General features: G+C 63.0%; 44 protein-coding genes (1 of these 44 running past the window's edge). 16 read left to right on the top strand and 28 right to left on the bottom strand.

What is annotated here, in order from left to right; genetic code table 11:
• The 3 genes in view from HHL14_RS28620 to HHL14_RS28610 are tightly spaced (each overlapping or abutting the next) and all read left to right on the top strand, a layout consistent with a single transcriptional unit that may run on beyond the window.
• On the top strand, window positions 1-912 hold the 3' portion of the coding sequence (locus HHL14_RS28620) for an MBL fold metallo-hydrolase (RefSeq protein ID WP_169500996.1). Its footprint begins 72 nt before the window's first position; only the last 912 of its 984 coding nucleotides appear in the window; its start codon lies off the left edge, out of view; it ends in the stop codon at window positions 910-912.
• Window positions 913-1,983 carry a CobW family GTP-binding protein gene (locus HHL14_RS28615; protein WP_169500963.1) on the top strand — a complete coding sequence of 357 codons (1,071 nt, stop codon included), beginning with the start codon at window positions 913-915 and terminating at the stop codon, window positions 1,981-1,983. It begins immediately after the preceding gene.
• On the top strand, window positions 1,980-2,168 hold the full coding sequence (locus HHL14_RS28610; protein WP_169500962.1) for a GTP-binding protein: 189 nt from the start codon (window positions 1,980-1,982) through the stop codon (window positions 2,166-2,168). Before HHL14_RS28615 ends, HHL14_RS28610 begins: the two co-directional genes overlap by 4 nt.
• Window positions 2,169-2,209: 41 nt before the next feature.
• Here HHL14_RS28610 and HHL14_RS28605 read toward each other — a convergent pair whose 3' ends face one another.
• The 3 genes from HHL14_RS28605 to HHL14_RS28595 all read right to left on the bottom strand — a co-directional run bounded on the left by HHL14_RS28605 (window position 2,210) and on the right by HHL14_RS28595 (window position 4,425).
• Window positions 2,210-2,626 (bottom strand): VOC family protein, encoded by a 417-nt coding sequence (locus HHL14_RS28605; protein ID WP_169500961.1) that lies wholly within the window; start codon window positions 2,624-2,626, stop codon window positions 2,210-2,212.
• Window positions 2,623-3,159 carry a helix-turn-helix domain-containing protein gene (locus HHL14_RS28600; RefSeq protein ID WP_169500960.1) on the bottom strand — a complete coding sequence of 179 codons (537 nt, stop codon included), beginning with the start codon at window positions 3,157-3,159 and terminating at the stop codon, window positions 2,623-2,625. Before HHL14_RS28600 ends, HHL14_RS28605 begins: the two co-directional genes overlap by 4 nt.
• A 192-nt stretch (window positions 3,160-3,351) precedes the next feature.
• Window positions 3,352-4,425 carry an AI-2E family transporter gene (locus HHL14_RS28595; RefSeq protein ID WP_169500959.1) on the bottom strand — a complete coding sequence of 358 codons (1,074 nt, stop codon included), beginning with the start codon at window positions 4,423-4,425 and terminating at the stop codon, window positions 3,352-3,354.
• Between the two features lie 460 nt (window positions 4,426-4,885).
• On the opposite strand from HHL14_RS28595, the gene HHL14_RS28590 reads away from it, so the two are divergent.
• Complete coding sequence (locus HHL14_RS28590; RefSeq protein WP_206002569.1) at window positions 4,886-6,124, top strand: hypothetical protein; 1,239 nt, start codon at window positions 4,886-4,888, stop codon at window positions 6,122-6,124.
• Between the two features lie 120 nt (window positions 6,125-6,244).
• On the opposite strand, the gene HHL14_RS28585 is transcribed toward HHL14_RS28590, so the two are convergent.
• Together HHL14_RS28585 and HHL14_RS28580 are read right to left on the bottom strand one after the other, a co-directional pair.
• Window positions 6,245-7,486 (bottom strand): NAD(P)/FAD-dependent oxidoreductase, encoded by a 1,242-nt coding sequence (locus HHL14_RS28585; protein ID WP_169500958.1) that lies wholly within the window; start codon window positions 7,484-7,486, stop codon window positions 6,245-6,247.
• A gap of 25 nt (window positions 7,487-7,511) precedes the next feature.
• A complete protein-coding gene (locus HHL14_RS28580) occupies window positions 7,512-8,297 on the bottom strand; it encodes an ABC transporter substrate-binding protein (RefSeq protein ID WP_169500957.1) in 786 nt (261 codons plus the stop codon).
• A 294-nt stretch (window positions 8,298-8,591) separates the two neighbouring features.
• Here HHL14_RS28580 and HHL14_RS28575 point away from each other — a divergent pair, with 294 nt between their 5' ends.
• Window positions 8,592-9,575 carry an ornithine cyclodeaminase family protein gene (locus HHL14_RS28575; protein ID WP_169500956.1) on the top strand — a complete coding sequence of 328 codons (984 nt, stop codon included), beginning with the start codon at window positions 8,592-8,594 and terminating at the stop codon, window positions 9,573-9,575.
• 71 nt (window positions 9,576-9,646) lie between these two features.
• Window positions 9,647-10,291 carry a helix-turn-helix transcriptional regulator gene (locus HHL14_RS28570; RefSeq protein ID WP_169500955.1) on the top strand — a complete coding sequence of 215 codons (645 nt, stop codon included), beginning with the start codon at window positions 9,647-9,649 and terminating at the stop codon, window positions 10,289-10,291.
• A gap of 88 nt (window positions 10,292-10,379) precedes the next feature.
• Here HHL14_RS28570 and HHL14_RS28565 read toward each other — a convergent pair whose 3' ends face one another.
• The gene (locus HHL14_RS28565; protein WP_169500954.1) at window positions 10,380-11,168 is read right to left on the bottom strand and encodes a hypothetical protein; all 789 of its coding nucleotides are present in this window, start codon (window positions 11,166-11,168) and stop codon (window positions 10,380-10,382) included.
• Between the two features lie 323 nt (window positions 11,169-11,491).
• Here HHL14_RS28565 and HHL14_RS28560 point away from each other — a divergent pair, with 323 nt between their 5' ends.
• Window positions 11,492-13,075: a phospholipase D family protein gene (locus tag HHL14_RS28560; RefSeq protein ID WP_169500953.1), complete on the top strand. Its 1,584-nt coding sequence runs from the start codon at window positions 11,492-11,494 to the stop codon at window positions 13,073-13,075.
• A 125-nt stretch (window positions 13,076-13,200) separates the two neighbouring features.
• Here HHL14_RS28560 and HHL14_RS28555 read toward each other — a convergent pair whose 3' ends face one another.
• A complete protein-coding gene (locus HHL14_RS28555) occupies window positions 13,201-13,755 on the bottom strand; it encodes a hypothetical protein (RefSeq protein ID WP_407945317.1) in 555 nt (184 codons plus the stop codon).
• Window positions 13,756-14,032: 277 nt separating this feature from the next.
• A complete protein-coding gene (locus tag HHL14_RS28550; RefSeq protein ID WP_169500952.1) occupies window positions 14,033-14,416 on the bottom strand; it encodes an SHOCT domain-containing protein in 384 nt (127 codons plus the stop codon).
• A 983-nt stretch (window positions 14,417-15,399) separates the two neighbouring features.
• Here HHL14_RS28550 and HHL14_RS28545 point away from each other — a divergent pair.
• The gene (locus HHL14_RS28545) at window positions 15,400-18,765 is read left to right on the top strand and encodes an ATP-binding protein (protein WP_169500951.1); all 3,366 of its coding nucleotides are present in this window, start codon (window positions 15,400-15,402) and stop codon (window positions 18,763-18,765) included.
• Window positions 18,766-19,061: 296 nt separating this feature from the next.
• Here the strand turns inward: HHL14_RS28545 and HHL14_RS28540 are convergent, their stop codons facing one another.
• Window positions 19,062-19,289, bottom strand: a complete 228-nt coding sequence (locus HHL14_RS28540; protein ID WP_169500950.1) for a hypothetical protein — start codon at window positions 19,287-19,289, stop codon at window positions 19,062-19,064.
• Between the two features lie 311 nt (window positions 19,290-19,600).
• Complete coding sequence (gene tssH, locus HHL14_RS28535; RefSeq protein WP_169500949.1) at window positions 19,601-22,294, bottom strand: type VI secretion system ATPase TssH; 2,694 nt, start codon at window positions 22,292-22,294, stop codon at window positions 19,601-19,603.
• Window positions 22,295-22,598: 304 nt separating this feature from the next.
• On the opposite strand from tssH, the gene HHL14_RS28530 reads away from it, so the two are divergent.
• From HHL14_RS28530 to HHL14_RS28495, 8 genes are all read left to right on the top strand, one after another.
• Window positions 22,599-23,588, top strand: coding sequence for a TagK domain-containing protein (locus tag HHL14_RS28530; RefSeq protein ID WP_230413244.1), 990 nt, complete (start codon window positions 22,599-22,601; stop codon window positions 23,586-23,588).
• Window positions 23,572-24,408 (top strand): type VI secretion system accessory protein TagJ, encoded by an 837-nt coding sequence (locus tag HHL14_RS28525; protein ID WP_169500948.1) that lies wholly within the window; start codon window positions 23,572-23,574, stop codon window positions 24,406-24,408. The genes HHL14_RS28530 and HHL14_RS28525 overlap by 17 nt, the downstream gene beginning before the upstream one ends.
• The gene (tssE, locus tag HHL14_RS28520) at window positions 24,405-24,923 is read left to right on the top strand and encodes a type VI secretion system baseplate subunit TssE (protein WP_169500947.1); all 519 of its coding nucleotides are present in this window, start codon (window positions 24,405-24,407) and stop codon (window positions 24,921-24,923) included. Before HHL14_RS28525 ends, tssE begins: the two co-directional genes overlap by 4 nt.
• A 1-nt stretch (window position 24,924) precedes the next feature.
• Window positions 24,925-26,805 carry a type VI secretion system baseplate subunit TssF gene (tssF, locus tag HHL14_RS28515; protein WP_169500946.1) on the top strand — a complete coding sequence of 627 codons (1,881 nt, stop codon included), beginning with the start codon at window positions 24,925-24,927 and terminating at the stop codon, window positions 26,803-26,805.
• 2 nt (window positions 26,806-26,807) lie between these two features.
• On the top strand, window positions 26,808-27,854 hold the full coding sequence (tssG, locus tag HHL14_RS28510; protein ID WP_230413248.1) for a type VI secretion system baseplate subunit TssG: 1,047 nt from the start codon (window positions 26,808-26,810) through the stop codon (window positions 27,852-27,854).
• Window positions 27,855-27,871: 17 nt separating this feature from the next.
• On the top strand, window positions 27,872-28,984 hold the full coding sequence (locus tag HHL14_RS28505) for a type VI secretion system protein TssA (protein ID WP_169500944.1): 1,113 nt from the start codon (window positions 27,872-27,874) through the stop codon (window positions 28,982-28,984).
• An 87-nt stretch (window positions 28,985-29,071) separates the two neighbouring features.
• Window positions 29,072-30,082: a fimbrial protein gene (locus HHL14_RS28500; protein ID WP_169500943.1), complete on the top strand. Its 1,011-nt coding sequence runs from the start codon at window positions 29,072-29,074 to the stop codon at window positions 30,080-30,082.
• A 40-nt stretch (window positions 30,083-30,122) separates the two neighbouring features.
• A complete protein-coding gene (locus tag HHL14_RS28495; protein ID WP_169500942.1) occupies window positions 30,123-31,535 on the top strand; it encodes a GlcNAc-transferase family protein in 1,413 nt (470 codons plus the stop codon).
• On the opposite strand, the gene HHL14_RS28490 is transcribed toward HHL14_RS28495, so the two are convergent.
• The 18 genes from HHL14_RS28490 to HHL14_RS33870 all read right to left on the bottom strand — a co-directional run bounded on the left by HHL14_RS28490 (window position 31,440) and on the right by HHL14_RS33870 (window position 57,572).
• On the bottom strand, window positions 31,440-34,886 hold the full coding sequence (locus HHL14_RS28490; RefSeq protein ID WP_169500941.1) for an RHS repeat-associated core domain-containing protein: 3,447 nt from the start codon (window positions 34,884-34,886) through the stop codon (window positions 31,440-31,442). The genes HHL14_RS28495 and HHL14_RS28490 overlap by 96 nt on opposite strands.
• 16 nt (window positions 34,887-34,902) lie before the next feature.
• The gene (locus HHL14_RS28485) at window positions 34,903-35,169 is read right to left on the bottom strand and encodes a PAAR domain-containing protein (protein ID WP_169500940.1); all 267 of its coding nucleotides are present in this window, start codon (window positions 35,167-35,169) and stop codon (window positions 34,903-34,905) included.
• 97 nt (window positions 35,170-35,266) lie between these two features.
• Window positions 35,267-37,639, bottom strand: coding sequence for a type VI secretion system Vgr family protein (gene tssI / locus HHL14_RS28480; RefSeq protein WP_230413243.1), 2,373 nt, complete (start codon window positions 37,637-37,639; stop codon window positions 35,267-35,269).
• 201 nt (window positions 37,640-37,840) lie between these two features.
• On the bottom strand, window positions 37,841-41,854 hold the full coding sequence (gene tssM, locus HHL14_RS28475) for a type VI secretion system membrane subunit TssM (RefSeq protein WP_169500938.1): 4,014 nt from the start codon (window positions 41,852-41,854) through the stop codon (window positions 37,841-37,843).
• A gap of 12 nt (window positions 41,855-41,866) precedes the next feature.
• Window positions 41,867-43,201 carry a type VI secretion system protein TssL, long form gene (gene tssL, locus HHL14_RS28470; protein ID WP_169500937.1) on the bottom strand — a complete coding sequence of 445 codons (1,335 nt, stop codon included), beginning with the start codon at window positions 43,199-43,201 and terminating at the stop codon, window positions 41,867-41,869.
• Window positions 43,198-44,547, bottom strand: coding sequence for a type VI secretion system baseplate subunit TssK (gene tssK, locus HHL14_RS28465; RefSeq protein ID WP_169500936.1), 1,350 nt, complete (start codon window positions 44,545-44,547; stop codon window positions 43,198-43,200). The genes tssL and tssK overlap by 4 nt, the downstream gene beginning before the upstream one ends.
• Window positions 44,548-44,552: 5 nt before the next feature.
• Window positions 44,553-45,098, bottom strand: a complete 546-nt coding sequence (gene tssJ / locus HHL14_RS28460; protein WP_169500935.1) for a type VI secretion system lipoprotein TssJ — start codon at window positions 45,096-45,098, stop codon at window positions 44,553-44,555.
• Window positions 45,099-45,265: 167 nt separating this feature from the next.
• Window positions 45,266-45,748, bottom strand: coding sequence for an Hcp family type VI secretion system effector (locus tag HHL14_RS28455; protein ID WP_169500934.1), 483 nt, complete (start codon window positions 45,746-45,748; stop codon window positions 45,266-45,268).
• A 190-nt stretch (window positions 45,749-45,938) separates the two neighbouring features.
• Window positions 45,939-47,441, bottom strand: a complete 1,503-nt coding sequence (gene tssC / locus HHL14_RS28450; RefSeq protein WP_169500933.1) for a type VI secretion system contractile sheath large subunit — start codon at window positions 47,439-47,441, stop codon at window positions 45,939-45,941.
• A gap of 46 nt (window positions 47,442-47,487) precedes the next feature.
• Window positions 47,488-48,021, bottom strand: coding sequence for a type VI secretion system contractile sheath small subunit (gene tssB / locus HHL14_RS28445; protein ID WP_169500932.1), 534 nt, complete (start codon window positions 48,019-48,021; stop codon window positions 47,488-47,490).
• 211 nt (window positions 48,022-48,232) lie between these two features.
• Window positions 48,233-49,858 (bottom strand): OmpA family protein, encoded by a 1,626-nt coding sequence (locus tag HHL14_RS28440; RefSeq protein ID WP_230413242.1) that lies wholly within the window; start codon window positions 49,856-49,858, stop codon window positions 48,233-48,235.
• Window positions 49,859-49,884: 26 nt separating this feature from the next.
• Window positions 49,885-50,586 (bottom strand): DotU family type IV/VI secretion system protein, encoded by a 702-nt coding sequence (locus tag HHL14_RS28435; RefSeq protein ID WP_169500930.1) that lies wholly within the window; start codon window positions 50,584-50,586, stop codon window positions 49,885-49,887.
• Between the two features lie 27 nt (window positions 50,587-50,613).
• Window positions 50,614-51,261, bottom strand: a complete 648-nt coding sequence (locus tag HHL14_RS28430) for a fimbrial protein (RefSeq protein WP_329601747.1) — start codon at window positions 51,259-51,261, stop codon at window positions 50,614-50,616.
• Window positions 51,262-51,282: 21 nt separating this feature from the next.
• Entirely contained in the window at window positions 51,283-54,132 is a 2,850-nt protein-coding gene (locus HHL14_RS28425) for a fimbria/pilus outer membrane usher protein (RefSeq protein WP_169500929.1), read from the bottom strand.
• A gap of 12 nt (window positions 54,133-54,144) precedes the next feature.
• Window positions 54,145-54,918, bottom strand: coding sequence for a fimbria/pilus periplasmic chaperone (locus tag HHL14_RS28420; RefSeq protein WP_169500928.1), 774 nt, complete (start codon window positions 54,916-54,918; stop codon window positions 54,145-54,147).
• Window positions 54,919-55,007: 89 nt separating this feature from the next.
• Window positions 55,008-55,544: a fimbrial protein gene (locus tag HHL14_RS28415; RefSeq protein ID WP_169500927.1), complete on the bottom strand. Its 537-nt coding sequence runs from the start codon at window positions 55,542-55,544 to the stop codon at window positions 55,008-55,010.
• Window positions 55,545-55,796: 252 nt separating this feature from the next.
• Complete coding sequence (locus HHL14_RS28410; RefSeq protein ID WP_169500991.1) at window positions 55,797-56,447, bottom strand: response regulator; 651 nt, start codon at window positions 56,445-56,447, stop codon at window positions 55,797-55,799.
• A gap of 477 nt (window positions 56,448-56,924) precedes the next feature.
• Window positions 56,925-57,572, bottom strand: a complete 648-nt coding sequence (locus tag HHL14_RS33870) for a response regulator transcription factor (RefSeq protein ID WP_329601748.1) — start codon at window positions 57,570-57,572, stop codon at window positions 56,925-56,927.
• Window positions 57,573-57,671: the final 99 nt, after the last annotated feature.

The raw sequence follows: 57,671 nt of genomic DNA, 5'->3' as shown, positions 1-57,671 counted from the left end.
GCGAACCCGCCAGCCGCCGCAAACACCACGGCAACAACGACAGCCACCACCGCCGGCCCCTCGACCAAAGGCACGCAACTGATCCTGCTCGGCACCAAGGGCGGACCGACGCCGTCCGATCTGCGCGCGGCGCCGGCGAACGTGCTGGTTGTCGACGGTCAGCCGTATGTGGTCGATTGCGGCAACGGCGTTGCGCTGCAGTTGACCAAGGCGGGCATCAAGCTGCCGAATCTCCGCGATATCTTCCTGACCCATCATCATTCCGATCACAACGCCGATCTCGGCAACCTCGTGTTCCTCGCGTGGGCCACCGGCCTGCGCACGCCGGTCAATCTGTACGGGCCACCGCGCATGGCGAAGATGATCGATGACTTCGTCGACATGAACGCGATCGACCTCGACGTGCGCATGCGCGAGGAAGGCCGGCCGGCAATGCGTCCGCTGATCAACGTGCACGAATTCGACGGCCCGCGCCTCGTGATGCAGGACGACCGCGTGCGCGTCACGTCGCTGCTGGTCGATCACTACACGATCAAGCCGGCCTTCGCGTACCGCTTCGAGACGCACGACCGCACCGTCGTGTTCTCCGGCGACACGACCTACTACCCGCCGCTCGCCGAGTTTGCGAAAGGCGCGGACGTACTCGTGCATGAAGTGATGTACCTGCCCGCGCTCGAAAAGCTGATGAAGACCGTCGACAACGCACCGACGCTGCTCGATCACCTGATGAAAAGCCACACGACGACCGAGCAGGTCGGCCGGATCGCTGCGGCGGCTGGCGTGAAGACGCTGGTGCTGAGTCACTTCGTGCCGGGCGGCGACCCCGCGATCACCGACGAGATGTGGGCCGCCGACGCGCGCAAGCATTTCGACGGGCAGATCATCGTCGGCAAAGATCTGCAGGTGATCTGAGTGACGCAGAACGCAACTGCTGCGCACGCCGCGATCCCGGTCACGCTGCTGAGCGGCTTTCTGGGCTCGGGCAAAACTACGCTGCTTAACCGGCTGCTGCCGCAGCCCGCGCTCGGGCGTTGCGCGGTGGTGATCAACGAGCTCGGCGCGATCGGGCTCGATCATCTGTTCGTCGGCACGTCGCGCGACGAAACCGTCGCGCTGCTCGAAAACGGTTGCCTGTGCTGCGGCGTGCGCGACGAACTGGCGTCGACCGTGACCGAGCTGCTGGCGCGCCGTGAGCGCGGCGAGATTCCCGCGTTCGAGCGGATTCTGATCGAGACCACCGGCCTCGCGCGCCCCGGCCCGGTGATATCGCTGCTGCTCGGCGATGCGGCGCTCGAAGGCCGCTTGCAGCTCGATGGCATCGTGACGACCGTCGATGCGAAGCACGGCGCCGCGCAGCTCGCGCGGCACGAGGAATCGCGTCAGCAGGTTGCGGTCGCGGACCGGCTGCTGCTGACGAAGGCGGAGCTAACCGACGACACCGCGCTCGCCGAACTCACGGCGATGCTCGAAACGCTGAACCCGGGCGCACCTCGCATCACGGTGCACAACGGCGAGATCGATGCACAGCGGTTGCTCGGCATCCTGACGCCGCGCACGCTGCGGCCGTGGCTGCGCGCAACGCCTGCGCCACGCAAGTCGCTGATGGGCGGCGCGAGCGCGGCAAGGGCGGCACGCGAGGCCCATCCGGACATCGACAGCTTCTGCCTCAGCTACGCGCAGCCGCTGCCGATAGAAGCCTTCGAAACCGCGCTGACGGTGCTGCTCGGCTATCACGGCGAGCGCATCCTGCGGGTCAAGGGAATCGGCAACTTCATCGGCGAGACGCGGCCGATCGTGTTTCATGGCGTGCAGCAACTGCTGCACGAACCGCTGCGGCTCGACGCGTGGCCCGACGACGATCGCACCACGCGGCTCGTCTTTATCGTGCAGGGGTTGGCGAGATCAGTGATCGAAGAGACGATCACGCATTTTCTGCGCGAGGCGGGCGTAAGCGACGTCGAGCAACGCGACGCCGCTGCGTGAATACTCGTCAGCACGTCGCGCTCCTCGAAAACGGCTGCCTGTGCTGCGGCGTGCGCGACGAACTGGCGTCGACCGTGACCGAATTGCTGGCGCGCCGCGAGCGCGGCGAGATTCCCGCGTTCGAGCGGATTCTGTTCGACACCACCGGCCTCACGCGCCCCGGTTCAGATGAGTGCTTCGAATGAATGCTTCGGATGCCTGGTCGCTTCGACGCCCTTGTCTGCGCTCACTTCGCGGCGGGCGCTGCCTGAATCATCTTCCAGCCGTTGCCGGCCGGATCGCGAAACCCGGCGTCGACGCTGCCGAATCGATCCACCGGCCCCTGCGTAAACTCGACACCGCGCGCCTTCAGTTGCTCGTAGCTCGCGCGGCAATCGGCCACCGACAGCACCAGCGGCGGCATCGCTCCCTTCGCGACCATCGCGCGCAGCGTTCGCGCGGTCGCCTCGTCGTGAACCGGTGGCCCCGGTACGAAGAGGCCTAGCTGGAACGACGGCTGCTCCGGATGCTGGACCGTGAGCCAGCGGTACGAACCGTTGCGCACGTCCGTGTGCACGCGAAATCCGAGTTTGTCGACGTAGAACGCGAGCGCTTCATCCTGATTGTCGACGTACAGGCCAACGACATTGATACCCTGATTCATGACACCTCCCTGGTTGAGGGCTCGACTGTATCGTCGGCCGCGCGGCGGCGCTTCTCCAAAACTGCGATCGTCAGATCGGGCCGTTGCGCGGCTTTCAGCACGCAGGCGGGCACGCGCTCGGGTTCGGACAGATGGGTGCGCGCGTCGATGCGCATCTCGCCCGGACTACGGCCGGTGATGTCGCGAAAGATTCGCCCGAACGTGCCGAGGCTCTCCCAGCCGGTCGCGAAGGCGATGTCCGTGATGCCGAGATCGGTGTCGCGCAATAGCGTGGTGGCCTGCTCGATCCGGCGCGTCAACAGATAGCGATGCGGCGGCACGCCGAAGGCCCGCTTGAACGAGCGCGCGAAATGCGCTGCCGACACGCCGCTGACTTCGGCCAGACGCCGCACCGGCCAGGCCTCGTGCGACGCCGCGTCCATCCGGTCTTTCGCACGCAGCAGGCGACGCAGCAACGCCGGATCTTCGAGCGCGGCGAGGTCTGCCTGCGCGGGCGACGGTTGGGCGAAGTGTCGGGGTTCGCGGCGAGGCATGGGTTCGGAGGATCGGGTCGTCGGGGTGGCGCGTGCAATAGCCCGGGCGGTGAGCTACGTAGTGTAGGCGCATCGCGCCCGGCAATAGCGGCGGTAACAGCAGCAGCGGTAGCAGCGGCGATAACGGCCCGATGAGCCACCGTTTCAACGCAATCCCACCGCGCCGCCAACCGCCGGCCGCCCTCGCATGCCCTATACCGTCTGCTCGCTCTTGCCGTAACTGAGCTGCCCGTTCTTCGACAGCAGCACCGCGACTGGCCGTGTCATTTCGAACTCGGAAAAGATGATCGTCATGATGACCGTGATCGGCACCGCCAGAAACGCGCCCGGCACGCCCCACAGCGCGGACCACACTGCCATGCTCGCGAGAATCGCAAACGGGCTCAGGTTCAGCGAGTTGCCCATCATGTACGGATCGAGGATGTTGCCGATCACGAAGTGGATCGCGGTCAGCGACACCAGCACTACCAGGATCGAATTGACGTCGCCGAATTGCAGCACCGACATCAGCACCGGGAACGCGATCGCGAGCACCGAGCCGATGTACGGCACGTAGTTGAGCAGCGCGGTCAGCACCGCCCACAGCCCGGCGAATTCGAGGCCGACGCTGCGCATCGCGAGCCAGCAGATGCCGCCGAGCAGTACGCCGAGAAAGGTCTTCAGCGCGAGATAGGCGCCGATGCGCCGGTTGATGTCGGTAACGACGCCGCGGATCCGCGCGGCGTTGGCCGAATTCGCCGACATGCGGTTCAGCTTCTCGCCGAACGTGCTGCGCTCGACGAGCAGAAAGCTCGCATACAGGATCACCACGAAAACATTGATGATGACCGACGACATCGACGCGAGCATGCCGGTCACGAGCGACTGAATGTTCAGCTGCGTGAGCATGTTCCGCCGCAACGAGTCCCAGGTCGGCTCGCTCTCCAGATGCAGCAGCGTCGCGATCTTCTGGATCATCGCGAGTACCGAATCCTGATAGCGCGGCGCGAGCGCGACGAGCGCGTCGTAGTTCGCGACCAGCATGTCGACCGCGAAGAAGATCGCAGCCGCGATCAGAAACATCGACAACCCATAGCGCAGCTGCGCGGGCAGTCGGTTGCCGACGATCGGAATGCGCGCCAGCAGGCGTGTGAAGTCGACGACCACATACACCGCGATCACGCCGAACACGATCGGCACGAACACCGCGCGCCCGATATACAGCACCCAGCCCACAATCAGCAGCAGCACCACTACACATACGGACGCCTGCAATCTGTCGGTCATCGGTCAGTGCTCCATTGATCCACAAACAAGTTCGCCTCCGGGCCGCGCCGCCTGACGACACGACGTCGGCGCGGCCGGCGCCCGCCGTACGATCCGCTCACCCAAACGCGGCCGGGCGGGCAGCATCGATCTTCGCACATAACGATGCGCTGCCCCACAAATACGCGACAGATCGAGCCGCGCGGACGCCCACGTCGTTCCCCGAAATGCGCCATCAGAAAGTCGCAAAACGCAGTGATTCATCGGGTCCGTTCGCGACATGCATCTGCTACGCTGAATTGAAAGGTTTCATCTGGTCTGACGTGAATGCTTCGCGCCCGCCAACGCCGCGCGTGGGTGAAGTATTGCCCGCGCTCACGCGGCGCAGCCAGCTGCTGGACGTATCCGCGCGGGATCTGCGCGGGACTTGCGCCCGATACCACCTGCACGTATCCCTCTTAATCACCGCACGGAGTACGAGATGCTGGCACGGCTGGAGTCGCGAATCGTCGTAGTGGGTCTGGTCTTGATGCTCGCCGCTTGCGGTGGCGGTGGTGGCGGCGGCTCGACCTCGGGCACCGGCTCGAACAGCGCGGCCGGTGCGACGACGCCGGCCTCCAGTCCCAGCGGCGCGTCGAGTCCCACGCCAGCCTCAAGCCCGACCGCGACGACGCCGACGCTCGCGGCCGCGACGCCGATCATCGACGGCACCACGCTCGGCGACAGCAACTGGCCCGACGGCGTCACCGCGACGGGCGGCACCGGCTCACCGGTCAGCGGTCTGAACTGCGGGTTGCGCAGCACCGCCTACACCTACGCGCATCTGTCGATCTATCAGAACGGCAAACTGCTCTCGCTGCCGAACAACATCGGCATGGTCGAGCCGACCATGGCCGCGCCGACCGGCTGCGCCTATCCGATCCATACGGTCGATGCGAGCGGCAAGATCCACATGGACTCGACAACCGGCGCGTCGTACACGCTCGGCGAGTTCTTCGCGATCTGGGGCGAGACGCTGAACGCGTCGAACGTGGCGGGACTGACCGGCTCGCCGATCGCGATCTACGTGAACGACGGCGGCGCGCTCACGCAATACACGGGCGACCCCGCCAGCCTCGTGCTGACGCCGCATTCCGAAATCACGATCATGATCGGCACGCCGCTCACTCAGGTGCCGACCTATACGTGGACCGATCCGCCGCCGTTCAACCCGACCCCGATCACGCTGGTCTACGGCGGCGTCGTGGGCACGACCGGGTTCTGGCCCGACGGCAGCACGTCGACGGGCGGCACCGGCTCGCCGGTCGACGGCCTGACCTGCGCGCCGAACATGACCGTGCTGTATCACGTGCATGCGCACCTCGCGATCATCAACAATGGCCAGTGGCTCGCGCTGCCGCAGCAGGTCGGCATCCTGTCGCAATGCACGTATGAAATGCACACTCACGATCACACCGGCATCATTCATATCGAAGCGCCGAGCGAAAAGACCTACACGCTCGGCGATTTCTTCGATATCTGGGGCGAGCCGCTGACGAACACGAACGTCGCCGGCATTACGGGGAACGTGGTCGCCTATATCAACGACAACGGCGACTCGCGCCGCTACATGGGCGACATCCGCAACATCGAGCTGACGTCGTTACGCGACATCACGCTGCAGATTGGCACGCCGCCGGTCAGCACGCTGGCGACGTACTCGTGGTACGAACCGCAGTGAGCGCGGTGGATGTGGAACGAGGAGTGTCGAAGGTAGATAGCAAGTTGCGCCGCCGCTTGAACCATGCCGCGACGCAGCTAATGCGGCTCATGCGGCTCATGCGGCTGACGCCCCCGCCGTCTAGCCGAACCGCTCCGGCCGGAACGGATGCGGATCGATGAACGGCGTTGCGCCCGTCATCATGTCCGCGAGCAGGCGGCCGCTCACGGGCCCGAGCGTGAGCCCGTGATGGTTGTGGCCAAACGAGAACCATAGCCCGCGATGCCGCGGCGCCCGCCCGATCACCGGCCGCATGTCCGGCGTACACGGCCGCAGTCCGAGCCATGGTGCGTCGTCCAGCCGTTCGCCGAGCCCGAACAGCGGAGCAGCGATCCGTTCGGCGCGTTGAAGCTGGATACCGGTCGGCGCGGCCTCGCGGCGCGCGATCTCGACGCCGGTGGTCAACCGCAAACCCGCCCGCATCGGCGCGATCACATAGCCTTCCTCGGTATCGACGACCGGCACGCTCAGCGGCGTGCGCGCGGCCCGATAGTGCATGTGGTAGCCGCGCTTCGCGCGCAACGGAATGCGATAGCCGAGCGGCGCGAACACCGTGTCGGACCACGGCCCGAGCGCCACCACCGCTTCCTTCGCGCTGATCTCGCCCGCGCTGGTCCGCACGGTCCATGCGTCGCCGTGCGCGCGCAGTGTCGCGGCGTCGCCGGTCAGCAGGGTGCCGCCGCCCTGTTCGAACAGACGCGCGTAGCCCTTCGTCAGCGCGCCGGGATCGGCGATGCTCTTCGGGTCCTGCCAATGCAGCGCGCCGCAGAAACCGGCGCCGAGCGCGGGTTCGCGCGCGCGCAGCGCGGCCGCGTCGAGCGGCGTCACACGCAGGCCGTGTTCGCGCACGGCCGCTTCGGCGCTGCGGATCTGATGATCGAGCTCGCTTTGGGTGCGAAACGCCTCGATCCAGCCGCCATCGTGCGCGAGGTCCTGCAGACCCGCGCGCGCGATCAGCACATCGTGTTCGGCGACACTGCCGCGAATCAACGGCAGCATGTCGCGCGCCGCCGCGGCCAGCCGCTCGGGCGACGACTCCCACCAGAAGCGGCCGAGCCAGCCGGCAAACGCGGGCAGCGCCTTGTAGTCCCAGTAGAGATCGGTCGACTGGTTGCGCGCGTAGCGCAGCAGCGTGCCAAGTCGGCGCGGAAAACCGTACGGCACGATCGACGAACTTTCGATCAACCCCGCGTTGCCGAAACTGGTTTCCTCGCCCGGCCCGCGCCGGTCGACGAGCGCGACGCGACGGCCGCGCTCCTGCAGATGCAGCGCGGCCGATACGCCGACGATCCCGGCTCCCACTACGATGACGTCGAAATCCATAGACTGGCTGCCCGGCTGATACCGCTTACTTCGCGATGATGTCGCGCTTGAAATACTTGATCGACAGATTGCTCAGCGTGCCGTCCTTCTTCAGCGCGTCGAGCGCGGTGTCGATCTTCTTCGCGAGTTCCTTGTCACCCTTGCGCAGACCGAAGCCGGTGCCCTCGCCAAGCGTGGCCGGATCTTTCAGCGGCTCGCCGGCGATCACGTAGTCGCGCCCGGCCGGCTTGTCGAGGAAGCCTTCCTGCGCGGTCTGCGCTTCCTGCACCGCCGCGTCGAGACGGCCCGCAGTCAGGTCCGCGTAGACCTGATCCTGGTCCTGATACGACACCACCGTCACGCCCGCATTCGCCCAGTGCGCCTTCAGGAAGTCTTCCTGCGACGAACCCTGCAGCACGCCGACGCGCTTGCCCTGCAGGCTCTTCACGTCGGGCAGCAGCGGCGAGCCACGCTTGACCACCATCACGATCGGCACCACGTAGATCGCCGGCGTGAATTCGATGCTCTGCTTGCGCTTCGCGGTGATGTTCATCGCCGAGTTGATCACGTCGAACTTGCGCGCCTCGAGCGCCGGAATCAGCCCGTCGAACGAATTCTCGACCCACACGCACTTCACGCCCAGCTTCGCGCAGACCGCATTGCCGACGTCGACGTCGAAGCCCACCAACTGACCGCTCGCCGACTTGCTCTCGAACGGAGGATACGACGCCTCGATGCCGAAGCGCAGGGTGCCGGTATCGGCATGGGCCGCGCCGCTCAGGCTGACGACGGCGGCGGCGAGGCAAACGGAGAGCGTGTGCTTGAAGGTCATGATGAGTCCGGGCGTGAGAGAGAACGTTGAGGACGTGGGCGAAACGTCGGTAGCGGCGTCGATGTAAGCGGTCGGCAAGGTCGCGAAAAAAGGGGCCGGTTGAAACAGCGCGAGGCGGGCGCGGCGTCGATCGTATCGGACGTCGCACTGCCGCTGTTCTGGATGAGAAGTCTATTCTGGACCTGAAGAATTGCAAGACTTTTCAAAAAAATTATCCAGACTAGACTTTAATTTTAGAATTACAGTCATGCTGAACTCTTGCCGGCGTGCCGGCCTCGACCTGGAAAAGACCCTATGAGCACCCACCCCACCCCGTTTATCGTCCAGCAGGACGCCGTGCGCGACGCGCTGCCGGCTCTCGACGTGCGCCGCGCACTGTCCGCCATGTTCCGCGCGCTGCACGAGCAACTGGCGGTGCAACCGCCGCAGAGCCTGACGCTGTTTCCCGCCGACGCCGGCGACTTCATCACCTATCTCGGCGCGAGCGCCGATGCGAAGGTGTTCGGCGCGAAGCTGTCGCCGTACATCGTCACCGGCGCGAAGCCGATCATCACCGCGTGGACCGCGCTGATGTCGATGGAAACCGGCCAGCCGTTGATGTGGTGCGACGCGGGCCTGTTGACCGTCGAGCGCACGGCGGGCGCCACCGCGCTCGCGGTCGAGCATCTGGCCGCGCCCGGCGCGCGCCGGCTGGCGATCGTCGGTGCGGGCGCGGTCGGCCAGGCGCATCTGCGCCAGATCGCGCCGTTGCGGGCATGGGAATCGATCCAGGTGTTCGCGCCGGGCCTCGCCGTGGCCAGCGACGACAACGCCGCGCAACGCGCCGCCATCGCCGCACTGGACCCGCGCGTCACCATCAGCGCGACGCTCGAAGACTGCGTGCGCGATGCCGACGTGATCGCGCTGTGCACGTCGTCGGGTCAGCCGGTGCTCGCCGACGGCATGCTGACGAAGCCCGCGCTGATCACGTCGATCAGCACCAACGTCGCGAACGCACACGAAGTGCCGCCTGCGTGGCTGCCCGCGATGGACGTGTATTGCGACTACCGCCGCACCACGCCCGCGAGCGCCGGCGAAATGAAGCTCGCCGCCGAGGCGCACGGCTGGTCCGCGCAAAACGTGGTCGCCGATTTGGCCGAACTCGTGAGCGGCACCGCGAAACTGCCGTCGTACGAACGCCATGCGTTCTTCCGCTCGATCGGCCTCGGCCTCGAAGACATCGCGATCGCTTACGAGCTGTACCGGCATCTGAGCGCCCGCAACGGCATGGCAAAATAGCATCGCTCACCGGCCGGCCGTGCAGCCCGCAAAATCCGCTCGCCGCCGGCCACGAACCCGCACCCCACTTCATGCGCAAGACCAAAACCTCGCCGGCGCGCCGGCTGCTGCTCGACCGCTATGGCCGCGTCGCCGACGGTATCGCGCTGCTGTTTTTTCCGTACGTCGAAGTCGTGATTCACGATCTGCAGAGCCAGACGGTCGCGTACATCGCGAACAATCTGTCGAAACGCGAGCTGGGCGACGAATCGGCGCTCGAAGAGATCGATCATGTGGCCGAACCGGGCACGATCGGTCCGTACGAGAAGATCAACTGGGACGGCCGGCGCATGCGCTGCGTGAGCACCGTGCTGTTCGACGACGCAGGCGCGGCCGTCGGCGTGATGTGCATCAACTACAACATCGCGGTGTTCGACGAGGTGAAGAACGTGATCGACCGCGTGATTTCCGGCGTGGGCGTCGTCAAGCAGCCGGAGGCGTTGTTCAAGGACGACTGGCAGGAGCGCATCAACACGTTCCTGCACGCGTGGCTGCAGGAGCGGCAACTCGCGCTCAACTCGCTGACACGCGATCACCGCCGCGAGATCGTCGCCGCGCTATGGGAAGAAGGCGCGTTTCACGGCAAGAGCGCGGCGAACTATGTGGCGAACGTGCTCGGCATGGGACGCGCAACCGTTTATCAGCACATCCGCGATCTGCGCGACGCCGTGCAATAGCGGCGCTTTCGCTTTCAGCAACGCGCTCGCGTCGCAGCACAGCGCACCGCACCACGTCGGCCGCGCGCCTACAAAAACTTTGCGGCGCTTAGCGCGGCGTGCCCGAATGACCGATGCCGCCCGGCCGCCGCGGCGCGATGCCCGTCGCCGCGCGCGGCGCTGCGTTCGCGACGAGGATCATCGAGGCACCCGCGAGCCCGCTCGACACATGCTTGAGCGCATGACCGGCGATCACGTGATGCGTGAGCTCCCATATCTGCCAGTCGAGGCTTTCGAAAATCTTCGCGACGCCATAGAAGACGATTACGAGCGTCCACGCGAACACGCCGTCCACCTTGCGCGTCAACGTCATGCCGATGATGAACGCGAGGCCGCCGAACTGCAGGATCGCGTACGGCCACAGGCTGTTGAACACGAGCCAGTAGCCGACCGTCGCGGGCGACACGACGGCGAGTATCAGCATTTGCGGCCAGCCGACGCGCTCGCCGGTCCACGAGGTCCACAGCATCGCGAGAATGCCGGCGAATACGATCGTCATCGGCAGGCGGTCCCAGACGAGCGTCGCGTCGGTCGGCGCCATGTGGTAATACGCCGAGCCGAACGCGGTCAGCACCAGCCCGAACGCGGCGACCACCATGCCGGGAAATTGCGCCGGCTGATTCGACGCATGCCGACGCACCCAGCCCAGCGCCAGCAGACCCGCAATCAGAATCACGAAGTTCGACAGCACGTCGGACGCATTGTGCAGCGAGCCGAGCGAGCGTTCGTCGGCGAAGTGGTGATAGGAAGCCGCTTGCGCCAGCGGCCGGATCAGCTGCAACACTGAGCCCACCACGAACAGCAGCACACTACCCAGCAGCAGGCGGGAAATCTTCACGTTGCTCGACTCCGGAGGGACAGAAACGCTCATCATGGACGCCATCGACGCCGGCACGAATCCGATCGACTCGTCACATCGGATCAATCCAAAGCCCGGGTTGGTCCCCGTTCGAATTCGCGCGGCCTGCCCGTATCATCGGACAAAGCGGTGTGTGCAACAAGAGCCGCACGCACCGGTCGGCCGGCGGCCATAGTATTCTGCCTACACCTTGCAAGGCGGCATGCAAGGGTTCAGCAAGCCGTATCGATGCGATGTTTGCGCGACGTTTCGATGGTAGAACCAGCCCGGGTCGCGACGACCCAAAGGAACCCCTGCACTCCATGCAAGCGCAGAAACACTCCCTGTCCTTCCCGCGGCGGTGCCGGATCGGCACGCTGTCCGCGCTGCTGTGCGCGAGCCTGCTGGCCGGGTGCGCGCTGCCGTCGCTCGAGAATCGCCCCGAGTCGCACGCGTTGACGCCCGCGGTGGCGGCCACCACCGACCTCGGCCGCGCGGTCGCCCCCGAGCTTGCCGCGCATGCGGGCCTCGCCGGCATCTATCCGCTATCGGATGCGCATGTCGCGTTCGCCGCGCGCATGGACCTGATCCGCTCGGCTCAACGCACCATCGATATCCAGTACTACATCTGGCGCAACGATCTGACCGGCACGCTGCTGCTCGAACAGCTTCACGAAGCCGCCGATCGCGGCGTGCGCGTGCGGCTGCTGCTCGACGATCTCGGCATCCCGTCTTCGCTCGACCCGACGCTTGCCGCGCTCGACGCGCATCCGAACATCGAAGTACGGCTGTTCAATCCGTTCGTCGTGCGCAGCCCGAAAGCGCTCGGCTTTCTGACCGACTTTCCGCGCGCCAACCGGCGCATGCACAACAAATCGCTGACCGCCGACGGCACCGCGACGATTCTCGGCGGCCGCAACATCGGCGACGAGTATTTCGACGCCACCGACGGCGTCGTGTTCGCGGACCTCGACGTACTCGCGGTCGGACCGGCCGCAGCCGACGTCTCGCGCGATTTCGACCGTTATTGGGCGAGCGCGTCGGCCTATCCGATCGAGCGCATTCTCCCGCATGAAAGCGTCGACCATCTGGCTGCGCTCGAGCGCCGGGCGCGGGCAATCAGCCAGGACCCGGCGGCGGCCGCCTATCGGGAGGCGCTGCGCGGACCGCACGTTGTGCAGAAAATGCTCGACGACACGTTACCGTTCGACTGGGCCAAAACGGAGATGGTCAGCGACGACCCCGCGAAAGGCCTCAACAACGCGCCGCCCGAAGCGCTGATTCCTCATCAGATGCGCGAGGTGATCGGTGAGCCGCGCAAGGAACTCGATCTGGTGTCGCCGTATTTCGTGCCGGCGCGCGCCGGCACGCAGTATCTGACCGATCTCGCGGCGAAGGGCGTTGACGTGCGCGTACTGACGAATGCGCTCGAAGCGACCGACGTGGTCGCCGTGCACTCGGGCTATATGAAGCGGCGCGTCGAACTGCTGCAAAACGGCGTGCATCTGTACGAATTGCGGCGTGTGCCGGGCAGCGCGTACAAGAAAGAGCAGTCGCCGGGACCGTTCGGCAGTTCGGGCTCGAGTCTGCATGCGAAGACGTTCGTCGTCGACTCGCAACGGGTGTTCGTCGGCTCGTTCAATTTCGATCCGCGCTCCAAGCATCTGAATACCGAGCTGGGCCTCGTGATCGACAGCCCCGACCTCGCGACCCAGGTCGATCGCAAGTTCCTCGCGCTACTGCCCAAGGTCGCGTACTCGGTGCATCTCGACGAAAACGGCAAGCTGTATTGGATCGAGCGTAATGGCGACGTCGAGATCCGTCACGACACCGAACCCAATACGACGTGGTATGGGCGACTCGGTGTGTGGATGCTGTCGATTCTGCCGATCGAATCGTTGCTATAGCAACGGATGGTGCGGCTGGGTGTGGTGCCGTCAGGCGAAGGCTGCTTCGGTGGGCCTCGCTATGCGTCTAGCTTGACTGAACGCTTTGCTGGCTAGAGGTTTCAGAAGCAGGCTCAGAAGCAGCTTCAGAAGCGGCGCAGATCGCGATCGCGCAACGGATCGGGCGTGCGCAACGTTTCGCGCAACACGCCGTCGGTGTCGAACGAAAAATTGAACAGCAGCGGGGTGATGTTGTTTTCGACGTAGCGGTACGACCAGACCTCGCGTTGCGTCCGGCGGAAAAACGCCGTGTCCACGGGGCGGCCGAAATTGATCAGGACGTCGTCGCGCGTCCATTTGCCGATTTCCGCGCGATTGAATTCGCTCAACTGCAACACCTGACGCACGTTGACGATCTTGCCGGACGCGTCGATGTCGGCGGCGACGGTGGTCGAGCCCATCGGCTGGGTCGGCCACATCAGACGACGGCCACCGTCGGGCAGGTTATACACTTCGCGCGGCGGCCCCAGACGGGCGACGATCGCTGACTGATCCTGCCCGGCCTGGAATTGCTGCCACGGCTGCGCGCACGCGCCGAGCATCAGCGCCGCCATACATGCAAGCGCCGCGCGGCGTACGGTCAGCGACACGCGGGTGACCCGCTCGGCGGAATCGGGAACGTGGGCTGCGCGGATCGACATGAATTTCCCCCAGTACCTTTTCGTTCGGTCGCGCGATGCGTGTGAATCGCGCTCACCCTGCCGTGCGAATGGCGCGGGCTCGAGGTCCCGCCGCACCGCGTTGATACCATCCTGGCGCATGGTCCGTTTCGACGCTGCGCTTCAACCGCGCGCTTCAACCTCATGCTTCAACATTACTTCGACGTTACGCTTTCAACGCCGCAGCCAGCGATGAACCGAACGCACACCTCACCTCCGCGCTGCGTTCGCCGCTGGCCGCGATGAAACTGCGCTGCGCTTATTCCATCAGCTTTGCGCGCAGACGCGTGTACTCGTCGGCGGAAATCGAACCGGACGCCTTCAGCTTGTCGAGCTTTTCCAGTTCGTCGGCGACACTGAAGCCCACCACGTGGCGCAGATCGTCGCGCACCTGTTTAGCCCGCGCCTGATTGCGCTCCGCCATGCCGCGATGCTGCGTGAGCAGATACGCGAAGATGCCGATATACGGCAGGATGATCAGGAAAATCACCCAAAGCACTTTGCCCCATCCCGACACGTCATGACGGCGGAACAGGTCGCTCGACACGGTAATGAATAGCCAGAACCACAGAATAAAGATGAAGATGGAAAAGGCGTCGGCCAGAAAATTCGTGAATGTGAAACCGTCATTAAAAAAAAGCATTCTTGTTCTCCAGTCATTCCGGTTGCAATTGAAAGGCTTAACAGTTTTCGATCTATGGTTGCCCGCTATGAATAGTGTATGCGTCTGCATAGCAGCGCTGAAAATTTACCATGAGCGCATGTCGATTGCGCACCAGAATTCGTAGCGACGATATAAAAGACGCGCATAAACCACAGCAAATCGCTTCAAGCGACAAACCGAATAATTCAGCGTGTATTCCATCTCGCCTCCTCGCGTCGCGCGCGCTCGCTGATCGATACGATCTTTTCAGATTTATAGCTTAACCGGCCCCAATAGCGCGAGCACTTTTTGAGGATTCCGTTCGATCGCGAATTCGGATTCATGGCACAAAAAACACCGGCAATCGACACTTATGCAGCGACAGGATAAATCGCAAGGAAGTGCTTGCGATGCCGCCATCGAATGACGACGTGCCGGCCCAGGTCTTCGCCGGATCTTGCGGCTCCCATCTGCCGGCCGGATACGCTCAGTCCGCTTTTGTAATCTGGACCGACTCGCGTCGCTTGCCGCCGGACCTGCGCATCGCGATTCCCTGCGCGCAGCCTTTCACCCACCGAGCATCACCGTCATGCGCATCGAATTGCGCGGCGATTTCGCGCGGCGGATTCTTCGAGGATCGTGTCGCGCGGGACCAACGGTATTGAGCCGCGCCACGTCCACTTCGCAGCGCGTGAACGCAGGCATGCAGCGGTTGAACGAAACGCACTGACGGCCACTTATTACCGGATTTTTGAGCGCCCACAAACACCCACAAAAGGCATATTTGCACGCATGTATCGCACATAATTTGATTTTTCTCAAATCAAAAAACTATCAAATCGTACTTGTCCTATTTAATGGGGTGAAATCATCTGGTCAACTCGCCTTACCGGGAAATCGAAAAAGTCGGCGCGCTACAGCTTGCTTTTTAACGCTTCATTTACACGCACACGCGCCCGTCTGTAGACCGTACCGGTATCGTCATGTCGTCCATCTCTTCTTACAACGTCCTGAATCAATTGCGCCGCTACAAGCGGCTGCTCGTGTTCGGCGGCGGCGTAGTGACGACCCTGATGATGCTGATCGCGTTCACGCTCGCGATGCTCTCGGCGGTGCGCGCACACGTGGCCACCGAGCGCCAGGACTTCGTCGTTTATCACGACCGGGTCATGGAGCAGATCCGCGCGGGCGAAGCATCGTTCCGTATCGGGCTCGTGGGCTCGGAGCTGGCCTGGTCGACCGGTGCGAAGGGCAATCAGGCACTCGTCGACGAGTTCCGCAAGCAGGATGGCGAGGTCCTGCTTCAGCCGACACCGACCGAAACGCAACAGCGCCTGTTCGCGATCAACGCCAACACGCTGCCGGACGAGACGCTGCGCCGCTATCTGGCCCTTGCGAAGCAGTTAAGCCACTCTCACACCGTGCATTCGCTCGCGCGCGGGCGACAACTGCCCGGTTACTTCTACGGCATCGATTACAACATTGCCGGCATCATGCCTTCACCGCTGTCCGACGCGCCGTGGCCGGCCACCGCCACGGCGGCCGATCGCGAACGGCTGATGGCCGCGCTCGCCGACGGTCTCGGCAACCTCGCCGCCAACCATCCGGGGCCGGACAGCCAGACGCATCGGCAACTGTTCTGGGTTCCGCCCGCCATCAGCCCACTGACCGGCAAGCCGACAATCCGTCTCGTCGCGCCGCTGCTGCACAACGACGTGCCATTCGCGATGGTCGTCACCGAATACGAACCCGACTTCCTCACTGCGCCGCTTGCGGCCGACGCGCGCTTCGGTGGCATCTATATGATCGTCGCCGGCAACGGCACCATCGTCGACAGCACGATCCCGCTCGCGCGCGATGCGGCGCTCATCGACTCGCAGCGCGCGCTGGCCATGAAGACGACGCTCGGCGAATCGTGGCATCACGGCGTCCTGACGATCGTCAGCCCGCTCGGCGACACCGGCTGGACGCTCGTGCATACCTGCACGTGGCACGAAATCATCGCCGGCATCGGGCTGCGACTCGGACTCGGCGCGGCAATGACGCTGCTGATGCTGATCGCCGCGTGGACCTTCCTGATGTCGTTCAGAAAGCGCGTGTTTCGTCCCGCGCTCGATCGCTCGCAACGCCTGTTCGAAAGCGAACAGCTGAGCCGCACGCTGATCGAAACCGCGCCGGTCGGGCTCGGGCTGATCGCGCTGAAGGACGGCATGCCGCTATTGCGCAGCCCGACCATGGTCAACACCGCGCGGCGCGTCGTCGTGCCGGCGCCGACGCTGTCGGCGGAGCTGGCCGCGCGCTATCGTTCGCGCGCGCAAAACGGCGAGCACCACGACGAGGTGCTTCAGGAAGAGATGTCGCTGCCCACCCGCGACAGCGATTCGATCGACCTCGCCGTCAGCGCCACACCGTCACGCTATCAGGGCGAGGACGTGCTGGTGGTCTCGTTCACCGACGTGACCGCGCACAAGCGCCTCGAACAGAATCTGCGCGAAGCACGCGAAGCCGCCGACCTGGCCAACGCCGCGAAGTCCGCGTTTCTGGCCGCGATGAGCCATGAGATCCGCACGCCGTTGAACGCGGTGCTCGGTAATCTCGAACTGCTCGCGCAATCGTCGCTGGACCCGCTGCAACACGACCGGCTCGCGACGATCCGCGCGTCGTCGGAGGGGCTGCTCGGCATCATCAGCGACGTACTCGACTTCTCGAAGATCGAAGCCGGCGAGATGACGCTCGAAGACATCGAGTTCGACGCGCTCGAAGTCGTCACGCGCTCGCTGACCATGTTCGCGCCGAGCGCCCAGGCGAAGGACCTGCAGCTCGTCGCGAACCTCGGCGTCGCCGTGTCGCAGCCGATGCGCGGCGACCCGACGCGGCTCGGTCAGGTGATCAACAACCTGCTGTCGAATGCGATCAAGTTCACCGAGCGCGGCGAGGTGAAGCTGCGCGTCTCGGTGCCCGATATGTCGATTCCCGAGGGGCTCAACCTGCAGATCGAGGTCGAGGACACCGGCATCGGCATGAGCGCGCGGCAGCAGGCCGCGATCTTCCAGCCGTTCAGCCAGGCGGACAGATCGATCAATCGCCGCTTCGGTGGCACGGGTCTGGGCCTCGCGCTGTGCGCGCGGCTCACGCAGGCAATGGGCGGCCAGATCACGATGCGCAGCGAGCCCGGCAGTGGTAGCTGCTTCACCGTGCGCGTACCGCTCGGCGAGCCGCAGGCCGCTCCCGAGATGCCGCAATTCGCCGCTGAAATGGTCACGCTGGTGGCGGCCAGCGAAGCTTCGCATGCGTATGCAGCGAGCGCGCTGCACGCGTGGGGACTCACGGTCAACGCGTATCAGCACCCGGTGCAGGTCGATACCGCAACGCTCGAGCGCAGCCGTACGCTCATCCTGCTCGGCGGCCGCGAGACATGGCATGCGGACGACGAGAACCGGCTGATCGAAGGTGCATCGTGGGTGATCGATTGCAGTGCTGACGGTCCGCTGCATCCGGTCGCAACGGGCCGGCTCGTGCGGGTGTCGGACTACAGTCTCGCGGCGCTCGCGCAGGCGTTGCAGCACACACTTCGCAACCTGCCACTCGCGCTGACGATCGAGCCGCCGCGCCTGCTGCCGCGCCGGCTCAGGGTGCTCGTCGCCGAGGACAACACGACCAACCGCCGCCTGTTTGAAGAGCAGTTCGCGATGCTCGGCTGCGACGCGACGGTCGTCGAAGATGGCGCGCGCGCGCTCGCATGGCTATCGCGCGAAACCTTCGACGTACTCGTAACCGATCTGTCGATGCCGGTGATAGACGGCTACGCGCTCGCGCGTAAGGTTCGCCAGCGCTGGCCGCGCATGCCGGTGATCGCGGCGACCGCATCGGTCACGCCGGAAGAGCGTGAACGCTGCGAAGCAGCGGGAGTCGCACGGATGATCACGAAGCCGTTGTCGCTTGCGCGTTTGCGGACGACCGTCGCCGAAGTCACCGGCCTCGCTATTGCGGGGACGCCGCTGCCCTCGCCCGTCGATAACGCAGCGGGGCGCCCAGTCAGCGCGGACGGCTCGGAAGAACTACTCGGCGGCCGGCCGCTATCGCCCGCGCTGCGACAAACCTTCCTGGATTCGTTCGATGCGTCGCTCGCCGCCATTGCTACCGCTCAACGCAATAACGATACGACGCGCGTGCTCGCAGAACTGCATTCGCTGGTCGGCGCGCTCGGTGTATTCCGGCGACATGCACTCGTCGAACATTGCACCGCGCTCGAAATCCGCATCAAGCGAACGGGGCTAGCCAGTGTCGGTGACCTGGACATTGCCACCCATCTGCGCGACATGCATGAGGATGAGCTGACTCAGGACTAACGCCGCGGCGTTGGACCTCATGATTGGTCCTTGCGGAGCAATCGACGCAAGTCAGCGTTATTTGACGAGATTTAGTGGGAACAGCGTGATTGGGCGCGAGGAAAGCAGCGCCAGCTCGACAGACACAGCGGCTCAAGCCGGTGATACCGGCTTCGCCGTCTCATCGACGCCAGACGAGAACCGCGCAATAAAAGACGAACACTGAGAGTAACAGTGCCCAGGTTTGGGAGAGTTCCATATGCGAGGAGTCGCTGAGCCTTTATACGTGGCTCATCGAGCCGGCTCAGCGTTGAAAATTAATCGATAAAAAGATCGCCGATCATCAGGATCAGAACAAGCGACGCACACAGACACACGACGCCGGTCCGCATCCAGATGCCCGGCCAGCGCATACGCGGCAACGCGCCGATGCTGGCCATGTCGCACACGGGCATCGGATCGCGCCGTATCACGAGCGTTGCGAGTACGGCGGATAGCACCGTCAACATGACGGCAAAAAAACGAAGAGCAAACGTGTAGTTCACGACCGACATCGGTTCGACTTGAGGTTCAGGACAATCCCGCGAACAAAGTTCGCAGCGCTAAAACCTGTGTGAAGTCAACACACCGATTTAGCAATGCTTGCGAGAGATCAATGCAATTGCACAAGCTCGCTGTTTTGGCCCGATGTTTCATCTGGACGAGCGACGCAGCGGCTATCTTCCCCTCTATGCGAAGGGAGGCAGCATGGTAATGTCCGCGACGGCCGCTCGCTATCGGCGTAGTCCGAAAAGAGTCCCAACCTCAAAATAAGTCGCTCCGGACGCCTCAGGCACCCTCAGACACCGTCTCCCGGCTATGTCGCGCAGGACGACTTGAACACGAGTGCCTCGGCAGGTGCTGCGGCCGGATCAACCACGTCGATCGCGATATGGGTCAGCGCGCTTTTTGATGCAAACGCATCGAGCCATTGCCGCGCGAGACGCGGCAGGATGTGCTGCTCGATAAAACCGATTAGCAAGCGCGCACCCGTCTCCTGCACGAGACAACGTCCGACGATGTAGTCGACCACCTCCGACGCATAGCTCAGCTCGATGCTGTTGTTGTCCGCCATACGCCGAACCACACGATCCAGGTGCAGCCGCACGATGTGCGCGAGCGAATCCTGGCCCAGCGGACGATACGGCACCACCGTCACCCGGCCGAGAAACGCCGCCGGAAACGCTTTCAGCAGATCCGGCGTCAGCGCCGAGCGCAAAGCGTCGAGATCCGGCGCGAGCATTTCGTCCGCGCACAGGCTCGCGGTCAGATCCGAACCGACGTTGCTCGTCATCAGGATGGTCGTGTTGCGGAAGTCGATATAGCGTCCATCGCCGTCTTCCATGTAGCCCTTGTCGAGCACCTGGTAAAACATTTCGTGCACGTCGCCATGCGCCTTTTCGATCTCATCGAGCAACACCACCGAATAGGGGCGTCGGCGCACAGCCTCGGTCAGTACGCCACCCTCGCCATAACCGACGTAACCGGGCGGCGCGCCCTTGAGCCCCGACACCGTATGCGCCTCCTGATACTCGCTCATGTTGATCGTGATCAGGTTCTGCTCGCCGCCGTAAAGCGCCTCGGCCAAGGCGAGCGCGGTTTCGGTTTTACCGACGCCGGACGGCCCCGCGAGCAAAAACACGCCAAGCGGCTTGCGCGGATCGGCCAGACCCGCACGCGCGGTCTGCACGCGCTCGCCGATCTGCTGCAACGCGCCGTGCTGGCCGATCACGCGCGCGGCCAGCGTGGCGGGCAGCAGCTGGACGGCGCTCACTTCGTCGGTGACCATGCGCCCGGTCGGAATGCCGGTCCAGTCCGAGACGATTTCCGCAACGATCGCTTCATCGACTTCCGGAAACACCAATGGTGTATCCGCCTGCAGGTTCGACAACGTCTCTTCCAACGCGCGCAAGGTAGCGATCGACGTAGTGGCGCGACCTGGCGCTTCGACTTCGGCTCCGGTGGACTCAGTAGGTGCGCTCAATGCGCCGCGTGCGCTCCATAGCGCCTGCGCCGCTTCAGCCTGCGCCTGCCATGCGGCTTCGACCGCGCGCTCCTCCATTTCCAGCATCGCAATGCTCGCGTTGACCTCGGCCAGCGTCGCCTCGTTACCCAGGCCAATGCGTGCCTCATTATCGAGCAACTCGGCCTCGACGCGCGCGGCCTGCAAGCGTTCGCGAATCCGCTGCAGTTCGCGCGGCGGCGTGTGCTGGGATAGTGCGACACGCGCACACGCGGTATCGAGCAGACTGATTGCCTTATCGGGCAGCTGACGCGACGGAATATAGCGATGCGACAGCGTGACAGCCGCGCGAATAGCCTCGTCGAGCACCACGACACCGTGATGGCTCGCAAGCGTGTGTGCAAGCCCGCGCACCATGTCGATCGCGGCCGACTCCTCCGGCTCGGCAATCTGTAACACCTGGAAACGGCGCGTGAGCGCCGGGTCCTTCTCGATGTGCCGCTTGTATTCGGCCCACGTGGTCGCACCGATCGTACGCAACGTGCCGCGTGCGAGTGCCGGCTTCAGCAGGTTCGCCGCGTCGCCGGTGCCAGCCTGGCCGCCTGCGCCGATTAGCGTATGGATTTCGTCGACGAACAGCACGACCGGCACCGGTGACTTCGTCGCCTCCTCGAGCACGGATTTCAGCCGCGCCTCGAACTCGCCCTTCATGCTCGCGCCCGCGAGCAGCGCACCGACGTCGAGACTCAGCAGCCGCACGTCGGCGAGCTTCGGTGGCACCTCGCCTGCGGCGATCGCGCGTGCAAGCCCTTCGACGACCGCGGTCTTACCCACGCCGGCGTCACCGGTCAGCAATGGATTGTTCTGGCGACGGCGCAGCAGCACGTCGATCATCGTACGAATCTCGAGTTCGCGGCCCACCACCGGATCGATTTCGCCGGTGCGCGCGCGGGCGGTGAGATCCGTGCAGAACTGCGCGAGCGCCGCGCCCTTCGCCGGCGCCGCCATCGCACCGGATGCTTCTCCCGGGAGTGCCGACGAAAAGTCGCTCTGATCGTAGGGCGCTTCATCCGCTTCGGGTGAACCGGCGATCCATGCCGGCAATGCCTGCTGTAGTCCGTCCACCGCGATCTTGCCGAATTGCGGCGAAATGGCCAGCAATACGCGCCGCAACTCCGGCGTCTCGACGAGCGCGGCCACGAGCCACGCGCCGCGAATCCGACGCTCGCCAAACGCGAGCGTCGCCACCACCCACGCGCGCTCGATCGCCGTCTCGACATGATGCGAGAAGTCGCTCAACGCACTCGCACCGGACGGCAACGCAGCGAGCGCCGCCTGCAGATCACGTTCGAGCAGTTCGCGGCTGATTTCGCAGTGCCTGACGATCCGGTGCAGATCGCTATCGGTCTGCGCCAGCAACTGATGCAGCCAGTGCACGAGTTCGATATACGGATTGCCGCGCAGCTTGGAAAACGCGGTAGCGGATTCGATGCTCCGGAAGAGCGTCACGCCGAGCTTGCCGAACAGCGCGTGGCGGGAAATAGACATGGAAACGTTGCGAGCGAAGGAGTCGAAGGATGTGACAAAGCATAGCCTTTCGATCGGCATCTGTATTTGGGCGATCGCCCATATTCGGTCTACGGCGTGCGAAGTACCATCTTTCTCAACGCGCATCTGCACATTGCACTTACGCCTTGTATTTGCACTCTGCATTTGTGCCTTGTACTTGCACATATCAGCTCACGCTTTGCCGGCCGCCGTTGCCGGCGAGTTTCGTTTTCCCGCAGCAGGAGAGGTTTCGCATGCACGCTAGCCCAATCGCTTTTTCCCTCAGTCACTGACCGGCAACGCGATGATCGGTTACCAGGTCCGTTGGGATAACTCACCGTTTGAAGTCGGCGCACTCACGATGTTCGCGAGAACGACCGAGCCGGTTGTGCAGCAAGCGCGGCACGGCGCGTGCGCGGCGCAAGAAAATCATCCGTCGGACATGGGTGAAACGAACTTCCATGAGGCTGAGTGCACCAGGACCGCGTTCGTGTCGTGCACAACCGGCAACAGCGCCGACAATAGCGACGTTGCCGCCCATGGCTCATGCAACCGCAACCCAGATCCGCACGCCGAACCTGAACGGAGGTCCGATTTGTCTTCCGAGCCACTGGAACCGCCGCGCGAAACATCGCTCTCTTCCGGACACGCCGAAGTCACCCACCACCTGGACGCGGCACCGCCGCCCGGCAAGATCGAGCCCACGCTCGCCGCAGCGGGCGACTTCAGCGATCTGATCGCGCTGGCCGGCGGCTGCGATGAAGACCCGTTGTTACAGATCGGGCTCGAACCGACACCACCCGAAGACGACGGGCACGACGGCATGGCGATGTTTTTCGCCGCCGAATCCGACGAAACGGACCCGCTCGCCGCGCTCACGCTCGAATACCGCCGGGCCTTACTGAGCCAGCAGAACGGTAACGCGCACGAACTGAAAACCGCCACCGCGGACGGCACCGGCCCAGTGGTCCGCGTGCCGCACGACACCTTCGCCGACCTCACCAATCGTTCGCAACCCGAAGCATCGGTAGTCGATCTGTTGACTCAGGGCAAGAACGTCGATACGTTGCTCGACAGTCTCGACACCTTCGGCGCCGGCCAGATTTTCGAAGCGAACCCAACGCACGAGATCCTCTCGCTGCTGGCTCCGCGCGGCCTGTCCGCCCGTCGTGCCAGCCCTACCGCGCAGCTTGCGCGCGCGGAACATCACATGGTCAGCGTCGACAGCTATATGCCGATGCCGAACTCCATCGAAGACGAAACCCCTCAAATCCCCAATGACCCCAAACGCTGATCTGCCCACCTCCGCCGCGGCAACCCTCCACGGCCTGCTCGATACGCTGAGCCTGAGCGAACTGAAAGCGCGCACCATCGATCACGTGCGCAAACATCCGTCGAATGTGCGCGAGCGCTGGCTGCTGTTCGAACTGCTGTGTCTCGACGGCGAATGGGACCGCGCGCTGCGACAGTTGCAGACGTGGGCCACGCTCGAACCCGAAGGCACGTCACGTGCGCAGATGTATCGCGGGCTGATCCAGAGCGAAATGTTCCGCACCGAGGTATTCGCTGGCCAACGCACGCCGGGCGAGATCGAGCCGCTACCCGCATGGGTCAATACGCTGGTGCAGGCCAACGCCGAACTCGGCAAGGGCAATCTGCTCGCCGCCGACCAACTACGGCGCGCCGCCTTTAGCGAGGCGCCGACCACGCGCGGCGAAAGCGCACAAATCGGCGCGTTCGAATGGCTTAGCGACAGCGACAGCCGGCTCGGCCCCGTGTGCGAACTGGCCGTCGCGGGCGGCTATCGCTGGATTCCGTTCGACGCAATCAAATCGCTGACGCTCGGTCCGGTAACCGGCCTGACCGATCTCATCTGGCGCTCGGCGATGGTAGGCCTGCGCAACGCTACCGTGCTGCGCGGCTATTTGCCGATACGTTACCCGGGTTCCGAAAGCGGTCCGAGCGCAATCAGACTCGCGCGCGAAACCACGTGGCAGGACATCGGCGAAACAGGCGTGCTCGCACTCGGCCAAAAAACCTGGAGCACCAACAACGGCGACTTCGGCCTGCTCGAACTCGGCGAATGCCGCTTCCTTTACGACGAACGGCCATGAGTGTGTCCGACATCCGCCATCGGCAGGTCTATCTGCCCTCGCTGATCGATCGTCTGCTCGACGATGCGCCGCAGCGGCAAACCGAGCACCCGAACGCCTATGCGCCCGATGCCGAGCGCATGCACCGCATCATCCAGCGCGACCTGAGTCTGTTGCTCAATACGACGAACCTTGACGACGATTTCGACACAACGCGGTTCGAGGCCGCAGCCAGTTCGGTCGTCAACTACGGCATTGCCGCGCTATCCGGCAGCTACGTCACCAACCGCAGTTGGGAAACCGTCGAGAAGAGCGTGCTCACCGCGATTATTCGCTTCGAGCCACGCCTGATTCCAGACGCGCTGCGCATCCGGCCATTGCACAGCACGGATCCGATCCGCTACAACCAGTTGATCCTTGAAATCAGCGGGCTGATGCACTGGTCGCCCTATCCGCTCGAATTCCGCGTCCAGAGTACGTTCGACATCGAAACGAACCATGTCACGTTCGCGACGGACTCGCGTCGGGGGCACTGACATGGAACCGCAATTCCTCGACTACTACAACCGCGAACTGACCTACATGCGGGAGATGGCCGGCGAATTCGCCGCGCAGCACCCGAAGATCGCGCGCCGCCTCGGCATGAACGGCATCGAGGTCGCCGATCCGTACGTGGAGCGCCTGATCGAGGCGTTCTGCTTCACGTCGGCGCGCACCCAGATCAAGCTCGACGCCGAATTTCCGCGCTTCACGCAGCGGCTGCTCGAAGTGGTCTATCCGAATTACGTCGCGCCCACACCGTCCATTGCCGTTGCGCAACTGCGGCCGAGTCTGAGCGAGGGCACGTTTACAAAGGGCGTGGTGGTGCCGCGCCACAGCATCCTGCGCTCGGCGATTCCGCCCGGCGAGCAGACCGCTTGCGAATTCCGCAGCAGTCAGGACGTCACGTTGCGGCCGATCGAAATCGCCGAAGCACGGCTCACCGCCGTGCCGCCCGATATCCCGAACACCGACCGTCATCTGCTGCCGCATCAGCAATTGCGCGGCGCGCTGCGTCTACGCCTGCGCACGACCGGCGAGATCACCTTCAACCAGATGGCCAATTTCGACCGCCTGCCGATCTACCTCGGCGGCGACGAGCGCATCGCGTCGCATCTGTTCGAGCTGATTCACGCCGGCAGCGTCGCCGCGGTGGTGCGCCGGTTCGGCGCGTCGCGCGACGAAGGACACGTGGTCGCGAAATCGCCGGTTGAGTTCGAAGGTCTGCAGGCCAATCAGGGGCTGCTGCCGCTCACATGGAACACGTTCCACGGCCACAATCTGTTGCAGGAGTATTTCGCGTGCCGTCAGCGTTTCTATTTCTTCGCGCTAACGCAACTCGCCCCGGGGCTGTCGCGCGTGGACAGCAATGAAGCCGAGATCGTCCTGCTGCTCGATCGCCTGCCGGAGGAGTTGGCCACGCACGTCGACGCGTCGCGCTTCCTGCTGTTCTGCACGCCGATCATCAATCTGTTTCCGAGGCGCACCGACCGGGTCGAAATCAATCGCGCGCAGACCGATTTCCATCTGCTCGCCGACCGTACACGCCCGCTCGACTACGAGATCTTTTCCGTATTGCGCGCGATGGGCAAGAAGACCGCGACGGCGGTCGAAGTCGACTTCAATCCGCTCTATCAAACGCTGCATAGCGACGTCGGCAATCACGGCCGCTATTTCTCGGTGCGCCGCGAACAACGTGCGCTGTCGGCCAACACGCGTAAGTACGGCACGCGCACGCCATATATCGGCACCGAGGTCTACGTGTCGCTGGTCGATCAGGCGGAGGCGCCCTACGCCGACGACATCCGTTACCTGTCCGTCGACGCCTGGCTCACGAATCGCGACCTGCCGCGCCTGATTCCGCGCAACGGCAAAGCCGATCTGACCATGCCCGACTCGGTACCGGTCGAAGGCGTGCGGCTCGTGCATGCGCCGAGCGCACCGCGCGCGCCGTACGCGAGCGGCGAAACCGCGTGGCGTTTGATCCGTCAGTTGAGCTTCAACTACATGCCGCTCGCAGAACTCGATCACGGCGATGGCGGCCAGGCGCTGCGCAACATGCTCCGTCTTTTCATCACGCCGGGCGAGCACGAGCAGGCGCGGCAGATCGAAGCGCTCGTCGGCGCGCGCACCGAACCCGTCGTGCGGCGTCTGCCCGGTCAGGGGCTGCTTGTCTACGGCCGTGGCGTGCGCTGCGAACTGACGGTCGACGAAACCGGCTTCTCCGGCGTCAGCCCGTATCTGTTCGGCCTCGTGCTCGAGCACTACCTCGCGCGTCACGTATCGATCAACGTGTTCACCGAAACCGAACTTCGCTCGATGCAGCGCGGCTTGATCACGCAATGGCATCCGCGCATGGGCGGACGCGGCGCGGTATGAGCATGAACACATCGTATGGCGGCGCCATCGCGCCGCGGCAATCGCCGCTCGATCCGCAATCGCTCGGTGCGTGGTTCGACCCGCATACGCCGTGGCAGTCCGGCTTCCTGAGCCTGCTGCGCGCGATCTCCGCGCGCGATCCGCAGATGCCATTACCAGGCACCGCTAGCCTGCCGCAGGAAGAGCCGTTCCGGATCGGCCAGCAACCGACGCTCGCGTTCGCGCCGCGCGAAATCGCAGCGCTGGGCGCGCGCGACGGCCGCCTCGACGTGCGCCTGTTCGGGCTCGGCCTGTGGGGACCGCAGGGGCCGCTGCCGCTGCACATGACCGAGCTGGCCTACAGCCGGATCGAGAGCCATCAGGATCACGCGCTCGTGGAGCTCGTCGACCTGTTCCATCACCGCGCGCTATCGCAGTTCTATCGCGCGTGGGCGTCGGCGCAGGCCACCGCATCGCTCGACCGGCCCGGCGGCGAAACCTTCTCGTTCTATGTCGCGACTCTGAGCGGCGTCGACCCGGCCGAGGCGCGGCTGTCCTGTCTGTCGACCCATGCGCGCTACAGCGCGGCGGCACATCTCGTGCGCGAGGCACGCAATCCGGACGGCATCGCCGCCACGCTGTCGCATTACTTCGGCGTGCCGATGACCGTCGAGGAGTTCGTCCCGCACTGGATCCTGCTGTCCGCCTCGGAGCACACGAAGCTCGGCCTGCCCGGACCGGCGGCAATCGTCGGCGAATGTGCGCAGCTCGGCGAGGCGATTCCGGACCGGCAACACAAGTTCCGGCTCGTAGTGGGTCCGCTCGACCTCGATCAATACCTACGCCTCACCCCGCACGGCGAGGACTTGCCGACCTTCGTCGAATGGGTACGCGCCTTCGTCGGCCACGAATACGCGTGGGAGGTCAAGCTGCTGGTCAAGCCGCGAGCGGCGCCGCCCGCGCGCACCGGCAGCGACCAACGGCTCGGCTATTCGACATGGCTCGGCGAATCGCTGGACGAACAGCCGGTTGTCGGCATGGTGTTCGAGCCCGAGCAATACAACGACTGATCCTGGAGTTTTAGCCGATGAACGTCCCTTTGTCCGCGTCCGCACTGCGTTACGTCGATCTGCTCGAACCGGTCGACGGCGACGCGCCGCCCTGCGGCCCCGACCTCGAATACGATCCGGATTTCGTCATGCTGCTCGCCGCCGCAGCACCGCGCATCGAGGCGCAGTACGGCGACTTCGTCGATGTGCCGCCGCCCGCGAACTGGCCGGAGCTCGAGCGTGCCTGCCGCGCGCTGCTGCTGCGCACGAAGGACATTCGCGTCGCGGTGATTCTGCTGCGCTGCCGGATGCGACTCGACGGCGCGGCCGGCCTGCGCGACGGGCTCGCGCTTCTGCAGGCGCTGCTCGAACGCTATGGGGAAGCGCTGCATCCGTTACCGGTCTTCGACGGCGAGCGCGACCCGGTCATGTACGCGAATGCGATCGCGGCACTGGCCGATCCCGACGGTGCGCTCGCCGATGCACGCGACATCGCGCTGCCCAAGGCCGCCGGTGCGCAGCTGCATTTGCGCGATATCGAAAAGTCGTTTGCGCTGCCGCGCCAGAAAGACACGCTCGCGCCGGAATCGACTGCACGGCTGCTGAAGGAGCTGTGGGGACGGCGTGATGCGGCCGTCGCCGCGTTCGCCGACGCGCAGCGTCTGATCGCGAGCATCGTCGCGTGGTGCGACACGACCCTTGGCGGCGACGCGCCCGACCTGAGCGCGCTGTCGCGATTGTTGCAGCCGTTCGCGCAAACGCGGCTCGATGGCGGCAGCGCCAGCACGCCCCCCATCGCGCGAGCCGATGAACAGGCTGCCAACGATGCAACGCCGGTAGCCAACGCTGGGACTACCGGCACGCCGACGCCCACGGCCGCGGCTGCGCCGACATCGCAGCCCGACGCACCAGCCGCGCCGCCTTTCGCCGCATCGTCGATGGCACCGCCTCCCACCGCACCACCCGTCGACCGCTGGAGCGCACTCGCCGCCATTCAGGAAACGCGCATCTGGTTCGAGCAGAACGAGCCGAGCAGTCCTGTCATCGTGCTGCTGCGTCAATCGGAGCGCATGGTCGGCAAGCGTTTTTCGGAACTCGCCCATGTTATTCCGGCCGACCTGCTGGCTAAATGGGACGAGATGGACAACTGACGCAACCGGCACGCGTTTGCGCAGATTGCTCTTCTGCCAACCTTTCAGTGAACCCTTATGGTCCGCTGGTCAACCCAGATTTTTCCAATGAAAAGACTCGCTCAGGTTCTCGTTCTGATGTGCTTCGCGATCTCGCGTCTCACATTCGCCTCCTGCGTCCAGCTGCAACAATCCGATATTACCGATCTGATCTCGCAAGGCTACCTCGCGGCACAACAGACCGTCGTCAACATCCCGTTCCAGGAAACTTCAGTAACGATCGACCCAGGTCTGCCGATCGGTTCGGTAATCGCCACGGGTCTACAGCCCTCGTATGGCGTGTATGCCAATTTCGCAAACTGCCTGAACGGCGGCACCGTCGCGTTCGACTATCTGAATGCAACGCCCTCGTCGGTATCGGGTGTCTATAACACCAACATACCAGGCGTCGGCTTTCGGGTGAATTATCTGCGTCTGAGCGGCACCAATTCGGCCCTGCCGTTCACCTCGACGTTTGCGGCGGGCGAAGTCAACCAGATCATTTATGGCCGTTTCGGCGTTGGCTCGCAATTCAATATCGAACTGGTGAAGACCGGCGACATCGCCAGCAACGTGAACGTGATATTCGGCACGATTGGCGGCGGTACGGCCAATGGCGACGGCAGTCAGGTGGTACTGATCACAGGTGGCAGCATCAACGTGAAGGTGCTGCCGAGTTGCTCGGTCAACACCAGCACGCTGAACATCGACTTCGGCACGTTCGGTCCCACCGATGTATCGACCACCGCGGGGCCAACGCAACCGGTCGACTTTACCGTGCTCTGCACCGGACCCACGCCACCTGCCTCCATCACCGCCGTGCTTTCCGGCACGCCAGACACGAACGACAGCAGCATGCTGCAGAACACGGGCGCGAACAATCTCGCCATCCGTCTGCGAGAGGTGTCCAGCAGCACGATCCTGAAGCCCAACAATCCGGGTAGCACCCTCGTCCATACACCCAACGGCAACATGCAGTCGCCGTTCGAACTGGAAGCGACGGTGCTGCGCGTCGGTTCCGTCACGCCCACCGCCGGCAAGATTCAGGCAACCGCAACGATCACCATGACCATTCTCTAAGCCGGCTACCGGCTACAACCTTCCCATAACGTCGACCCGCATGGCCGCTCTACCCGCCCCCCAGCCAGATTCGATCTTCGTGCAGATCGCGAGTTATCGCGATTCGCAGTTGATCCCCACCCTACTCGATCTGATCCATCATGCGAAGAGGCCGGATCTGCTGCGCATCGTCGTGTGCTGGCAGCACGCAGCCGACGAAACGATCGCGGATTTCTGGCGTCGGGGCTTCGGCAAATGGCGGAAGGAACGGGTCGACGGCTGGGCCATCCAGCACCTGGCTTACTGCGACGCGAAGATCGAACTGATCGACGTGCCGCACCTGCTGACGCAAGGTGCGTGCTGGGCGCGTAACCTGCTCCAGCAGCGTTATGGCGGCGAGCGTTATACGTTGCAGCTCGACTCACACCATCGCTTTGTCGACGCATGGGACACGCTTGTGATCGACATGCTCGAATCGTTGCGCGACGAAAGTCCGAAGCCGCTGCTGACCACTTATTTGCCGATGTACGACCCGGACAACGACGACGCGCGGAAAAGTGACGAACCACGCATCATGGTCTACTCGCGCTTCAGCGCGGAGGGGGTCGTGCTATTTCGCTCACAGACGCTGTCGGACTGGAGCATGCGCACGCGGCCGGTACGCTCGCGCTTCTACAGCGCGCACTTCGCATTTGCCGATGGCCACTTTGCCGAAACGGTTCAGCACGACCCCGGCTACTTTTTCCACGGAGAGGAAATTTCGATCGCGGTTCGCGCATTCACGCATGGCTACGATCTGTACAGCCCGCATCGGCTGATCGGATGGCACGAATACAAGCGCGCCTATCGGGTCAAGATGTGGAACGACCACACGCACGAGGCCAAGACACGTGGTGACATCAGCGAGCACTGGCTTGAACGCAACGAGCGCTCGTTCCAGCGCAATCGCGCATTGCTCGGCGTCGATGGTGAAACGACGGCTGCGGAGCATTTCGGCAAATACGGACTTGGAGCCGAACGCACGCTCGCCGAATATGAGGCCTATGCGGGTATCAGTTTCGCGTGGCGTGGCGTGCAGCCCGCCGTGCTCAAGCATGATTTACCTGTACCAGGCGTGCAACGTCCAGATGAGGCGGTATGGAAAACGTCGCTGCAACGTGCAAACGACGTGCGGGTCGGTGTACATCAGAAGGGCTTCGACAAGCATGCGACCACACTCGCCATCGAGCAAACGTCACCAGCGCTCTCTGCCGCGATGTCGGCCTCCGTCACCGTCTACGACAGCAACGAATCCGTGCTGCACCAAGAAGTCATCGATACGAGCCACCTTTTGCGATATCGGAAAGGCGAGTGGCTCGACTTTCATCTTGACTTCGAATCAGAGCTTGAGCGGATCCCGACCGCCTACGTCGTCGAGCTGTTCGACCAGGGCGGCAATCTGTTGAGCCGGGTCCGGCGCGACATCGGTGCATGACGCTTCCGTACCGGCGACGTGCGGCAGCGTCCGAGGCTGCGCGCCGCCGAGTGGATTGCACCACGTGAGCGGATTCGGCGCGTAGCGGTACGGACTGACGCCGCCGCAGACCGTGCGATCGGGACTAATGTAGCGGCCCGCATTCGGGTCGTAGAAACGAGCGCCGTTGTAATGCAGCGTCGTTTCATCGTCCGCGTATTGGCCAGCGTAACGAAGGGGTTGCGCCACGGCATCACCACGCTCCCACTCCAGCGCGACGAGATTGCCCCACGCTCGATAACGTCGATGCCACACCAGTCGGCCGGCTTCGTCGGTCAGCGCAACGGCGGTACCGGCGGCATCGGTGTGATAGTGATAGACGTGCGTGCTTCTGATCTTCCCATCATCGGCAAGCGTCTGGTCCACGCAGGCGAGCGGCGCGAAGCCGGTCGAGCGGTCAGGTTCGGGTTGATACAGGTACGTGCGCAATGCGCCCGCTCGCTGCTCCTGGATCAGACGTGCTCCCTGCCACAGATAACGCGTGACCTCGTCGCGCACCGGCACCGGCGACTGCCGTGTGCGCTGCGGCGACTCCGCCTCGACCCACTTCGAGATCCGTCGGCCGAGCGCATCGTACTGATAACGCACCGTGCAACCCGCACGATGCACGGCGATGACATGCCCCTCCGCATCCCAATCGAGCGTCAGCGTGTGATCGCGGCCGCTTCTGCGTATCAGCTGCCCCCACGCATCGTAGTCGTAGTGATAGCCGCGGCATTCCGGCAACCGATGATCCGGATAAACAGCCGGAAACCAGTTGCCGCCCGGTGTATCGAGCAGGTTGCCGGCGGCGTCCCATGTGAAATATTCGATGTCCAGCTTGTCCGATACACGCCGTAGCAGGCAACCGCGCCGGTCATAGTCGTACCATGTCTGCTCCTCGGCATTGCCGCCGGTTCTGACGATCAGGTCCGCGGGACTGTAGTCGACCTCGCGCGACAACTCGAGCGCAGTTTCAGCCTCGGAAGGCGGCGCGGACAGATCGCGCTCCATCACCGCGCGCCACCACACCGGCAAGCCCAGTGGCGAATAACCGGTGTGCGTACGCAACCGACCCTGCGTACGGGCGGCCTGGCGGCGTAGCGCGTCGTACCAGAAGCGCGCAATTTCGCGCTCGTCCAGCTCGACAAAAGCGATATCACCGGTTTCGAAGCGACGCGTGCGTACTTCCTGTCCCTGCGGCAACCGGGTCACGACCAGCCGACCGACCGCGTTATACGTGTAGCGCAGCGTGCCGTTCGCGCCATGCTCCGCGATGAGGCGCCCCATGGCGTCGTGCTCGAAGCGGATTTCATCCGCACCGATGCCGAGCAACTCGCCTTCCTGCGTCGGCGTGCGGCTCACGCACTCGAGCAGTCCCCGCGATCCGTAGCGATACACATAGCGGTTGTGCGCAGTCTCACGCTGAATCAAAGCGCCCGCGCGGTCGTAGCCGAAGATGTCGCGACGCTGCCGCGCGCCGGCCCGCCAGGTGACGCAAGCGATCAACCCGGCATCCGTATAGTCGAAGCTGCGCACCACGCCGTCCGCATCGGTGATCGACCGGCAATGACTCGCGTCCCACTGCAGCAGTTGCACCGCGCCGTTCGAACTCTCAATCCGAACCGGTCGGCCATGCGCATCGTACTGGCGCGCGATCACGTGTCCTTCCTCGTCGATCGCGCGCACCACGTTGCCGCACCGATCCCGTTCCCAATGCCGGCTCTGACCGCTCGGCCCGACGAACGAGGTTCGCTGACTGGCCGCGTTCCACACGTGACGCTCGACCTGTCCGTCCGGACGCGTGACGGTCAGCGGCCGGCCGAAACCATCGCGCTCGATTCGCGTGACAGCCCCCAGCGCATCCGTCACGCCGACGACATAACCATTGACATCGTATTCGTAGCACGTCGTGCTTCCAGCGACCTCGGTACAGCGAGTCACTTGTCCCCAGGCGTTGCGCTCGAACGCAGTGGCGAGCCCCAACGCGTTCGTCGAGCGGGCGACCTCGCCGTTCGCGTCGTATTCGAAGCGCGTCACTTCACCGGACGGCGTCTGCACGTACAGCGGCTGCAAACTGTCGTTGCGCCCGCAGATCCACGCACGGCCATCGCCGAGCGCTATCGACACGGGCTCGCGCGAAGCGAACGCGTACTGCGTGGCGCGGGTCTTGCCTTGCGGATCTGTCTCGGCCGCGACGCGCCCGAGCATGTCGTATTCGAGCCGGACCACGCGCTCGCCAGGTAGTTGCACGGTGACGGGTGCTTCGGCTTCGCCGTAGTCGAAGCCGAAGCGCCCTCTATCGAAGCCCATATGCGAGAGCACGCGGCCGCGTTCGTCATATTCCCAGCGCGCGCCGTTGCCGAACACGTCGGTCACTTCGCTGAGACGATTGTCGACGTCGTAGGCAAAGCGCTCGCGCGCGCCTTCGGATGTGACCCGTTGCACCACGCGCGCGGCAGCGCCGATCGTCTGCCACACGTAGCGCGTCGCCATTCCGAGCGCGTCGGCTTCCTCGACGATGCGTCCGTCGCGGTAAGCAAAGCGGCGCACGAGTTCGCCGACGCGATTGCGCACCTCGGTCAACTCGCCGTGCGGGTTATAGCCGTACTGAACCAGCGCGCCAGTCGGGCCGCCGTCGACACATTCGACAGCGCTCAAGCGCGCGCCCACATTTGCGCTCGTGCGCGCTTCATAGTGCAGACGCAATTCGTGGCCACAAGTGCCGCGCATCCGCAACAAGCGCCCATCGGTATCCCAGATCAAACCGATCCGTTGCTCGCGCAGATCCTCGACATATTTGAGCCGCGCCATTCCATTCGCGTCGAACTCGCCGAACACTCGGTAATGCGGCGTCAGATCGGCCACGACGATACGCCCGTCGCTCAGGTGCGCGACGTGCAACTGCGCGGCCGATGCAATCACCTGCGAGCCGCGCGCCGGAAACGGCACGCTGAGCGTACTGCCATGTTCGTCGGTATAGACGAGCTGGTCATCGAGCTTGTGCAGCGTGACTTCCCAGCGCGTACGCCAGCCGATGCCGAGCAGCCCGACGGCACGCTGCGCGCTCGAATAGCCGCGCGACCATCCGAGCGGAAGACGGCCGCGCAGCACGAAATCGGTTTCATCGCCGGGCAGGCAAACCTTACTGCCGGTGACGACATCGACGGACCCGCACAGGACGCCCGACAGCGCGCGCCGCAGCCGATACCGGTCGACCACGTCGCCCAGCCGCTGGCAACGATCGAGCAGCGGTCCAGCCATCGCGAGCGGCAGCACGGTGCCCGGCAGCTTGATCAGCTCGGCGCCTATTCCCGCAATCCCCGTCGTCACCTGAACGCCCTCGTCGTCACGAACCGATCGTGACGTCCGGCGAGCCGGTGGCAATCGGCGAGCCGCACGACACCACGCCACCGACAAACGCCGCCGGCAAACCGTTGATGGTGACCGTGCCCGAACCGAGCACGACCGCCTGCGCGGCCGGATGCAGCCCGCACACGGCGCAGCTCATGCCGACGAGCGCCGCCGGCAAACCATTGATAAAGACCGACGGCGATCCGGTGACGATCGCGCCGCCGTGTCCGATCGCATCACCCGCGCGGGCTGCTGGAAACATGATGAATTTTCTCCTTGTGCAAACGGGACAGCCCATGCAGCGCCGGGCGCGGAAGTGCCCGGCGGCTGGTAGAGATCATGACTGATGGCTTATCGCGCTAGGCGTCCCCGCCGGTCGGTATCGGTTCTTCGTCAGAGGCTGCCGGCTCTTCATCGGATGCCGCCGGCTCCTCGTCAGAGGCGGCCGGTTCCTCATCGGATGCCGCCGGCTCTTCGTCAGAAGCTGCCGGCTCTTCATCCGACGCCGCCGGTTCCTCACCAGACGTTGACGGCTCTTCGTCCGACTGCGACGGCTCCTCGGTCACGATCGGCAGGTCTACCATTGCGATAAACGCGGAAGCCAGAATCGGCACCTCGATAGGCGGAACCTCCACTGCGGGGAGCACCACCGGAACAGGCACCGTCGTGCCGTTACCGTCATCGCAGCAGTCCGAGTCACATGGATTGAGGTCGAGCGGACAACCCTGCACCACCACCTGGTCGTCGCCCTGCACGCGAATTTTCTTGCCGATGAGCTTGATCACGCCGTCCGACGTCATGGTCAGTGACGACTGCCCGCAAACGAGCGACAGCGAACTGCCCGCCGACAACGCATAGGCGCTGCCCACCGAGTGCGTCGACGCGGCCCCCACCGACACCGTATGCGCGCCACCCACCGACACGGTACGAGCCCCGCCCACATCCAACACGGACGCACCGCCCACCTTGGTGCTGTCCAGTGCGCCGATCATGACCGTTTGTCCAAGACCGACCGCATACGCCGCAGCGCCGATGACGTCGACCTTATACGTGGCGCCTGTGGAGACACTGAGATCCGTCCCGACCGACAGCGTGTGCGCGGCGGCCACGCCAACCGTATAGTCGGCGCCGACGATGTGCGACTCACTCGATTTCGTCAGGCGGTTCATGTCACGTTCCGCCTGGATCATCACCTCCTCGGCACCGGTTTTGTCCTCGAAACGGATGCTGTTGTAGTTTTGCGTGCCGCCTTCGATCGTCCGGCTCATCATCCCGCTCTGCGTCGCATTGCCCGGCAGTTCCCAAGGCGGACGCGTCATCGTGTTGTAGAGACTGCCCGTGATCACCGGACGATCCGGATCGCCATTCCAGAAATCGACGATCACCTCCTGTCCGATCCGCGGAATATAGATGCCGCCGAAACTCGCGCCGGCCCACGCCTGACTCACGCGCACCCAGCACGAATCCGTTTCGAGATTGCGCCCGTAGCGGTCCCACACGAAGCGAATCTTCACGCGACCGAATTCGTCGGTCCACAGTTCGTTGCCCGGCGGTCCGACGACGACCGCCGACTGCGGCCCGCTCACTTGCGGCTTCAGCGTCTCCTGCGGCAGCCTGAACATTTCGCTCGTCGGCTGCACATCGAACTCGTTGTCGAACGTGTATTCGTAGTTACTGCCCGACTCGTCCGGCGTGCCGGTCAGCTGAAGTGCCGTACCGATGACCAGGTATTCGATGTTCGCTGCCGTGTAGTCGTAATCCGTCAACTCGAAAGTCTGGCCGCATACGAGTCCGCGCACGTTGCCTTTGCCGCGGCCGCGCCGCGCCGGCGCGCGCAGCGCTTCCATGCGCGTGCGCGCGAGCAGGTCGCCGTGGCTGCCATCGGTATAGTCGCCCGGCCACTCGTAGCGCTCGAGCGTGTTCCAGCTGGTGTCGCGCGGCTGCTGGTTGATCGCGCGCATGTCGGCACGCGAGCGCGTGAAGTCGAAATCGCTCGTCACGTAGTGACCGGTGCTCAGCGTTTCGGTCATCGAAAATTCGCTGATGTACTCCGCGTCGGTCTTACCCTCCTGCGGCTGATACGCGAGCGTCTGATACGCCGGGTTCGACGATTTGCGATGCACGCCGATGTGATCGCACAGCACGAGCCGATGCTTGTCGTCCGAATGTTCGAAGAACCAGTAGATGCCCCATTCCTCCATCAGCCGCTGGATGAAATGGAAATCGGTCTCGCCGTACTGCACCTGGAACGCGCGCGGTTCGTTGCGCGGACTTTCGCCGATCACGCCGTAGCGGCTCAGGTCGAGACGCTTGTCGACTGGAAACGGGTAGTCCTTCAGCACTTCGTCGATGATCTCGATGACGCTCTTGTCCTGGAAGATCTTGAAGTCGGTGGTCAGATCGGCGAGCCATAACCACGGCCTCAGCACGACGCGATAGACGTTGTAGCGGCCTTCGCGACGCAGATAGGACGCCTCGGCAACCAGCCCGGTGATCTCGCGCTGCGCGGCGTCCGCGTCGAGCGTCACGCCGGCCGGCTGGTCGAGCTCGATCGTCACGGTCATTTCCTTGCCGAGCAGCCCGGTCAGATCGACGTTCGCGCTGACCGCGAGCGGCACCGTGGATTCGTCGGGCGTGCGCAGCTCCAGCGTGTACATAAACAGCTTGCCCAGCCTCTCCTCGCCTTTCAGCGACTTGAATTCGAGCGCGGGCTGCCCCAGCAGTTGAGGCATCGCCGCACTCGACACCGTGACCGTGCGACCCGGAACAGCAACAACAGCGACATTGGTCAAAGAACTATTCGACATGTACTCCCCTAGCTTCTGTTTTCTGTTCGTCGATAACCAACCAGTGAAAAGCGGCGAGCCGGCATGGGTATGTATTGCGCTGGCATGTCAGCGGGCCTTTCGCACACCCACACACACTCGCGCACGCTAACCGGCATCGTCGGTGAGCCAACCGGCTGATGCGGTAGCACGCCTTCCCGCGCTGCCCGGGCAACGAAACCCTCGGAGCAACGCGGTGAGTTGCGGTCCGGACTGTGCGCCGGACGTCAGTTCGAGCACCGCATGACGATCGTCGAAACTGAAGTCCACGGCCGAGCGGCTCGCCGCTAGCGTCGAGCTCGCATGGCCGCGGTCGATCAGGCGAAACAGCGCCCATGGTCCTTCGGCCATCAACGTCGACGTATCCGGACGGATGCGCGGATTCGCGGTGATGCCGGCCATCGAGCCGCCTCGCGGCCCGGGCCACGTGATCGGGAAGTTCGTCACGGGGCCATGCGCATAGCGCAGACTCTGCCCGTCGATATCGATCAGCAGATCGGTGATTTCCGGATCCAGCGACACGACCTTCAGCCCCATCTTCCACGCCATCCGGTTCGCACCGGGATCGCGGAAAAACGTCTGGCGGATCGCGGCGGCACGCTCGAACGGCTCGAGGCTCGGACCGGGCATCGGCGGCATGCCGGGGCTGACCGACTTGTAGCGCCACGGCCGGATGCTCGTGTCCACACGACTCGCGAGCGTCTTCTGGAAGAAATCGTCGAGCAGGCCGCCTGCCGCGAACACGCGGTTGAAGTCGTCGATGTCGACGTCCTGGCCGCCGGCCGCGAACGGATACCGGCCTTCGATCGCGCGACGACATTCCGCCCCGACGCTCGATTCGACCTGCAGCGCAAGCAGCGACCCGACGCCGCGATCCACTTTGTTCATCGACTGCGAGGCGAGCCCCGCGAGTACCGCGCGAAACGGTGCGGGCAATTTTTCCGCCTCGAGTTGCAGCGTGGAACCGAGGTCGTCGACGGGCGGCATCGTGTTGGTGGCGAGCACGTTCCCGGCCATCACCAGATGCGTGTATTGCTCGTTGATCAGACCGATCACGGCGTCGAGCCGCAATGCACCACTACTCCCCGCCGAAGCCGGTCCGGACGACGACTGTCCCGGCGCGGAAGCCGCGACGCTATCGGCCTGACCGGTCACGACTTCGCGCAGCGCGGCAAACCGGCTGTCGACCAGTTCAAGCTCCATCTTCTGCTGCGCGAGCTGGCCGATCGTGGCGGTCGCGGCCACCGCGCTCGCCGCGCGCGCGACCCGCGAGCGGCCAAGCAGCATGTTCATCGCGCTGTCGGTCGGCGACGGATCGTCCGCGCCGCCGGCCACTAACGATGTTTCATGCACCGCCGTACGCGCGAGCCGCGCAAGCGGCGAATCGGGCGCGGCCAGCGTACGCAGCGTCTGAAGATCGAGCGCGAGGGTGCCGTCACCGCCGGACACCGGTCTCACGTCATCGAGAAACTGTTGCCAGTAATTGCCGTAGTCGGTCAGAAACTGGCGGCGAATCTCGTCCACGAGCTTGTCCTTGCGCGCGTGCAGCACGTCGCCAGTCGTGACGGCCCGCCAGCGCGACCCCGCGTCCGCCTGACCCATCACCCACGCGTCCTGCTTTTGCGCCTGCTCGAGAAATTCGGGCAGGCGCCGGTTAAAAACCGCGTGATAGCCGTCGTAGGTATAAAGACCTGGTATGCCGCGCTCGAGCGTCGAACCGTCGACGAGCCTGAACACGGACGTGGCTTGCGGACCCGCCGCGCTGATCAGCGTGACGTTCTCCGGCGCGTCCGCCGTCATGGCGTTCATTGCGCGTTCGTAGAGCCGCCCGGACGCCGGATTGCGACCGAGGAAGTCGCGCGCTCGCGCCACCAGTTGCGTGTTCACCGATTTCGCGGGCAACGCCGGCACGCCGTCGGCGAACAGTGCGTCGAGATGGCGCGCCATCACGCTGCGCTCGCCGAGCGTCGCGACGCTGTTTGCGCGCTCCCAGTCGCTCAGCACCCAGGCCTTGATCGCCTTCGCGTCGTAGTGCGAACGGTCGAATAGCGTCAGATAAACCGACAACGTGCGATAGACGCCGTCCGCGTCCTGTGCGTCAATCTGCGTATCGAGCACCGTTTCGAGTCGCCCGACGATCTGCGGCAGCAGCATCTGACGCAGCAGATTGGCGTAGGTCTCGCCCGCGGCATCGCTCACCGCCGGCGCCGTGTAGAGCCCGTAACGCCACGCGAGGCCCGGACTGTCGAGGTCCATGTCCTGAAACTGCGGCAGATCGCGCGACGCCGACAACACCGGCCCTGTCGTACCGGGCTGCGGCGTCTTGCGCAGCGACGCCACGCGCGCGGCCAGTGCATCGGTCTTCGTATTGATCGCGGCCAGATACTCACGGTTGTTGCCGTAGCTCACGATCAGCGCGCCGATCAGCCACACGGCCAGGACGAGCGCCAGCAGATGACCAACGACGCGCAACGCGCGAAAGCGGATTTCCCAATACAGGTTCGGCCGCACCAGATGCCCTTCGGCCAGAATCACGCGCTGGAACAGATTACGCAGGAAATAGCCGCGATAACCGGTCGGTGCGTCATGGCCGGCCAAGGAAGCCTGCCACGCAGCGGCGTTCGACTCGCCGCCGAACAGTCCAGCGAGCCCACGGCGCAGCCGCTGCAACAGCGTCGACCGGTCCGCGGGCACCACGTCATGGGTCTGCGCCGCGCTCGTGAAATAGACGCCGCGCAACGTGCTGCTCAACTGCGCGTCGTCGTATTTCGAATCCAGAAACACCAGCGCGAGCAGTTCGGTCAACTCCGCGCATAGACCACGGAATTCGGACGGCAGCGCGTACAGCTTCCTGCGCCGATCGACCTCGTACATTTCCTGCAGCCGCGTATTGATACCGTCTTCGAGTCCCTGTTCGAGCTCACGCAGCTCAGCCACGCAGCGCACCCGCAACGCGTCGCGGTGATGCGCCTGCTCGTCGTCCCGATACGGCAGCGTGAAACCGAGAATCTGCGCGCGGCTCTCGGCGGTCAACGACTGGAAATATTCGCCGAAGCCCGGCAGCAGATCGAGCTTGGTAACCAGCACGTAGACCGGGAAGCGGATACCAAGCTGCTGACGCAACTCGCCGAGCCGCGCGCGCATCGACGCGGCCAGCGCCGTGCGCTCGGACGCCGCGCACGTCAACAGTTCCTCGACCGACACCACCAGCAGCGCACCGTTGATCGGCGCACGCGGGCGCCGCTTACGCAGCAGCGCGAGGAAACCCTGCCATTCCACCGCGTTCGCGCGTTTCGGATCCTCCGGCGCCGCATCGTCCTGCGCTGCGGATGCCGCCGTATCCTGCACCGTATAGCGCCCAGCCGTATCGATCAGCACGGCCTCGTTCGCGAACCACCAGTCGCAGTTCTTCGTTTCGACACGCCGGGTGAGCGACGTCGCGACCATCTGATCCGCGTCGGGAAAATCAAGGCCCGAGTTCAGGATTAGCGTAGTCTTGCCGGCCCCCGGTGAGCCAACCACCATGTACCACGGCAGTTCGTACAGGTAACGCTGGTTTTCCAGCAGGCGACGCAAGCCGGCCGGACCGCCGCGCAAGTGCTTGAGCTTGTCGATTGCCTTCGCGACTACCGTGTTGAGCTCACGAATCTCCGTGCGCCCCGCCGACGCCGCCCCGCTACCGTCTTTGCCCTCCTTGTTGCCGAACGGATGCAACACGCGTTGCAGCAGCGCCTCGTCGCCACGCACCGCGTTCCACAGCCGATAGAGTCGGTAGATCGCGTAGCAGGCAAGCAGCAGCGAAATGGTCAGCACGCGCGACCACGACGTGCCGAACGGATGCCCATTGCCCAACGCGAGCAGCGGCCCGAAATACCACAGCGCGAGACACAGCAGCGCGACGCCGATCGGGCCGACCGACCAGCCCAGCAGCCAGAACAACAGCAGCACAAGCAGCACGACGATGGACAGCGTGCGCGACAAGACACTTTCGAGCGGCCGGTAGTCGCCGAATGCAATCAGCGGCCCAATGAACCAGACCGCCGCGGCTGCGACGAGAATGGCCGCGAACACCAGCGCCTGGCGCGAACAAACCAGCTTCCACAAACGGTTCAGATAAGACATCGAGGTTTCCCGTTATTGCGTGACGAAGACTTCCACGCGTCGATTGCGGGAACGACCTCCCACCGTCGCGTTGTCCGCGATGGGTTGCGTATCGCCCTTGCCGATCGCGATCACGCGATCCGCAGGCATGCCATGCGCTTTCAGCGAATCGGCGACGAACGTCGCACGTTGTTCCGACAGCACCTGGTTATCCGGAAACTCCGCGGTACGAATCGGCTGGTTATCCGTGTGGCCGGTTACCGTAACGTTGCCGCCGACCCGCACGATCTCCTGCGCGACCTTCGTCAGCACCGGATCCAGTTCCGGACGGATGCGGCTCTGACCCGGCAGAAACACGTAATCGCCCCGGAACACGACCTTGCTGCTACGCTCGTCTTCGTCGACTGTTACCTGGCCGCGCGCGATTTCGTTCTTCAACAGCACCGACAGACGCAGCCGCTGATGCACCACCGGCGCCTCGCGCTTCGGGCCCTGGCCGATCGCGAGAATCTTCGTGTTGAGCGCGTTGGTGTCGGATAGCAGCCAGTACTTGTACCAGGCAAAGAGCGCGAATAGGGCCAACGCGGCGACACCGGCCGTCGCCCACACCGGCACGCTTTTCAGGAGCGGCATCCGGCCGGGCGCTTCGCCGCGCCAATGCGGCGACAGTTCGAGACGCATCGTGTCGCGTGCGCCGCTGATCAGCGTGAGCAGGCGCTGACGAATCTGTTCGAGATAACGCGGGCCATCGACCACCACGCTGTAGCGTCCCTCGAAGCCCAAGCCCAGAATGCGATACAGCACTTCGAGCACGTCGACGTACTCCTGCGGGTCGGTCGCCATGCGGCCGATCAACAGAAAAAACTTCTCGCCGCCGTCGACCTCGCCCTCGAACGTGATCAACAGACTGCGCGCCGCCCATGCGCCGCCGCCACCCCAGCGGGTGCGGTTCGCGGCTTCGTCGAGCGCGGTGCACAACGCGTAGCGGACTGCGGCGACGTGCTTCCAGGGCAGATTCGCCTTGTCGCAGACCTTCTGGAACGCGCTCACTTCGCGCACCAGCAGCGAGCGCAGGCCCGCAACCGCGGCACGCGATTCGAGCGACGGCGGCATGTCGGCCAGCATGCGCAACAGCGGTTGTGCAGCCTCACGCAGCGGATTCTGCGCAAGCTGCATGCGCTCCAGACGCGTAGACAGATCTTCCGGCGGATCGAACGCGGATGGATCGACAGACGGCTCCTGGTCGACGCTTGCCGCCATTGCCGGGCGGCCCGCCGCTCCCGTCTGGGGCTGTTCCTTGCCCGCCCCCGCGGGAGCGGACTCCGTCAGGAAGCCGAATGCGTCGTCACCGAATGCACCTGTACTCATTTTTGACGCACGCCCCACAGTTCAAGCTTGAGTTCCGGAAAGTGCCCGGCAATATGCATCGCGATACCGCCATGCCGCGCAATCTGCTCCCAGAACGGGCCCGAACGCGCAAGCTCGAAATAGACGAAACCCGAATTGAACGGAATCTGCCTCGGCGGCACCGGCAGCGACGCCAGCGTGAGTCCGGGCAGGTGCGAGCGGATCAGTTCCGGCAAACGCTGCGGATGGCTGATCTTCGTCTGCGCGAGGAATTGCTGCTGCAGCAGTTCGGGCGGCATTTGCGCGCCTACCGCGAGCACGAGGCTCGAATAACCGGAAAGCTCGCTCGGTAGCACGGAAGCCATGCGGATGCCGTGTGCCTGCTCAGTGAGCGGAATCGGCTGCGCGCCACGAATCAGCACCTGGTTCAGCAGATGGTGCACTTCCTCGACGAGCGGCTTGATGCTGCGATAAATCTGCGCGTGGTCGTAGCCTGGCGCCGGAATCGGACGCCGGGTCTGCGGACGCACGAACGTCGACAGTTCGCCCGCCAGCAGCGCGAGTTCGCGGTACAGATCGACCGGCGCGGTTTCCTCGAGACGGCAGATGTGTTCGAGCAGCGGCTCGTAACGATTGAGCACCTGCAACAGCAGATAGTCGGCTACTTCGGCCGCCGTGCCTGTACGGCCGTCGGTGCCGGAAAGACGGGCTGCCAGAGCGTCGGCGCGCAGTTTCGCCAGGCCGTGCAGCTGCATCGTCCATTCGCGCAGCAGCGGATTCGCGCCGTAGCCCGTGACGGGCGGAATGTGTTCGGTGCTATACAGCGACACCGCGCCGTCCGCATGCAGCGCTTTCACGCGTGTCAACGCGATGCCGATCCAGGACTGCGTCAGCTCCTTCCCGGGCAATAGCCGCAGACGCAGATTCGCGAGCTGGACGGGCTTCGGCCCCTGGCCAATCGCATTGCTGTCGCGCAATTCCGTGTCGTACGCAAGGTAGCGCGCGAGCGAACCGCTCTGTTCGGCAAATGCGGTCTCCTCCGTATTGGGCAGACGCAACGGGACGGCGAGGTAAATCACCTGATCCTGATGCTCCGGGCCGATCGTGAGCGGTGGCGGCGGCGGCGTGAGGCCCGGCACGTCGAACGGTGTGCCGTCCGGAAATACGCCGAGCCCGCTCTTGAACACGAGCTTGCCGAACGCAAGCGACTCCTGATCGATTTCATAGCGGCCGAAGCCCCAGAAAAAAGGACTCAACGGCGCGCTGCGGCGGTGCGCGAGCGATTCGAAATACCGCTCCTGCTGCTGAAACAGCTGCGGACGCAGGAAGAGGCCTTCGCTCCAAACAACCTTGTTATACCAACTCATCGCAATTAATCTGACTTTGAAATCGAAACAGCGCGCTGGTCCAGCCGGACCGTCAGCTTCTGCGCCTTGTCTGGAATGGCCATCCGGTACCACGCTGCGTCGGGTGCGCCCGGCAGGCGGTAGACTGCTCGCCACACGGATTTCCCGAGATCCCGATAGCCGGCCAGCACACCGATTGCCGTCGTGGCGGGGTTCGACTTGCGCGTGATCTCACGCTGGTCACCGGGACGCAGAATGAATTCGTCGACCACCAGCGCATCGTCGCCCAGCACCTTTTTGTCGTCGCTTTGCAGCGTGAAAAAGTCAGCGTTCTCGAAAGCCGTCGCAGACTTCAGCTCATAGACCCGCACCAGGATCGGTGCTGCCTTACCCCACTCGTTCGGATTGACGCTGTCATTGGCGGCGATCCGCAGCCGCAGATTCATTTGCTCCTTGACGACCGGAGTCGGCGTGCTGCTGCACGCGCTCACCAACAGGCCAATGCCACCCAGCGTGAGCCAACTGACGATACGTAGCCATGTCGCGAAGCGAGAAAATAAGTTCGAAGCCATCTGAAACCGCTTTGCGCAGCCCTGCGCGTCGACGAAGTCAAGGTGATCTCGCGCGTCGCCCTGAATGAATTAACCAGGATGCCGGCATCCCGCCCGGCATCCTGGCTTACAACCGTGATGCGGCTCGCCGGCAATCGACGAACCCACAATTCAGGAAGACGTACGATTTAGGCGCTATTCTTCTTGATGTCGAACGTCGCCGTAATTGCACCGCCGCTGCCGCCCTGAGCGTTCTGCACCATGTATTCCTGCTTCAGACGCGCAAACGACAGACGCACCTTTTCGCGCGGACGCGATTCGCTGTCGCTGACGCCCGACGGAAACACCGCCGTGACCAGCACGTCGTTCATCGTGAACTTGATGTACTCGAGCGGGTTGCCGCCGGCCTTGCGCACGACGAGCTTCGCTTCGTCGATATGCTTGCCGGTCAGGCAGTACTGCGTCAGGTTCGGGGTGGCGCGATCAATGTAATGCTCGAACTCGAGGTCTTCGACCGTTGCACGCCCCGCACCGCCGCCGGAGCCGACGTGCATGTTGGACTGCTGCGTAACGCCCCACGACCAGCTCAGGACATCGATCTCGTCCTTGTGGTTCGCGTCTGCCGACTCCCCATCGATCCCGTTGATCTTGAGAAAGATGTCTTGTGCCATGAAACTACTCCTTGGTACGTGAATGGTTTTAAAGATGCTCAATGGAAGCCAGGCATATTTAATGAGCGCCTGTCCGCCGCTCAGCCAACAAACTCAGTCAACAAACTCAGTTACCAACCTCGGTTTGCGAATGCGCAGACCCGATCCGGTCATCGACCCGGGTCTCCGGAAGGAACGCTCGACGCCCCGCTCAGGCTGCTTCCTTCACGAGCGGAAGTTTCGCGACGAGACGCAACGACACGGTCAAACCCTCGAGCTGGAAATGCGGACGCAGGAAGAACTTCGCCTGGTAATAGCCGGGATTGCCCTCGACGTCTTCGACGACCACTTCCGCTGCCGCGAGCGGCCGGCGTGCCTTGGTTTCCTGCGATGAATTCGCAGGGTCTGCATCGACGTAATTCATCACCCATTCGTTGAGCCACTGCTGCATCTCGTCGCGCTCCTTGAACGAGCCGATCTTGTCGCGCACGATGCATTTCAGGTAGTGCGCAAAACGCGAGCAGGCGAACAGATACGGCAGACGCGCCGACAGATTCGCGTTCGCGGTGGCGTCCGGATCGTGATACTCGATCGGCTTTTGCAACGACTGCGCGCCGATGAACGCCGCGTAGTCGGTGTTCTTGCGGTGGATCAGCGGCATGAAACCGTTCTTCGACAGTTCCGCTTCGCGGCGGTCCGAAATCGCGATCTCGGTCGGACATTTCATGTCGATACCGCCGTCGTCAGTCGGGAACGTATGACAGGGCAGGTTCTCGACCACGCCGCCACTTTCCACGCCACGAATCAGCGTGCACCAGCCATAGTGCTTGAACGAGCGGTTGATGTTGACCGCCATCGCGTACGCGGCGTTCGACCACACATAACGGCGATGATCCGAACCGTCGGTCGCTTCTTCGAAGTCGAATTCGTCGACCGGATTGGTTTTGATGCCGTACGGCAAACGCGCGAGAAAACGCGGCATGGCGAGGCCGATGTAGCGCGAGTCTTCAGAGTTGCGCAGCGAGTTCCACGGCGCGTACTCGAGGTTTTGCGTGAAAATCTTGGTCAGATCGCGGGGATTCGCAAGTTCCTGCCATGAATCCATTTGCAGGACCGAAGGCGCCGCCCCAGTAATGAACGGTGCGTGCGACGCAGCCGCAACCTTTGCGATCGATGCGAGCAGATCGACGTCAGGCGGCGTGTGATCGAAGTAATAATCGGCCACGAGACAACCGTACGGCTCGCCGCCCAACTGCCCGTATTCTTCTTCATAGATCTGCTTGAAGAACGGGCTTTGGTCCCACGCGACGCCTTTGTAGCGTTTCATCGTGCGACGCAGATCGTCTTTCGACACATCCATGAAACGGATCCTCAGGTTTTCATCCGTTTCAGTGTTCGTGACGAGATGGTGCAGTCCGCGCCACGCACTTTCCAGTTGCTGGAAATCCTCGTGATGCAGAATCAGATTGATCTGCTCGGACAGCTTGCGGTCGATCTCGCCGATAATCGACTCGATGTTTTTGTATGCGTCGTCAGACACGGTCACCGACGTGAGCAGCGCCTGCTGCGCAAGCGTTCGGACAGCGCCTTCCACCGCCTCGCGCGCCCGCTCGGTCTTCGGTTTGAATTCGCGCGACAGCAGCGTATTGAAATCGGATTGACTGGTTACGCTCGCCGCTTCCTTGGCGCGCGTATTGGCTTGATGTTGGCCCATCGTTTCCCCAATATTTAAGGCTGTGCTTTCGCGTGGAAAGCGGGAATCATTCGTGATTCGCCGGTTCTCCGGCCATTGCCGTTTGAGGCTTCGGCGCCTTCGCCAGCGCCTGCAGCAACGCCGGGTCGCGAAGCACCTTGCTGACGAGGCCTTCCGCACCGCTCTTGCCGTCCATGTAGGTCAGCAGGTTGGCAAGCTGCGTGCGCGCTTCGAGCAGCTGCGAGAGGGCGTCCACCTTCTTCGCAACCGCGGCGGGAGAAAAGTCCTCCATGCTCTCGAACGTGATGTCGACCATCAATTGGCCTTCGTTCGTCAGCGTGTTCGGCACGGCAAACGCGACGCGCGGCTTAAGTGCCTTCATTCGCTCATCGAAGTTGTCGATGTCGATATTGAAGAACTTACGATCGCCGACGGCGGGCAACGGCTCGAGCGGTTTGCCCGACAGGTCCGCCAGCACGCCCATCACGAAGGGCAGCTCGACCTTCTTTTCCGAACCATAAATTTCCACGTCGTATTCAATCTGAACGCGGGGAGCACGATTACGTGCGATGAATTTTTGAGAACTGTTAGAAACCGGCATAGTGCTCTGACGTTATTTCGCTCAATGAAAAGGAGAAGCGGCGATACGGCAGGCTCACGAGAAGCCGGTCCGCATCTCAGTGATACTAAATTCCTAATTCGCTCAAAGATATGGGCGACCGCCCAAATATGGATTCGCTTAATCAGATCGACTAACGAGATGGAGACTTACCTCTGCGACGAAACTGCAACCACAACGCGCAGAAACGCCCTTAATGCGTGCCGGACTCGGGAATGAGCGTGATTTCGACGCGTCGATTCGTCTCGCGTCCCTGCTCGCTCTGATTACTGACGAGCGGCCGTGTGTCGCCGTACCCCTGAATCGCAAAGCGCGTGACCGGCAACGACGCGTTATTGACGAACCAATCGCGAATAGCTCGCGCACGTGCCTCGGAAAGCTTCTGGTTCGCGGCGCTGATACCTATATTGTCTGTGTAACCCGAGATCAGAATCCGCTTGTCCGGGTTCGTGCGAATCAGATCGAGCACGGCTTGGAGCTTCGGCTCCGCGCCTGGCTTGAGCGTCGTCTTGCCGCTGTCGAACAGCGACAGATTGTCGATCGTCACTCCGACGGGCGGCGGCTGCCATGCGGAAAGAGTCTGTTCGAGCGCGGCCTGCAGCGCAGCGCCGCGATACAGTCCCCACCCGAGCGTACCAGGTATGCCGGTCTTCGCGTAATGAACCAGCTTCGCGTTCCAGCTACGTAGCGTTTCGACCTGCTCGCGCTTTGCGTCCACCTGGGAAGCAGGCGTGTGCGCGTAGACGTCGAGATCATGCGCCACTCGTCCAACCATTCGGCTATTCGACCACCCCGATATACCGACGGATATGAGCAGTGCGGTGGCTGACGCTGCCATTGCGTGCAGCATCCAGCGATGCGGTTTGTCCCGCTCTTTCTGCACCGCGGCCACCGCTGCTCCTTGATGTGCGGCAATCTCAGGCAATGGAAAAGGAAGCGGCAGCGCTTTTGAGCGCGCCGACGGTAGCTGCAAGCTCGTCTTGCCGGTTAGCCAACGCGCCCAGGCGCCAGCGCGTGAAGACAAATGCCCGACATTGGCCAACAACACGCCGCGCAGTGAAAATGGCGCGGTGTTCGCGAGCAATGAGAGGATCGACAATAACGCCGCGTCCTCGAGCCAGTCGAATACGGCATGCCCCAACCCGGCGTGCGTAATACTCGCTTTTTGCGGAGACGAAAACCAGGCCTGATCTAACTGATGGCGAATCAGGCGCACGTGTTGTCGCGCATTTGCGCTCGCAGATTGAGTGCTTGTTATGTCGATCGTGTCGCCAAACCATACCGGTGTTGCGGTGACATCGTCGCTTGCGCCGAGACACGCGTAGATCGCGAGATAGCATGGCAGTACGCACGCCCGGTGGCGAGTGTTCTTGTCGAGTTCGTGCCGCCAACGGGAAAACGCCTGGCGCAGCACCGCGTCCTCACGGTCGCCGTCGGGTATGACCGGCATCAGCACGGCCGCCGGCAAGCGCTGATGCAACGTGTTGATCGTGGCGATGAAATCCGCGAGTTCGTCCGGAGTTTTGACACGCAGCCATAGCGCACCGTCGTGATGACGGCGCATCGATGCTGGCCCGTCCTGCTCGAAAACCGCGCCGGCATAGGGGCCAACCACGAGAATGATCGGTAGATCACGCTCCGCGTTCGCCTGAATGGTTTCGTGGATACGCGCTTCGCGCCGCTGCGCACACGCGGCCAGAGCCGCGACGCCTAACGCTGCCAACAGAATCAGGATTGGCACGACGGGCCACCACGGCTGAAAGCGAGCCGGCACATACAGCCATATCAGGCCGGCCACAAGAGGCGCAATCCAGATCAATGGCGCGCGATAGCGATCTGCGAAAATCACGACGCACCTTCCTTTTGCACTAACTCCGCCGGAGCGACGGTTGCTGTCGGCAAACGACCGATTGCCGCGTTGAGATGCGTGTCGAACGCGAGCCATAGTGCTCCGACAGCAATCATCGCAACGACGACAACGCCGGCCATCCAGTGAGTACGCACCACTCGCGACGGCACCGCAACGTTCTTCGTCGCGACAACTGTTACCGTCTGGTTCGGTGCCGACTCCGCCTCCTCACCACGCTCGATACGACACTGTGCCGCTTTCATCCGTTGAAGACTGGTGCCGGCATGCCCCCGGCCGCCATCGAAGCTGGACTCGAGCACGATGCCATACAACTCCAGTAAGCCACGGTCCCGACAGCCGTCGCGAAGCAACACGTCGATCCGCTCCCAGACGCGTGCGGCGCCATCGTGCAGACCATGGAATCGCGCCTGTAGAGACTCGCGCAGCCATTCGGGCCGTTGCTGTGCCGACAATACGCGCAATGTCAGGTCGTCGAGTAACATGCACTGCACGAGACTGACTTCGTCGATGTCCGCCGCCGGGTAGCTTGCGTCCTGCATGCCTTGGCGCAATGTCTCGACCAGCGTGCCGCAACGCGCACGCCACGAATGAACGTCGAGTATCTCTGCGCCGCTGAACAGCAGCGCAGCATGCAATGTTGTTGCGCGCAGCAGCGTGACAGGTAGATCAGACATCATGAAGGCACCGCATATTCGCGAACGACATCAGGGCATTTCGACGACATAGGTGACGAAGGTACTCACCGAGCCGGCCGTGGCGCGCCCTGTTGCGTAGTAGCTCGCGATGAAGTTCGCAGGCGTCGGATCAGTGGACGTGATCGGAATGATTTTCATCGTCGACCGGTCGCCGACCTTGATCGGCGAGCCGTCGGCATTCGCCAGCATGACCTGTACGTTGGTTGCCGACGTAGCATCGCCCGTGTTCTGCGGATTCAGATGGCCCGTCGTCGCATCGGTTGAAGCACCACTTTCAAAATAAACCCGAGCCCCCGTCACACCGCTCGCGCATTGCATCGTGATGGTGAAAACCGTGGCGCCCGCTACTGCGCCGGCCGTCGACAGCGACTGCGTCGATATTGTCGGCAACGTGACCGTCATATCCGGCGAGCTGACCAGCGGGCAAGTCGTCGCCACATAGGTGCCGGTGAAATTGAGGGTGACGGAAGGCGACGACTGCGCATATGCGCTAGTCGAGCCAAGCAGCGCGCCCAACATAAGAGCGAGCATCAAACCCGACATCAGGCCAGACATCCGACTGCACTTCTGGCAAACTTTCCGGAAATATTCCGCTATATTCTTCATTTTCCGACCTCCACTGTCGGCGCAATCATTGAAACTGCGGCGCCTGAACACCACGGCGCCGCGGCTCGCAAATCAGTGAAGCGAACTGACAAGAGCTGAGCCCGCTGAACGTTTCGCTGCCTGTTTGGCCGACGGAGACCAGACCAGCGTCGGATCGCAACTCAGTTTGATGCGCGCGACAATCCCGGCATGCTGGCTGTTATCCGTCTTGTCGTCCTCCGGTATCTTGTACGGCATCACGCACTGCTCCGCCGCACCGTTCCCCCAGCGCACCCGCAGCTTGCCCTCGCCTTCGAGGCCCCGTAGATAAGCGAGGCCGCCTTGGCCGACAATACCCACCGATTTATCGGACTCGTCGAATAGCTCGGTACCCATCGGCAACGCCTTGCCTTGCCGATCGTCGACTTCGGCGAAAATCGGCATGCCCTGCGTGGTCACGATCTTCACCTTGACGAGAGAATTCGCTCGCGGCACCACTTCCTCGCTCGTATTGCCCAGCTCGACGTCGAGCGGCACATCGCTCGGATCGAGTGCGACCGTGTTGACGCGGTATGGCATCAGCGACGACACCACCGCGTAGCCGTTGTCGTCGATCCGCGCCCCCTGGCCGTTGATGATCCGGCCACCCTTCGCCCCCTTCGCTTCGACGAGCGCGAAGGCCTGACCAAGCGGCGGGCTCAGCGTAACGCCACCACTATGGATGACCACCGCGCCATCGGCATTGAAGGCGGCCTGACGCGCCTGGTTGCCAATCGACGCGTTGCCGTTGAGGGTCGCGTACGGCGAGCGATAGATCGCATATCCCCCGCCGGAAACCGCCCGGTTGTCACCGGAGACGATCCGCGACGCGGTGACACCGTAGTTGATCGGTGTCGCACCGAGCGAATTGCCCGACATCGTTGCCTGGATGGAACTGTCTCCGTTCGAGCTGCGCGAAAGATTCGTGGTCACGTAGTCGAACATGCGAGGCTTGTTCGAATCGACCCGACCCAGCGGAATAGTGAGATTCAAGCCCACCTGCGTGCTGATGTGCGAGTCCTGCAAGCGCGTGCGTTGCGCGTACAGCGAATAGGAAATGCGTTTGTATGAGCTGTTGAAACCAACCTGATACTGCAGATCGTAGCCCTTCGACGTCCCCCAGTAGTTCTGCGAGCTACCGGCGATATACAGCGAACTCGACTCGCCGATCGGCTGGTTGATATTCAACTGCAGACGGCTACGCGTACGGTAGTTGTAGACATCCGCGTTGTCTCCGGTAAAGTTGCGCGCATAGATTGCGTCGCGCAAGCTGTAAAAGCGTGCTGTCGAATAGCGATAAGCCGCAACGGAGAAGTTCGTGTTCGGACCCGCGAGCATCTTGCTATAGCTGATTCGCGTGCTATAACCCGGGCGACCACCCGATACCCCCGGCAAATTGACACCCGCAGCGGTTACGTCGAGCGCAAATGCGCCGACCGGTGTATTCAACGCAACGCCAACGAGCCCTGCCCAATAGCCCTCCGAAAACTGACCACCGGTATAGCCCGTCAACAGATTCGTGAGGCCGCGCTGATAAACTGCCTGGGCAACCCACGGATGCTTGTCGAGCGTCGTATCGCGATAAACACCGGCCGTTACGTTGAAACGTGAAATACCTGGCCGCAGCAACTGCGTCACCGACGCGAACGGCACAAGGAAGGTTCTTTGACGGCCATCCGATTCGGTGATGGTGACTTGCAGATCGCCACCATAGCCGGTTGCCGGCAAGTCACTCAGTTCGAACGGCCCAGGCGGCACGCTGGTCTCGGCCACGATAATATTGTTCTGCCGTACCGTGACACGCGCATTGGTATCCGCCACGCCGCGCACGACCGGCGCGTATGAGCGCATGGAGTCCGGGAGCATGCGGTCGTCGCTGGAAAGCTGCACGCCACGCACGTTGAACGAATCGAAAACGTCGCCGCTCGTCGAACTGTCGCCGATCGTAAATTGGCTTCTGAGCGCGGTGATGTCATGCTGAGCGAACAACGCGACGCTTTGCCAGTGCGAATCCGCGGAACGGTTCTGCCAGTTGACCGTGGACCATTGGCGAAAACGCCAGCCGCCAACGTTAATGCCGCTCTGAAGGCCGAGATAGACGCTGTTCAGGTCGATGCCGCTATTGTTCTGGTGACTCGCATAGCTGGCGAGGCTGTATTGCACGAAGCCCGCATTGATGCCGTTGTCCCATCGGGACGGATCGACATAGCCTGCGGCTTCCTTGCGCAATTCGAGCTGCGGAACCGACACATCGAGCTGCAGATTCGCCGTGTTGAACGATGCGGTCGATCCCGGCACCGCCTCCGACAGCGGAATGCACAGCAATGCCTGCTCGGCGTCGTCCAGATCCTTCTTTCCGGTCGCCTTGAACCGCTCGATCATACGGCTGGTATCGATGCCAGCACGGTCGAGATTGGCCATCGTGAAACAGGGGGCGGCAATCTCCGAACCCGGCACGGCTTGAAACAGTACGTCGAAGCGTCCGCGTTTTTTTCCGTTGACGAACAGCTCAAGCGGATAGGTTCCCGGCGCCACCGGATTGCCTCGGGTATAGCGAGACAGGTCCGCGACATTACCGGTAAAGAACGCCGGATTGAATTCGACTTCTTGCGGAGGGTCGATCGGAGCCGCCTCGCCAGCCGGCGTCGCGACGGGCGCTTCCGCATGCGTGGAGGCTGCGTTGGCAGCCGATTGCTGCGGCGACTGCTGAGGCAACTCAGGCACTGCGCAATCGCCGGAGAGATTGGCCCCCCCGCTGTCCGACAAACATGCGGCAACCGCCGGACTCACGGAAAACGCCCACCCCGATGCTACAAACGCCGCCCAGGCAAACGGATGACATCTGAACGGGACATTGCCAAATGCTGATCCAACTGCCACCTTATTATTCCGCACAGCTGCCATACCGTAATCCAATTATTGATTCTTTTGCGCGTCTATATTCTGCGCACTGCCCAGTTCAGCCGTGTCTTTGATTGAAGTACCAAAGTCATTCAGGACCGCATAGGAAATCGTTGCAGGCGCTTTGATGTCGAGCTTGCCGTCTTCCGGCACCAAATCGACATGTCCAAACGGCGGTGCCATATCCGGGCGCAAGGCAATCTTCTTCCCGCCCGCTTCGACATCCGCACTACCAACCGAAACGTAGTAAGGCGACGGGTTCTCCAGACGGATGACACGCTCACCTTTGTCATTCGAATCGAGATGCCATTTGAAATTCGTGCGCGCCGCGGTCGGATCGTCGAGCAACGTTGCCGGCCGATAGAACATCTTGATACGCGTGCGAAATGCAAGCTGAATCATGTTGCGCTCGTCCGCATCTGCAGGCTTGGGCGGAATTTCGAGCACATTCAGCCAATAAACGGACTCACGGTCCTTCGGCATGTCGCCGCCTGCGAACATGATGCGCAACGCCTGCCCACGGCGAGGCTCGACGCGAAACACAGACGGCAGCAACGTAAACGGCACCTTGATTTCATTCGGCGCGGCTGCTGCGTCTCCGTCGTCCAGCCACGCCTGAACAAGTACCGGCCGGGTGTCGACGTTATTCAGTCGAACATTCACTTCGCGGTTTTGAGCTGGATAAATGACGCGCGTACCAGTGATGGTGATAGCGGCCTGTGCGGCAACCGTGGCTACGCTGCAGATAGCCGCCGCAATCCATAGAACGGGAAATTTCATTGAGCGCATTCGCCCCTCCAGGCAACTGAATGGCAAGGACGTCGCCTCGGGTTATTCCAGACAGCGGAACAACCCGAGGCCATTCAGACTTGATTCGCTTACTGGTAGGCCAACGTATAGCGGACAACAGCCGTCACGTTACCGGCCGTGGTTTTGTCCGTTGCGTAGTACTGGCCACCGTAGCTCATCGTTGCGGTACCGTCGGTAGCGACAGGAACGTACGTACCGGTGCTGCCCAGCAGGATCGGCGTGGTGCCGTCGCGGTCGAGCAATTGCACTTCCACGTTCGAAGCCGGCGTTGCGGTAGCCTGGTTGATGGCGTTACGCGTATCCGGGTCCATGTTGGTGGTCTCGAAGTGCGCCGCAACGTTCTTCAGGTCCGACGGGCAACTCGACACCGAGATGGTGAACATCGTCGAACCCGCGGTTTGACCAGCAGCAGCCAGCGATTGCGACGACAGGGTCGGCAGCGTGACCGTCTTGTCGTCGTCGCCTGCGTTGATCACGCAGGTGTCGTCGAGCAGTTGGCCGTTAAACGTGACTTGACCCGCGCCCGGCGCGGATTGTGCGAAAACCATGGGCGCGACGGAGATACCCATCAGCGCGATCATCAGTTGCGTGACTTGCTTTTTCATCAGATTCATTCCTCTTCTATTTCGGACTACAAACCCTTGTAGAGCCGGGGCACCCAGCAATCATCAAGGCAGAGAGATGATGTCATCGACGGGGATCGGTGTTAATGGGCCGATACCCAAAATGAAAGCCACTTTGAACAAACGGACAAGCGATCCCACGCCACGCTGGGGCGCGCGGGTGGAGCGATCTGCAAAGAAGTGTAAAGAGGAGACGAGGGGCGCTCCCGATACGCCGGGAGTGCGCGAAAAACGCTATGAGCCATACCACTCGCGCACGATCGTGGCGAGTTCGACGTCGTTCTTTGCGCCGAGCTTCTTCATGCCGGCATTCTTCTGATTGCTGACTGTTTTTGGACTGCGCTTCAGCCGCTCGGCGATCGCGCCGATGGTCATACCGTCGCAGATCATTCTGACGACGGTCGCTTCTTTTTCGGACAACATGCAGAGGTTGGAGCCCCGCTCCGTTGCGCGCCCCGTAGCGGACAGCATCTTGTCCATCAGCGAATCGGATAGATAGACGCTCCTGCTTCTAGCGGTCCGAACGGCCGTTGCCAGATTGACGAAGCCTTCATGTCCTTTGCCGACGAAACCGGCCGCGCCTGCATTGAGCGCAGCGGAAACGATATACGCGGACGAATGCGAACTCAGAAACACGACCTGCGTGTCTGGCGCAATGCGCCGAATACGGTCGAGCATATTGAGACCATCGGCATAAGGATCGCCCTCGAATTCGTAGTCGCACACGAGGACATCCACGGGCGTTTCGCTCAGCAAATCAAGCAACTGATGGATGTTATCGCTCTTGAAGCAGACCTCGATGTCTGGACACGACAGAAGAAGATGCTCGACGCCCAATAGAATGAATGGATGATCGTCGGCGATACCTACTTTTATTTTGTTCACACGTGCTCCCCCGCCACTCTGGCGGGACTCACCGGCACGCCGGAAGCCGGGTGCGTTGAGGTCCGCCACGATTCGATTTCATTTCACCTCGTCCGTCGCCAGATGAACCGGATTGTTCATTCTGATTCGACGTTAATCAATAAATTCGGTCTGCGAATTTTTAATTCGATAATATGCAAATCAATTTAAAGACGTATGACCCGTAAAAGCAGAAACGCCACCGCTTGCCGCGACGCATGGGTCAATCAAGGAAAATAGGAGACGCACCGCGCCTGCCTGCAGGATTTTTGGCCCTCTCCGGACCTGCGCATATCTGAATTGTACGATGCACCTGGAGTAAAGAATTTCAGCAAAGTCCTATATTCCATGCTTATCTTTCGGCGCTCATACGTCATCCAGATAGGCTTGCCAGAAAAACTCAGACCGTGCCGATATTCGCTACAGGCTGCGTCAACCGTACGCAGTCACAACCCGGCCTCACGCCATTTTTGAAATGGCCATCAGTTCCTCGTCGCCATCTTCCGAAGCATTGCCAGACGTCGAGGGCAGCACCAGACCACTCTCCATCCCATAGCGCACCAGATCGGCATCCCGCTCGATACCCAGTTTGAGCATGGCCGCGCTCTTTTGCGTGCTGATCGTTTTCTTGCTACGGCGCATTAACGCGGCTATTTCGGTTACCGACATGCCGGATACGAAGAAGCGTACGACCTCGAGTTCCCGCCTCGTCAGCGCAGCGCCGGCCATGCTTCCGCGCGCGCCCAGTTTGAGCGAATCCGCGATCGCCACCATGCGCGGCGACAGATAGCAGCCGTTGGCATAAGCAGCGTGAACGGCGATGGTCAGATTGCTGATCGGATCGGCCTTGCTAAACACACAATAATTTCCAGCGTGCATCAATACACGCAAGGCCGCGGGATTTTCCAGCATGCTCAGCACGACGATCTTGAGATTCGGATAATGCTGGCGAATGAATGAGAAAAGCGCCAGTCCATCTCCATGAGCACCGCCGGGCATCACGTAATCCGACACCAGCACATCACAAGGCGACTGTGCCAGTGCCACCATCAGCTCACTCGAATTTCTCGCGGTGGCGAGGTAGTCCCCCCGAGAATTAACGGGTATTCAAGGTAGAATTTTCTAGCAGCAGGATCGACAGGAAATTTTGCATGAAAACGTCCAGATTCACGGAAAGCCAGATCATCGGGATCTTGAAGCAGGCCG

It is taken from the genome of Paraburkholderia antibiotica (assembly GCF_012927125.1).
Classification (GTDB): domain Bacteria; phylum Pseudomonadota; class Gammaproteobacteria; order Burkholderiales; family Burkholderiaceae; genus Paraburkholderia; species Paraburkholderia antibiotica.
Note: the sequence above shows the minus strand (reverse complement) of the source record. Positions and strands in the feature narration are given on the sequence as shown.

Coding starts and splice junctions, on each gene's coding strand:
- HHL14_RS28605 (WP_169500961.1), bottom strand. CDS start 2,626: ATGAATCAGGGTATCAATGTCGTTGGCCTGTACGTCGACAATCAGGAT.
- HHL14_RS28600 (WP_169500960.1), bottom strand. CDS start 3,159: ATGCCTCGCCGCGAACCCCGACACTTCGCCCAACCGTCGCCCGCGCAG.
- HHL14_RS28595 (WP_169500959.1), bottom strand. CDS start 4,425: ATGACCGACAGATTGCAGGCGTCCGTATGTGTAGTGGTGCTGCTGCTG.
- HHL14_RS28590 (WP_206002569.1), top strand. CDS start 4,886: ATGCTGGCACGGCTGGAGTCGCGAATCGTCGTAGTGGGTCTGGTCTTG.
- HHL14_RS28585 (WP_169500958.1), bottom strand. CDS start 7,486: ATGGATTTCGACGTCATCGTAGTGGGAGCCGGGATCGTCGGCGTATCG.
- HHL14_RS28580 (WP_169500957.1), bottom strand. CDS start 8,297: ATGACCTTCAAGCACACGCTCTCCGTTTGCCTCGCCGCCGCCGTCGTC.
- HHL14_RS28575 (WP_169500956.1), top strand. CDS start 8,592: ATGAGCACCCACCCCACCCCGTTTATCGTCCAGCAGGACGCCGTGCGC.
- HHL14_RS28570 (WP_169500955.1), top strand. CDS start 9,647: ATGCGCAAGACCAAAACCTCGCCGGCGCGCCGGCTGCTGCTCGACCGC.
- HHL14_RS28560 (WP_169500953.1), top strand. CDS start 11,492: ATGCAAGCGCAGAAACACTCCCTGTCCTTCCCGCGGCGGTGCCGGATC.
- HHL14_RS28555 (WP_407945317.1), bottom strand. CDS start 13,755: ATGTCGATCCGCGCAGCCCACGTTCCCGATTCCGCCGAGCGGGTCACC.
- HHL14_RS28550 (WP_169500952.1), bottom strand. CDS start 14,416: ATGCTTTTTTTTAATGACGGTTTCACATTCACGAATTTTCTGGCCGAC.
- HHL14_RS28545 (WP_169500951.1), top strand. CDS start 15,400: ATGTCGTCCATCTCTTCTTACAACGTCCTGAATCAATTGCGCCGCTAC.
- tssH (WP_169500949.1), bottom strand. CDS start 22,294: ATGTCTATTTCCCGCCACGCGCTGTTCGGCAAGCTCGGCGTGACGCTC.
- HHL14_RS28530 (WP_230413244.1), top strand. CDS start 22,599: ATGATCGGTTACCAGGTCCGTTGGGATAACTCACCGTTTGAAGTCGGC.
- HHL14_RS28525 (WP_169500948.1), top strand. CDS start 23,572: ATGACCCCAAACGCTGATCTGCCCACCTCCGCCGCGGCAACCCTCCAC.
- tssE (WP_169500947.1), top strand. CDS start 24,405: ATGAGTGTGTCCGACATCCGCCATCGGCAGGTCTATCTGCCCTCGCTG.
- tssF (WP_169500946.1), top strand. CDS start 24,925: ATGGAACCGCAATTCCTCGACTACTACAACCGCGAACTGACCTACATG.
- tssG (WP_230413248.1), top strand. CDS start 26,808: ATGAACACATCGTATGGCGGCGCCATCGCGCCGCGGCAATCGCCGCTC.
- HHL14_RS28505 (WP_169500944.1), top strand. CDS start 27,872: ATGAACGTCCCTTTGTCCGCGTCCGCACTGCGTTACGTCGATCTGCTC.
- HHL14_RS28500 (WP_169500943.1), top strand. CDS start 29,072: ATGAAAAGACTCGCTCAGGTTCTCGTTCTGATGTGCTTCGCGATCTCG.
- HHL14_RS28495 (WP_169500942.1), top strand. CDS start 30,123: ATGGCCGCTCTACCCGCCCCCCAGCCAGATTCGATCTTCGTGCAGATC.
- HHL14_RS28485 (WP_169500940.1), bottom strand. CDS start 35,169: ATGTTTCCAGCAGCCCGCGCGGGTGATGCGATCGGACACGGCGGCGCG.
- tssI (WP_230413243.1), bottom strand. CDS start 37,639: ATGCCTCAACTGCTGGGGCAGCCCGCGCTCGAATTCAAGTCGCTGAAA.
- tssM (WP_169500938.1), bottom strand. CDS start 41,854: ATGTCTTATCTGAACCGTTTGTGGAAGCTGGTTTGTTCGCGCCAGGCG.
- tssL (WP_169500937.1), bottom strand. CDS start 43,201: ATGAGTACAGGTGCATTCGGTGACGACGCATTCGGCTTCCTGACGGAG.
- tssK (WP_169500936.1), bottom strand. CDS start 44,547: ATGAGTTGGTATAACAAGGTTGTTTGGAGCGAAGGCCTCTTCCTGCGT.
- tssJ (WP_169500935.1), bottom strand. CDS start 45,098: ATGGCTTCGAACTTATTTTCTCGCTTCGCGACATGGCTACGTATCGTC.
- HHL14_RS28455 (WP_169500934.1), bottom strand. CDS start 45,748: ATGGCACAAGACATCTTTCTCAAGATCAACGGGATCGATGGGGAGTCG.
- tssC (WP_169500933.1), bottom strand. CDS start 47,441: ATGGGCCAACATCAAGCCAATACGCGCGCCAAGGAAGCGGCGAGCGTA.
- tssB (WP_169500932.1), bottom strand. CDS start 48,021: ATGCCGGTTTCTAACAGTTCTCAAAAATTCATCGCACGTAATCGTGCT.
- HHL14_RS28435 (WP_169500930.1), bottom strand. CDS start 50,586: ATGATGTCTGATCTACCTGTCACGCTGCTGCGCGCAACAACATTGCAT.
- HHL14_RS28425 (WP_169500929.1), bottom strand. CDS start 54,132: ATGGCAGCTGTGCGGAATAATAAGGTGGCAGTTGGATCAGCATTTGGC.
- HHL14_RS28420 (WP_169500928.1), bottom strand. CDS start 54,918: ATGCGCTCAATGAAATTTCCCGTTCTATGGATTGCGGCGGCTATCTGC.
- HHL14_RS28415 (WP_169500927.1), bottom strand. CDS start 55,544: ATGAAAAAGCAAGTCACGCAACTGATGATCGCGCTGATGGGTATCTCC.